The following is a 57,671-nucleotide window of genomic DNA, read 5'->3' on the forward strand; positions in this document are numbered from 1 at the left end:
AAAGTGGAAGCGGCCATTTGCCATCGCCGCTAGCGTGGCGGTTTTATCCGGTTTGGTATTCTTTAGTCAACAAGGTGCTGATACGTCACAACCTTCACATTGGGCTAATGTGTCGTCAGTGCTTGACAGTAATTTAACGGGAGAGACTACCTCGTTTGAATCTGGCGTAACCGTAACGCCTAAACTGTCTTTTTTAAATACTGACTTCAAATTTTGCCGACAGGCTGAAGTGACGTCACAAAATGAGCTAAATGTAATGATTGCTTGTAAAGACAAGCAAGGCGGCTGGCAACTTGCGGCCAGTGAACTAGATGCGCTAGGCGCAAATACAGGTCAATATCAGACTGCTACTAGCGCCAAACTTCTAGAAGATAAGTTAGATATGATGATGGCATCTGCGCCATTAAACCGAGAGCAAGAGAAAGACGCAATTGAAGCAACTTGGCTAGCAAAAAAAGCCGAAGGAGTAGATGATGAAAACTAAAATTATGTTAGTACTTGCGGTATTGATTATGGCGGGCTGTGCAAGTCAACCTGATTATAGACAAGCAGATAAAAGCGGTTTTGGTTACAACGAAAGTAAGCTAAGTGATACCCAATACCGCGTACATTTTAAGGCAAAAGGAACCGATAAGGGTAAAGCTATGGACTATGCTATGTTGCGCGCAGCTGAGTTAACCCTACTGGAAGGTTATGACTGGTTTGTCGTTACCGACCGCGAAACCTTAGTCGACAAAAAAACGGTTCAAACCACGCCAACTGCGGGCTTTAGTCAGCGTTACGCACGCGTCACTGACTGCGGCGTACTTACTTGCCGTACGTCTTATCATCCTACAACCCAATTCGAAACTGGTGTGTATGTTGGAGGCTCTCAAAAAAGTGAAATCGAGAGTATTTTAAGCATAGAACTAGGTAAAGGCACTCGACCTACTTCGGCAACCAGTTTTGATGCAAGGGAAGTACGTGAAAACTTACAGCCGAAGGTGGAAGAGTAAGTGATTTTATTAATGATTTAAAAGCAAACAAAAGGGCCACAACATTATGTTGTGGCCCTTTTATAATTTACCCTAACAAACACTAGCCCCTATTAAAAATAGGGCTCTTGTTTGAGTACCCTAAGGTAAATATGATTGATTAATTGAAGTATGCGTCTACTTCTTTTTCAGCCTCGTCACGGCTTTTGCCGTATTCCTGCTGAATCTTACCTACTAATTCTTCACGGCGACCGTCAATTACGTCTAGGTCATCATCGGTAAGCTTACCCCATTTCTGTTGTACCTTACCCTTCATTTCTTTCCAATTACCTTCAATACGATCATTGTTCATAACGTGCTCTCCTTATCCAAACAATTGGTTGAGAAAACTGACGAAAAAAGTTGTCAGCTATATAACTAGCAGCAAATGGTATTCCACAATATAGGTTGCTGATAATCATAGATATTATCTATGAGTGTAGATACGAAAGCAGAAGTTCTTATGCAGAATTTACAAATAGTTGCAAACACTACAGAACGATGGGTAAGGCACTAAGCTAATGTTTTGGCAAAGGCTTCACTATCTTGTTTCTTTTCTATCTTGTGCTGATCTTCGCTACGACCTTTCTTCCAATAGCTACTTATATACAAACACTCGTGCGCCACCGCTTTTTCGTCCTTAAGCCATGCTCGTATGGCACGCATATCTGAGAACTCACATGCAACCCAAACTGTAGGAGTGCCTTCTAACCAATCTAGTTCTGTAAGGCTATGGGGCAAAGACTTTTCATGCTCCCATATCACTCTAATCCCCTGAGGCCTTTTAAGCGCAACCGCGTCGTGTTTATCTTGAATTTTAATTACTGCATAACCTTTGGCATGAGAGGGAAGTGCCGCAAGGTGATTTCTAATACTGGGAAGAGCGGTCATATCACCTGCTAGCAATACCCAGTCATAATGAGCATTTAAGCCCTTGCTAGAACCTGGGCCTGCTAATGTAATAACGTCACCAGGTTTAGTACTGGTAGCCCATGCTGAAGCAGGTCCTGTCTTCCCGTTATCTGCATGAATTACCATATCCAAAACCATTTCAGGTTTATCTGCATCAAAGTGAGCAACCGTATAAGTGCGCATTGCAACTTTGCCCGTATCAGAAGGTTTGTTATGCGGGTTTCCGTTTTTATCGAACATGAGCTTTACATAAGCACCGGCCGCTACGGCAGGGAAAGTGCGGAGATCTTCACCACCTAAAAAGACGCGCTGCATAGTGGGGGTTATACGAACAGATTGCGTTACAACCGCTTGGCGGATTTGAGGTTTAGGCATTAGTTTCTCCTTAAAAATTTAAGGTGATTTTATTTGATAATAGTTCTCATTACTATTTCTTTGGGTGGGATGATAATGTTTGTTAAATTCTATTTTTTAGATTGAAAGCAAGACCTTGAAAATACTGATTCCAATTGATGGGTCACAATCGTGAGATAAGCACAGTGAAGTGTCGTCTTAGAAAGAAACTAATGTAGAAAATAGCAGGCAAAAGAAAAGGGGCTAAAGAGCCCCTTAAAAAACCACAACATAACTTGGAAAACACATTTACACACCACAAAGACGCACACTCAACGACTTCATGTATTAAGTAAGATAGCCGAATTCTTAAAAGGTTCCGCTTTTTTAAAAATAAATGGTAAAAAATTAAATACCTTTGAAAAGCATCGATAAAACAACAGGTGCGCGCTTTTAGTATTGGCCTTTAAACCTTACTCGCGGCGGCTAGCTCTTTGCAGTGTTATGTAAACTACACAAGTGGTAAGGGCAATTAGCACTGACGCTACAGCGAAAGGCAAGGCAATGTTAACTTGGTATATCACTGCTGCGAGTGGTGGTCCAATTACATAGCCCATGGCAGTAGTGGCTGTAATTAACCCGGTAATAGTCGCTTGTTGAGAAGGCGCGCAGTAGGTTGTTGCCGCTGCAGCTAATGATGGGTAGGCCATACCCATACCCAACCCCATTAGTGTCATGGCGGTATAAAGAATAAATAATGAGTGTTGGAGGAACAGCAACAGGTACGCCACCCCCAAAAGAGGAAGTGCGATAGTGATCATTGTTTCTTTACTTATACGCCCTTTTTGTACCCAACCAAATTGCGCGGTAAGAGAGGCTGCAGCGCTGACCATCATTGCAAAACCCACTTGTCGAGCGGCTTCAACAGGCGTGTAATGATAGAAATCGATAAAAAAGAAACCTAGCGACTGCTGCATCATTGCCATCGCGCAGAACACGCAAATACATGCAGCAACAAATACATACGGTAGTTTGGTGGGAGCTTGACTGTCTTCACCTGTATGCACAGCTGTCTGCTGCTTAGATAAAGGGGGTAAAACTGGCAGCTTATAATACACCAGTGTCAGCGCTAACAAGGTCAATAAAACAATACTGTACAGTGGAGCTAGTAAGCCGAACCCTACCAATAATCCAGCGTAAGCCGGACCAACAATTTGCCCGACATTACTTGCAGAGGTTACTTTACTGATAGCACTTACCCTAGCCTGCTGCGAACTTACAGCGACAGCGTAACCTACTGCAGATGGTGGTGTTGCGGACATAATGGTAGATTGCAAACTGCGACTTATCAGTAGCGCTAAAAATAAATTGGTACCGCTAATAAAACCAGAAAAACCTGTCATCCATGCGCTAGCAAAGGCGAATGTACCTAAGCTATATCCAGTAAGTCCCACCATCAGTATGCGTTTGAAACCTGCGCGCTTTGCTACTTTGCTCCATACATTAGTGCCAAAAGCGAAAATAAGCGCGGAGCTAGACATGATTGTTGCTATTTGAAACTCTGAAAGGTTGGCTTGGCGCCCCATAGAGGGAAGTGTAGTTAGCATGACGCTTTGACCAACAGACGTCGCTAGCAACGCACAGAAGAGAACTTGAAAAACAACAGTAGATGCGGATGGCGATAACATGCAGGTAGCTCTTTATATAAGCGGCGGAAGTCTTATCTATGCGGACTAGTATTGATTATATTATCACAGTTGAAGATAAAAAAATGCCCGCCAAAGGCGGGCCAAAATCAGAGGTATGTAAAGGCCGGGATGGGCCTTAGAGGGGAGAGGAATGTCGTCGGGTGACAACTCACTAATAATATCGACGACATTACCAGTGTCCTCACTATGGTCTCGCTGAAGCAACACACATGTACTTCAACGAATCCAAATTGGGTCAACAGTCCCTTGCTGCACGAGACATCATTGTCAGTGCTTGCGATGTAGGTACTCAGTGCTTGTTCGCAATCCTTATGAAACAAGAGCCTTGCATCCTGCGAGTTTATTTAGGTTATCTTTTACCTAACCTCATCATCGACCAGCAATTTAACGAATGCTCTACAGGTATCCTTTAATCTCAAACACTGACTCATCCTTTTATCCTTGGTGACCATTCCATATACTTCCTATGTCGTCACCTTCAGTCTTTGATATTTACGTAATCTGGCCTCTCCGTCGCTAAAGCCGTCCTGGCTACAAATTACGTTCTGCACTTATCCGTTAGTATAGATTATGCGTGATCTGTGCCAGGTTGTTTCATTTCGCTTTTAATTCTTTAAGCTATTGAATTTCTTAGGTAATTTTGTTTTTTTAGAAAAGCTGAAAATATATTGAAAGGTGCAATGAGAAAAGATGTGAATATTTTTCCTAGTGACATGTCTCAAATTACAAACAATTAAATATTACGGTTTTGCCTCTACCAGACTCTTTGGCTTGGTAGAGTGCTATGTCTGTATTTTCCAAAACAGAGGTGACGCTTTGCGAGGTTGATATAGCCATTAAACCTGCTGAAAAGGTGAGTTTAATTTCATTAGATAGTTCAACTTGAGAAGTTTCTTTTAATGAGCAGCGAAACACGTCGAGGGCATCGAGCGCCTCTTTTAACGAAATTTTATCGAAAATAAATAGAAACTCCTCTCCGCCTAAGCGTCCCATTAATACATTGTCAGTGAAGTGTTCACGCGCGACCTTGGAAAATAGACGTAATGCATCGTCGCCCACCTTATGTCCGTATTTATCGTTTATCATTTTAAAGAAATCGATGTCTAGCATGGCTACACAAAAATCATGGCCATTCTGTGCAAGGTAATTAATTTGAGCATCTAGCAGCTCTAAGGTTTTACCTCTATTGAAGAAGCGCGTTAATGAATCTGTTGTTGCTAATTTTTCCAATCTCCTCTGGTAGCGAATGCGTTTAGCGTATAGCAGAAAAAGCGATATACTTAGAAGGAATAGAAGCCCTGCCAAGGCTCCAAAAAGGTAGTTGCGCTGTTTATTGAGATTGAGTTTTTCAGCTTGTAGTCGAGTTACCTTTTTTAAATTAGTATTTTCCTCTTGAATTTCGTCTAATTCGTATAGCGTCCTGATGACTTGAACCCTTGATTTGTCGAGTGATTGTGACACTGTCTCACTAAGAGAGATAAAATTTTTAAGCGCATTAATTTGTGATCGCTCGTTATTGCTAGTTTCCATAATCGACAATCTAAGGTGCGCCGCCTCAAGGTTTTGCTGTCCCGGCTTTTTTCCTTTCAATAATGCTTCGGCTTCTTCCAATCGCAACAAGGCTACATCGATATCTCCATTGGAAAGCGCCAGCTTCGAGAGAGCAAGCAGTGCGTCAAAATAAAGGGTCTTGTTATCTAAGTTGCTGGCGAGTAAAAGGGCCGTTTCGTAGTTAGAGCGGACAACCTCAATACTTTTTTCTTTGTCTGCTTGGCGCAGCAACATTTTTCCTTTTCCTAGCAGTGAGCGGGCTAGTAAAGGTGTGTCTTTACTACGTTGGGCAATCTCTATGGCTTGGTCGAAATATTCTTCTGAGCTCTCGGCATCTAATAATTCGTATTCTACTAGCGCAATTTTTTCGGCGAAGCGCCCTTGGACCAGTGCATTGTTTTTCTTTTTCGAAAAGTCATAAGCTTCTAGTAAATAGTTTCTTGCATCTTCATATCTAGACAGTTCTAAATAAACAGTTCCAATTAACCCGGCAATATGAGGTGCTGAAATTTGCGTTTTAAACTGTACGGCCATTTCATAGGCCACCAAGTAGTTATCCAGTGCTAATTGGTGTTCTTGTATGCTTTCAAAGACTGTGCCGAGCGTCATAAGAACGCCAATGTTTAATTGTATAATGCCATTGTTGATAGACCACTTCTTTACTGAATTAAGAAGCTTTATCGCAGTCATTACTTCGCCAGTATTAGCGTAAATCTTTGCTTGTAGCATCTTCAGGCGTTGCCGCATCAAACCTTCTGTATTGATGTTGCGTAGACCGGCTTCCACTAAGTTTAGTGCTGCATCATATTCACCACGTTTTTCCTTGCCCAGTGCATACAAATAAAGCCATTTGTGGCGCTCTGGGTGAGCGTCATTTTCTTCTAATAAGGTTTTTAACTTAGTCATTTCTATTTCTGGATTACGATGCAGCGCTTTAATGCCCTTTATAACGTCATCGTTAGGTGCCAAATTTAATTGAGTATTAGCAATTGCTAATTTATTTGAAAAAAAGAAGGTCATCAAAAAGGTTAGGGCGATGAAACCAAGTTTGGGCATGTGAAGGCGTTCCGTCTGCTTTCAGGTTTTCTCTCAAATAACTATAGCTTTGTTTTAAGGTTGCGTGAGAATACAAGAAAAAAATTAATAACTAAGGCCTTTAAACAGCGTTTTAAAAGGATAAACGTTTATCACAATTCACTACGTTGTGATATGTTATAACGTGATTGTTGAATAATATGTTAGGTCACCTTTGTGAAATTTTTTGCTATGCACACTAGCGTTAAATTGGGTTTAGTTGCTGCACTATTGATTTTAATTAGCACATTAAGCCAAACCCAAGCCGCCGATTACGAGGAAATTGACTGGGTTGCCCTTATGCCCGAGGACGACTTGAGTGCACTTTTAAACAGACCTGAATTTTTAAATGATATTGCTGATGGGTCTGCTGCTGACTCAATTGATGATTTTGCTTCAAAGCAGTTAGAAGATGAACAAGCACAGCGATACCAACAAGCGTTGGTGTCGACGCGAGTGATAGAGGCGTTTGATGGAAAGGCTATACGCATCCCTGGATTTATTGTGCCTCTAGAGCAAAACGAAGAGCAAAAAGCGACGGCGTTTTTCGTCGTACCGTATTTTGGGGCTTGCTTGCATATGCCACCACCGCCGCCAAATCAAATTTTATATGTTGAATACAAAGAAGGTATCGCAGTAGAGAACTTGTACGACCCTTATTGGTTCGAGGGTACGGTAAAAATCGACAACCACGAAAGTGCACTTGGGACATCAGCCTATTCATTAGTGCTAGACAGCTTTACGCTGTACGAGGAGTAACTAACATGAAAAAGACGGTCATTGCAGCCACTCTTTTATCAAGCTTGATAGTATTTCAAAGCAGTGCATGCGAACTGCACGCGGGTATGGGTAATATGCAGTTTGGTTTTCAGCATCCTATGATGCAGCAGCACCTAGCGGCAGCGAAAGAACCACTTATTTCCCTTAACATAGATAGGAAGCATGAAGTGGCAAAGCTTGAAGCGTCTGCTGTACCTTTGCGATTTACTATTCCTTCGAACTATAAAGAAGTGAGTGTAGATGTAATGGCAAGCGACGGCGTAACACTACTTTCGCCGCAGCGATTCGCTCTGGTCTCTGCTAAAGGCGAACAAGCTATCAGCTTTCAGGCACAAGAAGAAGGCACCCACGAACTCGTATTAAAAGTGTATGCGCTTAAAAAGAATGTGCCAGTCACTTATACGCGCAAAGTAAAAATTCTAGCGAGTTAGGCGCTGACTCAAAAAATGAAGCGCCCCTCTTTTGCTTTGCTGGCTTTATTCATCGCATTCGCCGCATTAGGTGCATTAGTTGGTTTAGGGCTTAATGGCAAACTTAACGGCCTTATCGGATTTTTCAGCAGTGACGTTGTCATTTATCAAGACAGCACGCGGCTGAATGAAACCCAACAGTATCAAGTTTTATCTTGGGATGCCTTGCTACCTGAAGCTGAAAAAGTGTTACTGGGTAAAGCCCAGTCTACTCAGAGTTCTCAACAAAATTTACCCCTTCATGAACAAGTATTTCAGTCTATTCAACGCACGTTTGACGACGAATACCAGCAAGCGCTTATCTCAGTAAATACGGTTGATAAGTTTAACGGTAACTACGTCGAACTTAGCGGGTTTATTGTGCCTGTAGAAGCCAATGCACAGCGAGAAATAACGTCCTTCTTCATCGTGCCTTATTTCGGCGCGTGTATTCACTATCCGCCGCCTCCGCCCAATCAAATAGTATTTGTTTCGCTAAATAATACCCATGAACAGGGCGGTATTAGCGGAATAGACATTCAGCAGGCTTACACCTTCTCGGGTGAGTTTTCTACGGGGCTTTATGAAGACCCTCAAGGAACATCGGCTTACCTACTAGACGTAATAGAAATAAAGCCCTATTCAGGATTGGGAAATGGCATTAACAATGGACAAACGGAATCAAAGAATGGCGCTTTCCATATAGAAAGCGACATTCGTTAATTTTATTTTTTTCAGTGTATTACCAAGAACCGTACATGGGGTTTGGCAGAATGAAAATCTCTGTGCCCACTCGCGGCATGAGCATCTCAACGTTGGCAGATTCCTGGGTTACGCCGCCCACATCTTCAATATTGTCGCCAATTTGCATGATAATAGTGTGAGGCACACCCCACGTAGATGTGGTGTCTTTAGACGTATTTGAACATGCGATCTTGCCCTGGGTAAGCTGCATTCTGCGCAAGTCTTTGTCATTAACCATACCTTCTAGTCCGACTGCTTTTTTATCTTCAGCAGTGCGGCCAACTACGCAGGTATTGCTGGTGGTAAGCGGTAAACCTTGTGCCAAAAGATTATTCCACGTGTGCTTATCAAGCGTTTTATCGCGATTCGTAATAAGCGCCACTTTTCCATTTCGCTCAACAACCTCGTCGATAAAATCAGCGACGCCAGGAACCAATGTGGCTTCTTCACGCTTTACCCAGTCAGCCCAACTTTTTGATGAATAACCTAAGCCGACACTCTCGCGCTCTTTTTGGTAGGTGCTATTGTCTAGCACGGTTTCATCAACATCCATGACAACAACGTCGCCATTAGCAAAGCGTGTTGGCAGTGCGGCAATAGCTTGGTTGTATACAAAGCTTGAGAGGACAGGGTACTCTTTGCTACTGGTTTGGTATATCACAGCGTTAGAAAGCGTATGTGCTTTTTCGCCCGTCAACGAGGTCGATGGTGTTGACGAGCACGCCGCAATGACTGATACCGCTGCGCTAATGCACGCTAGTTTGCTGATATCAGCGAATTTGTTAACAGATAACAATGTTATTTTCCTTTTATCGTTTCTTCTGCCTGCGCATTTCAACATACATAACCAAGTATGAATTTATCGATGAACTGGGCCTGATATTTCAGCAATGGCGTCGTGTGCATGCAGACTTTCTTGATGTTCTACTTTTACACGAAAGTAGGTAGCTTGGTAATACGTACTTAACGCTTCATGCAGTCGCCTTACCGAATCTTCAACGAACATTAGGTTTTCTGCATTGCGTTTCGCAAACGCCTGCTCATCTTCACGTTTCACGGCGGTTTGAAGAGGTGTGCCTAGCGCGTTTTCTACTAAGTCGATAATACCTACGAAGTCCGGAATGTCGTTATTGGTCAAATCCAATGTTATATCGGCAAAAGAGCGCTGCGCATGAGCTGTCGCGATGCTAGCCTGTTTGGAAGCAAGCCAAGCGCCCATTTCTTCTACGGATAAACCTTTTCCTTCAAACTGCTGCACAAATACTTCTGATAGCGCCTTGCGGGATAGGGAGGCCGAACAAGGACAAGTACTAGAATACGGTACTCTTAACTTTAGCTGCGCTTTGTAATGTTTTGATGAACGCATTACACACAGTGAAGCAGGGTAGGACTGATACCCTGACGTTTTGCTAATAAGCGCTGGACGCGACACAGTTAGATCAAAATGCAAATTAAGCTGAGCGCTGTTGCTCAGCCCATCTTGAGACTCGATAAGCGCGTTCATTAACGTGGTTAGTGCAGATTTGTGAAGGTCCTTATCGCTTAAGTACTGCTGAAGGAGATTGTACAAGCGAGACATGTGAATGCCTTTGGCGTTGGGATGATCCAAACTTACCGTTACATCTACCTTTGCCTGGCTAGCTAAACGCTCTCCGCGTTTACCTAACACGTGTAGCGGTATTGCAATACCCTGCATACCAACATTATCAATAACAGGAACTTGAGCAGTAGATTGCTCAGTAGTGACATCGGGTAGTACCGTGTCGCGATGATTGAAACTAGACAAAATTACCTCTGAATAAAATCTTTAAAACGGTTACATCGCAATATTTGAAAGCGTCGCTCAAAAGAGCACGCGTATTTGAGGAAGTGAAGAAACTAATAGGTGTGCGATTGTGCTCTCTCGCGCTCTTCGCAGGTCGAGCTCTGAGTAGTTTCTCTGAGTCGGTAATTGGCAATATGCGCACTGACGATAATAAATGAAGCGATTACAGTGATAACGACTTCCCCATACTCGCCAAGTACCTCATGCCCTAAACCTACCCATTCAACTAGCAGCGGGCTGCTTAATAATGTAAGACCAGTAGCGCCAGCTAACACCACCCATTTATTTTTATGATGTAAATAGCCTACTGAAAGCGCAAAGGCGCCAATAGGCAGCACAAAAAACAGCAGTATTCGGTGGAAGGTTTCATCATTGAGAATAGATACGCTTGCCAATGCCGGTATGGAAATCAATAGAATAGGCGTTAATAAACAATGGATGACGCAAAGCGATGAAAGGATCATAGCGATTCTGTCTGAAATGAGCTGCACTTTTGGCACTGCGCTGCTTCCTTGAGTTATTGAATTCATAGTATTTCCGAATATTGCTATGGCGCATACTTCATTAATGCAACTTGCGCCTCAGAGTATAAAAATAATTAGTTGTTAATGGATAACATTGGCTGACTTGGGGTTATTTCCATAGCGCCTTGCCCTTTGTTTGTTACCCAAATAGTGTTGACATGCTGCAAGCTTGGCCAATTGGCAAACCCTGTCATTTCAATACGCTTTAAAGGTTCTTGGCAGCTAAGCAAGTAGGCTACGCGAAAATCAGAATGGGGGTTGTGATGGGCGTCGCTTTCGTATTCACTGTCATGCTCGTCATGCTCGTCATGCTCGTCATGCTCGTCATGCTCGTCATGCTCGTCATGCTCGTCATGCTCGTTAGCTACCTCCCATGGGCTTTCAAGGGTGGTATCGAGTAATGCACACGTATTGCTTAGGGTAAAAATGTCGTCGAAGCGCAGAAACATTTCTTGCATGTTCTGATAGCGTTTCCTTTCGTTAGCTGTAGTCGGCGTGTACTCAAACCCCAATACATCAGCAACAGGTAGCTGTAGCACAAGCTGCCACTCACTTCCCGCCTGTAGGATTTGTAGCTTTCCCTCGCCGTGAGTATGAGGCGCAGCATGAACAGCGCTGAAAACCGGGACAGCCAAGTTCAATCCGACAAAAGCACCTACCTTGAGAAAAGCTGAAGAGGCGCGTAGCGCTTTTTGTGGATTTTTCCACGTAATAGAAATGGTTTTCATTTTTACCTCTTGCGTAAACGTTACAATATAACATACCATAAAAATAAATATGATACATTATCACATTACACAAATTCAGAGGTTAGAATAATGAAATTGTCTCGATTGGCGCTGGGCATGTCGCTTGTTGCGCCTGCGTTGCTATTAGCATCTCCGTCAGTGCTAGCACAAACACTTTCTGGCACGGTCACTAATGCAGCCGGAAAGCCCCTCGCCAATGCCACTGTTGAAATTGAGGCGTTAAAGCGTGTTACCAGCACTAATGAGCTGGGTGAGTTTACTTTCTCTGACGTAGAGGAAGGCGACTACACGCTGCATATATTCGCTTCTGGTTTTGCCCATTTGCACGAAGATGCAATCGTTCAGTCGGTCGCTTCGGATAGTATTAACTTTGTCTTAGCACGAAGCGCTATTGAAGTGATTGACGTACACGCCACGCCTATGCATTTATCGGTGATGGAATCGGCAACACCCGTGAGCGTGTTATCAGGCGAAACCTTACGACGTCAACAAGCGGCCACACTTGGCGATACGCTAGAAAAATTACCCGGCGTACAGTCTAACTTCCATGGCAATGTTGCGAGCACGCCAATTATTCGTGGCCTTAGCGGACCACGGGTACTGATTACTCAAAATGGCTTGGATGTGAGCGACGTTTCCCGTGTTGGCCCCGACCACGCAGTAGCAAGTGAAGCCTCAACTGCTAACCAAATTGAAGTGCTGCGAGGACCTGCCACCCTGTTCTTTGGAAGCGGTGCAATAGGCGGTGTGGTTAACGTCGTCGACCAGCGCGTGCCTACCTCCACTGAAACACGCGGGGAATTTTTACTAGAAACCCAAACCGTTAACGACCAGAAACTCGGAACGTTTAACGTGACCACTGGCGTTGACAACATCGCCTTCTATGCTGACGGTTTTTATCGCGACTCAAATGACTATGAAACCCCAATGGCGCCTGATATTGACGACCCGGATGGCGAGCATGTGGTTGAGAACAGTAACGAAGAGTCCCACGGATTTACGTTAGGTACCAGTTACTTATTCGACCAAGGCTACGTTGGCGTAGCGGTAGAGCGATTTGAGCGAGAGTACGGTGTGCCAGGCCATAGTCATGGTGATGACTCATCAGTATTTGCTGATCTTGAACAGACTAAGTATCAACTTCTAGGTGAGTACAACTTTTCTCATGACTTTTTGCAAAGTGTTCACTTTAGAGCGGGCTATACCGATTACGAACACGCTGAAGTAGAGAGTGGTTTTGTCGGTACTACATTTAGCAATGAAACTGAAGAGCTTCGCGTTGAGCTATTGCACAAACCCATTGCCGGCTGGCGTGGCGGTGTAAGCCTTCACTACAAAGGCGCGGACGTTTCGGCCCAAGGTGAAGAAGCCTTTACACCTCCTTCAGAAATGGAGATGTTCGCTATAGCTTTGATGGAAGAACGTCATTTTGGTGACTTCTTGGTTCAGTTAGGAGCGCGAGCGGAAAGAGTAACATTAGACGCATCAAGTGTGTTGTTGCCGGAGCTTGATGCTCACGACCATGGCGATGAACACGAACATGACGACCACGATCACGATGAGCATGCTCACGACGAACATGAACATGAACATGAAGGCAGCGAGTTCATACGACAGTTTGCGGTAGACCAAGAGTTTACACCTATATCTCTTTCAGCAGGCGTGGTCTATACCATTAGTGAAAGCTACAACGTAGGCATTTCACTTTCCCGCTCAGAGCGTGCGCCTTCAGCATCCGAGCTTCTGTCCTTTGGCCCGCATATCGGCACCCGTACTTATGAAGTTGGCGCGCTGTTTGACTTGTCAGAGGAGAGCGAGTTTGTGCTTTCTCAAACGCCTATCGACCTTGAGACAGCTAACAATATTGACCTAACGTTCAGAAAAACACAGGGCGACGTTGGCTTTGTGTTCAATGCCTTCTATAACCAAGTAGATAATTACTACTTCCAAGCTGAAACCGGATTATTCGCTGAAAGTGGGCACGACCATGCTCACGGTGAAGAAGGGCATGGGGACGAAGGACACGACCACGATGATGGTGAAGAGAACCACGGTGAAGAAGGACATGACGAACACAGTGACGAATTGCCTGTCTACCTATTTGGCTCAGCTGACGCCATTCTTCATGGCTTTGAGCTACAGGTTGCGTGGCAAACCACTGAAAACCTAAAGCTCGACTTCTTTGCCGACTACGTTAAAGCCCGCCTTAAAGATGGTGGCGCACTGCCTCGCACTTCGCCTATGCGAGTGGGGTCACACGTTGCTTACACACTTGATAACATTCGCGCCGACTTAGACATTACGCATTTTGCCAAACAAGACGATATCTCGACCCTCGAGACTGAAACAGACGGTTACACCCTTGTTGATGCGTCAATCACGTACGACATTCCTTTAGGAGATATTGATTTATCGGTTTACCTGAGCGGTGAAAACCTAACCGATGAAGAAGCGCGCGTTCATACCTCATTTTTGAAAGATATTGCACCACGTCCGGGTAGAAACTTTGCTTTCGGCGTACGTGGTTATTTCTAAGATCAGCTTAAAAAAAGAATTATTGATAGGGATACACACATGAAAAATAGACTAGTACTAAGCGCCATAGCCAGCGCACTTTTGCTTGCTGGCTGTGGTGATGCAGAAACCAATATTGTAGAGCTGGACCCTATTGAGGTGCCAGAGGATGATCACAACCACGACGACCATGACCACGATGACGACCACGGCTCAGACTATGAAATAGAAAGTGAAGGTAGGTTGGTTGTTGCCGATGCTGCCTCAAATACGCTCACTGTCTTTGATTTAGATGATGAATCAGTACTTGATACGTTTTCTGCAACCTTTGATGGAAGCAGTGTAAGCGCCTCTGCAGACTATCGCTTTGCAGTAATTAATAGTCGAGCAAACGGATTAACAGAGTTTCTCGATGGTGGATTGTGGCGAGAAGATCACGTTGAGCACCTGCACGACTATGAAGAAGCTCCAAGTTTTTCTGATTTCACACTAGAAGGTAGCCAACCGACACACGTAGTCACACATGACGGTCAGCTTGCTGTGTTTTACGACGGCAATGCCGATACCAGCATGCCGGCAGCGGTAAAAGTGGTAACTGACACTCAAATTGCCAGTGAAATTACAGAAGTTCCTACTTTGGAATTCACCGTAAACATGCATGGTGTCGCGGAACCGCGTGGTGACATGCTAATTAGTACCATACGTCGTGATGATGCAGAGTCTCGTTCTGCTAATCCAATCTTGCCAGACAGTGTTGCGGTATATCACTGGCATAATGGTGAGTACGAGGAAGAGCAACGTTTTGACGGTGAATGTGCAGACTTACATGGCGCTGCTCAAAACGAAATGGCTGTGGCATTTGGCTGTAGCGATGGCGTATTAATACTAAACGAAGCTGATGAGGTATTTACCAGCGCGTTTATTGACAACATTGATGGGCTTGGCGATCTGCGCATTGGCACAATGTATGGACACGAACACGCAGAAGCGTTTATTGGTATTGCTTCACAGCACGGCGGTAGCGCCATCTTGGCCAATGTGTCGCCTGTAACTAGCACAATGAGCGTGATTGATTGGCAGCCAGAGACTGACGCTCATGCTGTGTCATACGGTTTCTCAATGGGCGGTGAATTCTTTGTTATTTTAGATGACAAAGGTTTTGTAACGCTGCTAGAAGCGCATGCAGAAGACGGTGACACGCACTGGGAATTTGCGCACAAAATTGATGTGGCCAGTGCCAGCGCGGCAAACCTAGCAGAAGGTCAGTCATTTAGCATGGCGGCATCGCAACACGAAGAAGCCTTGTTTGTTGTTGACCCTGTTGCGCAAGCTATCCTTGCTGTTGATTTGGAAACCGAGACCACGGAAACCTTGCTTGAACTGGATTTTGAGCCTTCAGGTGCGGTTTGGTTAGGTATTGCAGAAGAACACGAGCACGACGACCACGACCACTAATCAGGCGTAGTGTTTTACAAACGCTAATGAGTGTTTGAATCTAACAATACACAGATTAAGGGCATAGCGATATGCCCTTATTTTTTGGATCTTTCATATTTATTATACATTCGTTAATTTCGTTTATAACAGCCCTCGCTTCTTTCTCCGCCTTATGTATAAAAGCGCCTATTTCCCAATTGCTTTCTACCGTTATTGATTCTGAATTCGTATGTTGGTGTAGGTCACGCAAAATCCAACAGGTCAGTACCGAAGAAGTTATCGATGACACAGCGCCATTCACCATTTACATCCCTTTGCAAAACGTAAACGGCGCGCTTGCCCTCGCAGGGTAGGGCGTTCGGTGTGGCTTTGGGCACAAGATAAAGTTTGGCGACGACTAGCGCTACGTCACCGGCTTGTATAACCCGCTCGTCTCCTGTTGTAACAAAATGATCGGGCATAAATTTCTTTTGAAATTTGAGCAGGGCGTTAACGCAGTCGCGCTGCGTGGCATGTTCTTCAGCGGCTTGGCTTTGCGTTGAACTGGACATGGGGGTAGCGACCACAGTTGCATCGCTCGCATAACATTGGGATAAGGCGTCTTGATCGCCGCGGTTTACTGCGTCATGCAACTGTTGTAACACGTGAGATATTGGATTGTTCATGGCTGTCGTTCCGTTATTTTTACCGCAAGACGAGCCAATAAAAAACCCGCCTTTGCGGCGGGTTTAGTGATTTCTATTTACGCACTAGCTAACCCGCCCATTCCTTAGAATAGCGAGAATAATAATCAGCGCAGACGCTGAGTAAGCAGTATATGGATTCGTGTTTTTAGGCATAGTGTTTAAAAACAGTGTGCTGCTAGTGAGTATTTAATGACCCGAGTATCCTGTGCACAATAAAGAAAGTCAATGGGTTTTTTAGGTGAAGAAATTAGGCCCATGGGAGCGGGCAAGCGGTAAGTGTAAGGTATAAGATGAAAGGTGCAATACAACTCTATGCTTCAAATATGGTAATGCGAATAATCGAGCCCTGCTTTAAACAGTTATAGATATCTTCATCAGTAAAGCCACTATTATGAAGAAGTTGCCTGGCAACAAGCTTGGCGTCTTTTGTACTGTGCTTGTCGCATATTATTTGAAGTGCTTTGTGTAAATAACTAATAGACGGCATGATGAATAACCTAATGCGAAATGGGCAAGGTCTGTATAATTTTTAAACGATGTACTGCGGTATTGTGATCACTAAATTCATGTAAACAGTGTCCCAAATAAAGGGGAATTTAACCCTTGGAAATACTTTTTAGCTGGTTAACGGCCAACGACACATTGTCGATGTCATCCTCAGTCATACTTGTTGTTACTTCGTTCTTTACGTCTATGATGACAGCAACATTGGGAATTGGTGGCGGGGTTTTGTTACTGGCGGTAATGGCCAGTACTATGCCAGTCAGTGCGCTGATCCCAGTTCACGGTTTAGTACAGCTTGGTTCAAACGGCAACCGTGCACTGATGACGGCAAGGCATATCGACTGGAATATGCTGAAGTATTTTTCTTTAGGCGCAATTGTTGGCGCTTTCTTGGCCTCGTTTATTGTGGTCCAGCTGCCGTTGGTTATTATTCAATTTGCGGTTGCCGCATTTATTTTATTTCTGGTGTGGGGGAGTAAACCCAAAGCACAAGAAATGAACCCCGCAGGTAGGACATTGGCTGGTCTGGTGACCACCTTGGTTTCAATGTTTGTTGGTGCCACAGGGCCTTTGGTGGCAGCATTTGTACACCGAAATAATTACAGTAAAATGCAGATAACCGGCACGTTTGCCAGTTGCATGACGCTCCAGCACGGCCTTAAAGCCTTCGTATTTACCTTTGTAGGGTTTTCATTTGCACAGTGGGCGGGGCTTGTCATCATTATGATTGCCAGTGGTGCGCTCGGCACATTTTTCGGCTTGAAAGTATTAAAGCGTGTTCCAGCGGAAAAATTTATGCTGGCGTTCAAAATTGTGGTAACGCTGTTAGCCCTGCGCCTGCTATGGCAGGCTATAACAAGCTTATTATAGAAAAAAGAGCTTAAGAAGTTAGCTTCTTAAGCTCAGCATGTTTTTGGCCTTTTTCCGTTATTTTTTGGCTACTTAAAAGCGATAGTTCAGTGACAAATACCACTCCCGCCCAGCACCAGGCACACGTTCACCTACTTCAACATCGGCATTCATTACTCGATTAATGCCCGCTGTATGTGGGGCATATTGTTTGTCGAAAAGGTTATGAATAGTGGCCGTAACCTGAAGATTTGACTGTGCATTATCAAAAAGCGTTAAAAGCCCCGAAATATGAAATAAACCATAGCCTGCTGTGGGTGCCTCATTTTGCAGCGCGGAGATATGGTTTTGTGCACCTGCTAACTCTGATGTTAGCTGCATTTGAAGCGGCGCATCAAATACTTGCGTATTCCATTGAACTGTTGTTGTTAACTGTTCTGGCGCAATGCGGAATAAAGCATCATCAATGTCATCACGGTTACCATGCTGAATGGTTGCTACTGCTCGCACACTTAAGTTTTCACTAAGCTGACCTAGCACCGTCATATCCGCACCTTTAATCACAGCGTCGGTATTCGTCCACTGAAATGGCGCTGTACCAGCCATCATGGTAGACACCATGTTCGCAGCCATATTCGTGCTAGTTGAGCCGGTGATGTAATCTTCTATACCTTGATAGAAAAGGCGGGGCGAAATAGTCCAGTTTTGATAGGTGTAATCAATACCCATATCTAATTTGCGCGCGGTTTCATTGTCTAAATCAAGGTTACCTATGTAGTTAAAACCGTCAGCCATGCCGCCTGAGATGCCAAGTGGCAGCCAGGTATAACGTTCGAAGTAGGTAGGTGCGCGATTTTTCTGAGATATACCAAGTACGATATCGAGCGAGTCGCTCGCATGGTATCGGGTGGTAGCGGCTATATCTAACATGTTGTAGTTTTCGTCACGCTCAGCAGCATTAAAATTACTGACTAACGCAGCAATTGCTGGATTCATCATCACCATGTTAGAACCCGCTTCTCCAGCATCCATAGTAATAAAGGTGTATCGCGCACCATAAGTAGACGAATAGACTTCTCTGTTTACTGTCCATTGGGCATAAATACTCGCAGTATCCCTTTCTGCATTAGTAAAGTTATCTACAAAAAACATACTGTTATTTGGGTTAGTAATAACAGAGTTATTTCGGCTGTGGTGTAGGTAAGCGCCCAATTCAAACTCGCCACTATCTAGCGGCATAACGTACTTGGCATCTAGCCCCTGAGCGATAGCGTCTGCATTGTTCTCTCTTGCCATATTCTCAGACATTGCCATGCGCTGAGAAAAGTTATCCATGGCGTGTTGGTTACTGTTGCCAAACCAATTTATAGCAAAATACTCGGCTTCGCCGACGTTGTAGCGATAACCTAGTCGGTACCATGCTGCATCAATAAAACCTATATCCATGGCTAATGCAGGTGTGCCGCTTTCATTGGTATTTAGCTGTTGATAGCTTACGTTTACTTGGTGTTTTCCCCATTCGTAGCCAAGTCTAAATTTGGCGCCATTCCTTTGGAAGTGGCTATTAGGGATAACGGTGTTATCGCCCGATTCTCGCTTATCACGTTGCTGATGCATGTACGTGCCGCTAATAAAGGCTTGATCCGTTTTGAAAAGCACATTGCCCTGGTATTGCTGTCCGCTACCTGGGCTAATTAAGCTAGCATTTACACTGCCAGTAATACCGCTTCCCAAAGCAAAAAGGGATGCTGCATCTGCGTTAATACGCAGCTTACCGCCTAGCGTTTGCACCCCAGCACTCACTGGTACAATACCGCGATACAAAGTGGCAGTAAGCCCTGGCTCTGGCAGGACGTGGGATAATGGCGAGTCCATGGAATTAGGCCCCGCGCCAGCGATGTCGACACCGTCGATGGATACGCCCACTCTATCGCCAAACAGTCCTCGGTATTGAATAAGGCCTGTAACCGGGCCGTTTCGGGAAATGGATACGCCCGGCAATTGCGCTAACTGATCGCCAAAGTCAGCGTCTAAGTTGGTAGCGGCTGTCACCGCTTCTCGCTCTATTTCTACTGTATTATCATTAAGCGAAGAGCCCATAACAGTAATCACTTCTGTTAAAGCGCTGTCAATAAACTCAGATGTGTTTGCTAAAACGTGTGCAGATGTGCAGGCAGCTGTAACAGCGAGTGCCAGTAAAGAATACTTCATAACAATTCCATTAAATAAACGAACTATATGCACGGTTAAACCATGCGCGTTGAGCGTGTTTTTAGGTTTTGTTATGCAATTGGTGGAGCGCGGCCTAGCGGGGCGGCAAAGGCAAACGATGTATAGGGCGCTGCCGCAAGACGAGATACTAAGGCGCGATAGCGCACAAGGGAAAGCACCGCCGTTGAATCTGCCGGCACATTGTCAATGTGCGGAAGGTCTGCCAGCGTACCGTTGGTACAATCTACGTGCTCAACAGGTGCTTTAAGTAGCTCTGGGCTTATAAATACAAATTCACCTTCAAGCGCTGTGGCACTCACCGATATATAGCGCATGGATTTGCCAGTACAGATAAGTTCAATGTCATCGCCCACGAACCCACGAGCATGCTGCATAGTATGCGAAGCAAGGCCTAGTGCTAATGCATTTTGTAACAGCATACAAAGGCAGAGTGTTAAGGCTGTAAGGCGTTTAATCGACATTATTTATCTTTTTTCGTTGAGCACTTTTATCATAGCCTGCGTTGGATGGATATTTCCACATTTTAATTAAGCGCTTTTACACCGGCCTTTTTTAGTTTTCGGTAGAGCGTGCGGGTACTTACGCCTAATGCGTCTGCAAGGCTTTTTATATCGCCTTTAAAGGTGCTCGCTACCTGAGCAAGATACGTATCTTCTACCTCGTCAAGAGTCATAATACTCTTACCAAGATTAACCCCGCTTTTTGTTAGCGGGTATTCATCGTACTTACCCTCCATTAAAGCGTGTTCCTCGCGTGTGAAATCGTCTAAAGGGGGGAGGTCCGATTCGTAGATCACGGTCTCGTCGGCAAGTAGTACAGCTTGATCAACGATGTTGCGCAACTCGCGAATATTACCCGGAAAGGCGTAGCTGCTTAATTTTTCGAGGGCTGTTTTATGGAAACGCTTTTTCTCGTGGGACTGAGCTAAAAAGTGCGCTGCGATAAGCGCAATATCTGACTGTCTCTCTCGTAAGGAGGGAAGGCTGATAGGGAAGCCCGCAATTCGGTAATAAAGGTCGCGTCTAAACTCGCCTCTTTCAACCATTTTCTTTAAATTCTTATGCGATGCGCAAACCAGACGGAAATTAGCTTTCTTAGAGACTACGCTACCCACTGGGCGATAGGTTTGGGTTTCAAATAATCTTAGTAGTTTAACCTGCATGGCAAGGGGTATATCACCTACCTCATCAAAAAATAGGGTGCCGCCTTCTGCTGCTTCCACCAACCCTTTTTTGTTTGTAGTAGCGCCAGTGAAGGCACCTTTTTCATAGCCGAATAACTCGCTTTCAAGCAATGAGTCTGACAGCCCGGTGCATTCAATTACGACAAAAGGCTTGTCTGCACGACTACTGCTAGAGTGCAATGCTTGTGAGACTAACTCTTTACCTGTGCCAGTTTCTCCATGTAGCAATACGGCTATATCTGAGTTTGCAGCGCGATTTATTTTATTTAGCATAGTTTTAAATGCTTCAGATTCGCCAATCATTTTGCCTGCTGCAGGGCGATTAGATGCAAATGCCAGCTTATTTAAAATCTCTAAATACCCTAATAAATCGCCATTCCCATCGAATATTGGGCGCATCAAGATATCGCAATAACTTTGACCTTCGCTGGTGGAATGAATATGCACTACGCTTGCTGCTCGGCCAGATTTTTTGCTTTCTTGCATAGGGCACTGCTCGCCGCATTGGTCACAGGGCTTGCTGTTGCGATGAGATACCTGGTAGCAGGTGCTATAGCCTAACTTGATATTAACGGGGTAGGTGTCTCTGTAAGGCGCATTAACCGCCTCGATAATGTAGTTTTGATTGATGAAAATAGCGGGCTTGTCTATTGCATCTATCATTGCTTGTACAATTGATATGTTCATTGTCAGCGTATTAGTGAGTGCTACTTTTATCTAGCCAACTTAACATACTGGCATAGAGTTTGTTGATTGTTTTAGTTGAATCACAATGCCTGAGTGCCAATACGTCCGTCAATAGGAGAGTTACACAATGAAAAAACGCAGCCTTTTAATTGCGTTGGGTATAGCCGTAAGCGCAGGGTGCCCTTTCGCTAGTGCACAAAACAATGAGCTAGCTGACAGCGAATTACAAACAGAAGTAAAGCAGGCAAGAGTTCACGCTAAAGCCCTTGGTGGAGCGCTTAAATCTAGGCTAAAACAGGCAATTCAGTCTGGCGGTTTGGAAGCGGGTGTACAAGAGTGTCATTTGGCCGCCGAGCCTATCGCCGAAAGTCTTAGCCAAAATGGGTGGGAAGTCGGGCGCACTGCGCTAAAAGTGAGAAACCCGAATAACGCGCCAGACGAGTGGGAGCGCGAGCAACTAGCGCTTTTCGCCTCTCTAATGGAAAAGGCTAAGCTAGAGGGTAAACAGCCACCTACGCCTATGGATACCTATAAATATGACAGTGACAGTGGCGAATTCCGGTACATGATGGCTATCCAACAAGGTCAAGTCTGCATGGCCTGCCACGGCGCCCAAGTTGCACCTGCAGTAGAAAAGACCATAATGAAACACTACCCTAAGGATGAGGCCACTGGGTTTGAACTTGGTGAGTTGCGCGGCGCGTTCACGCTGACCTATTCGCCGCAGTAACTTAAGTAAATTTTGTATCAGCTAAAGCTTTCTTTTCAACCATTTTAAACCACGCTACAACGTACCCGCCTTCTTTTTTGTGTCAATTTTGTCACTGATGCTGACAAAGTTGGCGCAAAATTCATATTAGATCCTTGCGATGGATCAAAGTGCGCAACTTTTCGCCATGGAATAATTGTCCTGCACAGTACGAATAGACTGTCATTCATCGATTGTTAGTTCAGATTAACAAGCATAGTGATGTATGGCACAAACCATGCTCTAGCTGTGATGAATGTTCATGTGACTACCACTGAATAACCAATAAATTTATTTAAGGTCAAGCGCTTATCGCGCAAAAGAGACAAGGGAGATAACCCATGAGCGATACGTTAATAGAACTATCGCGGTGGCAATTTGCATTAACTGCGATGTTCCACTTTATTTTTGTACCCTTAACACTAGGGCTTAGCTTTCTACTTGCCATTATGGAATCTGTTTACGTAATGACAGGTAAAGAGATATACAAGCAAATGACCCAGTTTTGGGGAAAGCTGTTTGGGATTAATTTCGCCATTGGGGTAGCTACGGGCTTAACCATGGAGTTCCAGTTCGGCATGAACTGGTCTTATTATTCTCACTATGTCGGTGATATCTTTGGAGCACCGCTGGCTATTGAGGGATTGATGGCGTTCTTCTTAGAATCTACGTTCGTAGGTTTGTTTTTCTTTGGTTGGGACAAAATGTCGAAGGTTAAACACCTTATGGCAACCTGGCTGGTGGCCATTGGCTCAAACTTCTCAGCGCTTTGGATCCTAATCGCTAATGGCTGGATGCAGTACCCGGTAGGCGCTGAATTTAATTTTGAAGCCATGCGTATGGAAATGACCAGCTTCGCTGAGGTCATTTTTAATCCGGTTGCACAGGTCAAGTTTGTTCATACGGTATCTGCAGGTTACGTGACCGGTGCTATGTTTGTGTTGGCCATTTCAAGCTATTACCTACTTAAACATAAGCATATTGCTTTTGCCCGCCGTTCTTTCGCCATTGCCGCAAGTTTTGGCTTGGCTTCAACCCTCTCAGTTATTGTGTTGGGTGATGAAAGTGGTTATGAACTTGGTGACGTACAAAAAGTGAAGTTGGCTGCTGTAGAAGCAGAGTACGAAACCCACCCCGCGCCGGCTCCTTTTACCGTTTTCGGTATACCGAACGATGAAAAAGAAGAAACCGAGTATGCACTTCAGATTCCGTGGGCAATGGGCATTATTGCTACACGCTCGTTGACTGAAGAAGTAAAAGGTATAAAAGATTTAAAAGAAGAAAACCGCGAGCGTATCTTAAGCGGCATTAAAGCGTACGAAGTGCTTGATGATGTAAGAAACGGCACAGCGACAACCGAGCAACGCGCTGCTTTTGAAGCGAATAAAGACAGTCTTGGGTACGCTATGTTGTTAGAGCCTTATACCGATAATGTTTCTAACCCTTCAGAAACTGCCATTCAACAAGCCGTAGACTACAGCATTCCTCCAGTAGCGCCGCTATTTTGGAGTTTCCGAATCATGGTTGCTGCAGGCTTTATCATGCTAGCGCTTTTCTTATGTGCTTTTTACTACAGCACAAAACACAAAATCACTCAGCCTCGCTGGCTTCTAAAAGGCGCACTATATGGCCTGCCGCTTCCTTGGGTAGCGTGCGAAGCAGGCTGGTTCGTTGCAGAGTATGGTCGTCAGCCGTGGTCTATAGCAGAAGTATTGCCGGTCCATACCTCAGTGTCTAATTTGGCGGTTAGCGACGTGGTAACCACCATTGTGGCCTATACCGTCTTCTACACAGCAATGTTCATTATTGGCTTTTACTTGATGAAAAAATTCGCGAAAAAAGGTCCGGTGCCTCCCGAGGATACAAAGACTGAAACTGAGCTTGATCTTATTGACCTTGATGAGCAAGGAGCAAAAGCATGATTGATTATGAACTGTTACGTGTCATTTGGTGGTGCTTAGTTGGCGTGCTGCTAATTGGCTTCGCCGTAACTGACGGCTTCGATTTAGGTGTGGGTGCTTTGCTTACCCTTATCGGTAAAAACGATAAAGAGCGACGCGTGATGATTAACACTGTTGGGCCTCACTGGGATGGTAATCAGGTGTGGTTTATTACAGCAGGTGGTGCAATCTTTGCTGCGTGGCCGATGATTTATGCTACGGCGTTTTCCGGCTTTTATCTTGCTTTAGCGTTGACGCTAATCGCCTTATGGATGCGTCCAATTGGCTTCGATTACCGCAGTAAATTGCCTAACCCACAGTGGCGCAAAGCTTGGGACTGGGCCTTATTTGCTGGTGGTATCATTCCTTCGCTCATCTTCGGTGTTGCGTTCGGTAACCTGCTGTTAGGTGTGCCTTTCGAATTAGATAATACTCTGAAATCTACTTATACAGGGTCGTTCTTCGGGCTGCTAACACCTTTTGCCTTGGTGAGTGGGTTACTGTCGGTGGCTATTTTGCTTAACCACGGCGCAACCTGGTTACAAATGAAAACTGATGGCTTTATTGAAGTTCGCGCTCGCGCCGTGTCAGTGGTATTGAGTCTGGTAGGCGTTGCATTGTTTGTCATTGCAGGTTTTTGGGTAGCATTTGGTTTAGATGGCTTTGTAATTACCTCTGCGGTAGACACTATTGCTACATCGAACCCACTTAAGAAAGAGGTAGCTATTGAAGCGGGCGCTTGGATGAGCAATTACAGCAAATATCCTTTCATGGTGATAGCCCCTGTATTAGGTGTAGTAGCTGGTCTTGCCTGCGCGTTCTTCTCTAAGAAAGGCAACCCGGGTATGGCGTTCGTATCAAGTGCGCTGTTTATTACAGGCGTAATTTTAACTGCGGGTTTTTCAATGTTCCCATTCCTAATGCCAAGCATCACTATGCCTGAAGCCAGCCTTACAGTATGGGACGCTACGTCGAGTCATATGACACTAAACGTTATGTTCATCGTTGCCTGCATCTTTGTACCTATTGTACTTAGCTATACGGCTTATAGCTTCTACGTAATGCGCGGTCGCATTAAAAACGATGATCTTGACCAATCTCACACCATTTATTAAGGAGAGGGCTATGTGGTATTTCGCGTGGATATTGGGAGTTTTACTGGCGTGCTCTTTCGGCATTATCAACGCCATGTGGTTAGAGTCAACGGAGAACATGGATAGACCCGAAGACCAAGAATAGAAGTGGAGGTAGGCTGGCCGTAGAACACGCCGTTAACCTATCCATGTGGGACCTTCAGCAGCCTCTGCTGCTGAAGGTTTGAAAGCGGGGAGAACTCCGCGCTATCAGAATTATTGAAAGTTGGAAGGGGGCTTTTTTGCAGCAAGCTCTCCACCACTTATAAGAAACGAAACAACAAAAAAGATAGAAACTAACAGTGATCAAAGAAAAGGTTCCCAACAGACAAACGCTTACTCAGTGGTGTAAGGAAATGGATAGCGCGCACATGCTTGGCCTGCGCCGTTCGCTTATGTCACTGGCAGCAGTTAAGTGTTTGTCGCTTTTTTCTTTGATTATTGGCTTTTACTATTTTTCTAACATTGCACAAGATTGGGTGGTGCATAAAACACCCGCGTTACAAAGTGATCTTTTGGGTTTATCTGTTTGCTTAGGAATAACCTGGTTATTTCAGGGAGTAGTGAATCGATTGTCGTACCAAGCGAAGAGCGCTGTGCTTGCCAAATTAGAGATGCAATTAAAGAAGACATTTGTCCTTCGACAGCACGCATTGGTTCGCCAAAACTCAGTCTATTATTGGCAAACGCTTTGGTTACAGCATTTACAAGCTTTTACAGATTGGGCGCTGGAATATCGCGTGCAGCAAGCAATTGCGGTGGCAGTTCCATTACTGGCCCTAATAGTGATTTTTTATGTCAATCCGGTCATTGGTTTTGGTTTATTTATTACCCTCCCTGTCGTGCCGCTTTTCATGATTATTGTTGGTAAGGGCGCGGCTGCACTGCATCGTAAACACTTTGTTGCTCTTGAAAGGCTGGGAAGCTTGTTTACAGACCGCTTAGCGGCGTTACCTATGTTGGCAAATTTTCAAGCACATCAAAGACAAACTGCCCTTTTAAAAGAAGCAAGCGAACATTTAAATTCACGTACCATGAAAGTCGTCAGCGTCGCGTTTTTGTCTAATAGCGTGCTCGACTTTTTTGCTACTCTTGCCGTTGCGTTAGTGGCGGTGTTTATTGGGTTTTCGCTATTAGGTGAGCTTGAAATTGGTCCGGCTATAACCTTGCAGCAAGGCTTATGGACTTTACTTACCGTCCCCTTGCTACTCAGTGAAATGAAAAAGCTGGGGCAGGTGTATCATCAAAAAGCTCAGGCTGAAGCCGCGCAAGAAGTGTTGGCCCCGTTATTTTCAAACATGCCGAATGCGGTGCACACTCAAAATCAAAATGCCAACAAACTTAACGAAACGTCTCTTTTATTAGAAGCGTCTAATTTCAATGTATTCGATTTGCGAGACCCTGTTTCGTTAACTGAAGAGCAAGGAAAAAATACCTTGCTTAAAGCAAGCGCTTTAAAAATATCAAAAGGCGATAAGGTGCTCCTTAATGGGAAATCTGGAGCGGGCAAAACCTTATTGCTAGAGGCGCTTAGCGGTCAAAGACCAGCAACCCATAAATTCGAACAGCCAGTAGTGTGGATAACTCAGCACCCGGTTATTACGCCGGGGACAGTACGGGAGAATTTATGTCTTAACGATACTTACTCCGACGACGTCTTAATAACAGCTCTGCAAGATGTTGAACTTGAGGGGTGGTTAACACTGTTGCCCTATGGGCTTGATACAGTGATGACAGACTACCCTCAACTTTCGGGCGGTGAAGCACAGCGTTTGTCACTGGCAAGAGCGTTATTGCGTGATGAAAGTATCTGGCTTCTTGATGAACCAACCGCACATTTACCCGATGAGCAACACCATAGGCTAGCTCAGTTGATTAAGCGTTTAGGTGAAAGCAAAACCTTGATATGGGCCTCTCATAAAGCGTTGCCAACTAATTGGTTTAATCAGTTTTGGTCGGTTGAGAAAAAATCGTCACTCAGCCAAATGAATAATGAGCTAAGCGATACTGGTATAGAACCGAATAACCAAGACTGCCACGTAGCAAGTGTAGTGAAAGTAGTAAGTAGTGCTGTAAATAAAGATTCAAATGACCAGAAAAGGAGCTTCAGTTTTGAATAACGGAAAACCCGCTTATCTGACGTTACTTCTGGCTCTTTTGCACGGCATAGCTGGGATTAGTATTCTTGTTATTTCTGTTTGGTTTATCGCGATAAGTGCAATAGCCCCAGTGGGGTTTAACTATGTGATACCTGCTGTGGTTATTCGCGCTTTGGCGCTCCTTCGTATCGCGTCAGGTTATGCGAGTATGTGGTTTGGACACAATGACCTCCTAGCACGCATTGCAAAAGCACGGTTGCGCGTTTTTCGTCAGCTAGAAAATAGTCAGATTACTGATAAGGCCTATACCACAGAAGCACTAGCGCAACATACTGAAGAACTTGCGAGCAAATGGATAGCATGGGTTGCTCCCCTTTCAAGCGTTGTATTCATTTTCTCAGGTTTATGCGCTGCTGCATTGTACCTCGACCTCCCAGGCGCACTTTATATTCTGGCGCTATTTGTTGCTTGGCTAGCGGCTGTGGTAGTGCAGGGATTAGGCGCACTAACTCTTGCGAAAAAGACAAACAAAGCAAACAAGCAATTTCGCCAGCAAACCTCTGATTTTTTCAATCGCAGTGCTATTTGGCATTTAGACAAGTCAATGGTTCTAAGTGACGCTGCATCATCAATACCCGATAAAGCTGATATACCGACTGCTAACCAAGTATGGCGCTTACAACTGGCGCAAAAATCTAAGGCACAACGAACAGCATGGTGGTTTCAGGGATTAGCGTTTTTATTTGTTGTTTTAGTCATGTCGGGCGTTTTACCCGTGGCGTCGGCCTTTGTATTTGCGCCTATCGCCATAGTCATACCCATGGTTCTATTGGCAGCGCCAGACTGGGCAAGTGCAAGCTTTTTAAGTGTAAGTAAGTTTGCGCAGTACAAACAAAGTAACAGCGCCCTTAAGCAACTTAAAGCCAAGCCAATTAAGCAGCATCGTGATAGAGAAATAAAACATTCACTTAATTTAATTCAGTTTTCTGCTAAAGGTCGCCATGCCAGTATGGTTGATGCTTCTTTACCGGCGAATGGTGTTGTTTGTATTTCGGGAGCATCAGGATGCGGTAAGTCATCATTACTACAGTCAATTATTGGGTTATTGCCAGCAACAGGGCAGCGTGAAATTGATGGGGTAAGCATGCCAGAGGGCATGGTGACAAACTGGCGTTATGTAGAGCAGGAGCCTTTCGTGTTATCTGGGAGTATATCTTTAAACCTAGATCCGGCGGGTAACGATATTCCTCAAAGTGAAATGTATGATCTGTTATCCGCGCTTGGCTTGGAAGCGATTTTGCCTTTGACGAATTGGGTAGGAAAAGCTGGAAGGCCTCTATCTGGTGGCGAACGAAAGCGTTTGGCACTAGCTCGCGCAATATTAGCAAAGCCGCCAGTTCTTGCTGTAGATGAGCCTTTTGAAGGGTTAGACTCTTATACACAACAAAAGGTGAGCAAGGTGCTGAATAGTCTTTCTGCTACTGCTTTGGTTTTGGTAGCGTCTCACACAACACCAGATACGCTAAAGGTAAAAAAGCACCTTCAACTAGGCGAAGTAGACATTAAGACTTCACTGCAAACACAGTGCGCTATTTCATAGCCTTGTGTTCAAAGTTTCTTGTAATGTCTTCTAAGCTTTTACCCTTAGTTTCAGGAAAGAGCTTAGCAACCAAAATTAGGCTGACTAATGCGAAACAGCCGTAAATGGCAAATGTTGTGGCTGCGCCTAAGTTAGCCAGCTCCCATGGAAAGATAATTTGAACTAGAAAGCTGGTTAAAGAGTTAATGACGCCCACCAAAGAAATAGCCAAGCCGCGAGTTTGATTAGGAAAAATTTCGGCGAGCATTGCCCACATCACAGGGCCTAAAGACATGGCGAAAGAGGCTACAAACGCAATAATGCCAAAGAGCACCAAGGGCGCGTTCATAGTGATACTGCTGGTAAGTAATGGCTGTTGATAGGTATCAAACTCTTCACTTGATAAAACAGTCTTAAGTGACCGTTTAAACTCCACGTCCGAATAATAGACTTGGTTGGTTAGAGGCTCTAATTTGCTTGCTACGATGGGAGCCTCTTGTTGAATAGTGATAACGACAGATTCTTGAACTTGGTAAGAGGCTTGTTTGAAGCCGAAGGTACAGACAGCCATACTAACTACAACACCTATTAGGCCCACAATAAGTAGCGGCTTTCTTCCCCATTTATCAATAGTCACCATAGCCACAACAGTAAAGGCGACATTCACTACACCAATCCATACCGCCTGCATAAAAGCGGCATTGGTACCCACGCCACTTTGCTCAAAAATAGTAGGTGCATAGAAAAAGATAACGTTGATGCCGGTTATTTGCTGCGCAATAGCAATAATGATTCCTATCATTAAAGGAAAGCGCATGGCTTTGGCTTTTAAAAAGCCAAGACGTTCGCGTAGTGTCCAAGACTTCTCATTAAGTGAAGATGCAATATCTTTAACAAGGGTCTGGGCCTGTGCCTTATCGAAAAGGCGGTTTATCACCTGCTCTGCTTCTGCTTGCCTATCTTTGAGTATCAACCATCGAGGGCTACGTGGAATAGTAAAAAGCAGGCCAAACCAAAGCGCAGCCGGAATAGCCTCAAGTCCCAGCATGTAGCGCCAAAGATGGGTGTCTAAACCCCAATCAGAAACCCAGGCCGCTCCACTTCCGCTAAACTGTAGCAAGTAGTAGTTGGTGAAATAGGATAGGGCGAAACCAAACACAATGTTGAGTTGATTCACCGATACCATTTTCCCACGGTTTTCTGGTGAGCTAATCTCAGAAATATACAGTGGAGCAATGATTAGCGAGCAAAATGCAATGCCGCCAATAAACCGAGAAAGCACTAGCAGCTCGAAATTAGGGGCGAGGGCAGAACCGACAGATGAAAGTAAATATAAGAAAGCCACGAGAATAAGGGCTTTTCGTCTGCCGATAGCATCGCTTATACCGCCTGCAAAAAGCATGGCAATAAGTGCGCCTAACGTGGGTGAGCTGACTACAAAACCTTGCTGCCAATCACTTAAGTTAAACTCGGCGTCGATAAAGCCATTGGCTCCGGCTATTACGCTGGCATCAAAGCCAAATATGAACCCACCAAGGGAGACAATTAGCGTGTAGTATAGCGAGGGGGACAGGGCTTTATTCATTTTATAATTTGCCTAATGTGTCCCTATCGACGACTTCAGGAACAAATAAATGCTCAATTGGGATTGGACTTTTAATGTCATAAACATGTTCAAGTACCCAATAAGCGGCCATTTCTCCCATAGCGTGAATAGGGTTATTAATTGTTGTTAGCTTAGGATAGAGATAGCGCGAAAATAGCACGTTATCGAAACCAATAATGGAAAGTTGTGTTGGGATATCAAACCCCGCTTCTCGTGCTGCTGTCATAGCGCCAGAGGCCATTTCATCGTTCGCGCACACAAGCGCGGTGAAGCCTGGGAAGGTCGCCAGAAGATGCTGCATCCCTTCCTGTCCCGAAGACTCATGAAAGTCGCCTTCGAACAAGCTTTTGTTGTCAAAGGTAAGTCCTGCCTCTTCGAGGGCTTTTTTGTGACCCGCAAGACGGTCGCTCGCATCTTTCTTAAATAACGGGCCGCTAATATAAGCGATATTTTCATGGCCTGCGTCAATGGCGGCCTTCGTTGCCAAGTAGCCACCTTTCACGTTGTCTACAACAAAGCAGTGCTGGTCAAGTTGCTCTACTTTTCGGTTTATCACAACAACCGGGACTTTACTGTCGACCAGTTTTTTCAAATAGTCATCAGATACAGCCTCTGCGTGCAAAATAAGCGCGTCACAGCGGCGGCTTTTTAGAAACTCTATGGCTTCGTGTTCACGCTCTTCATCTACGTGCCCCGCCGTAATTATTACGTGCTTACCGCTTTTCTTTAGCACGTGTTCAACCGTGCTCATCAAGTCACCAAAGTACGAACCGTGCAGTTCGGAAACAAGTAAACCTACACTGTTAGTGCGGTTTGATGCTAGAGATTGAGCAATAGCATTAGGCTGATAGCCCAGTGATGCCATGGCGTCCTCTACTTTTTTGCGTGTACGCTCGCTGACTCTCGCGTTTCCGTTCATAACGCGTGAGACGGTTGCCAGCGATACTCCTGCTGCTTCTGATACTTGATAAATGGTTGCCATACGGTTTCTAGTACTTACTCTTCTTTAATACCGCTAATGTACCCACTAATGCGACTCTTAACCAGTTTTGAATAAGCTAAAGCACTTTGTTTTAACGTGCGTTTTTGAGTGTCGTAGTCAACATAAACAATACCGAAACGCTTTGAATAACCTAGCGCCCACTCAAAGTTGTCCATTAGGCTCCAAGCAAAATACCCGCGAATGTCCACACCTTTGTCTATCGCTTGGTTTACGGCATTCAAGTGAGTGTGGAAATAAGCGGTGCGCGTATCATCTATAACTTCACCGTCATTAAGGACATCATCCATTGCCGCTCCGTTTTCAGTGATGTAAATGGGCGGTAAGTCATAGCGCTCATTCAGTTCAATAAGCAACTCTGCGAATGCATCAGGGGTAATTTCCCAGCCCATAGCAGTTAGTTCGTTTGTTTCGGGTGGAACAATTTCAAACCAACCATTTCCATCACTTTGATACAGCGTACGTGTGTAGTAATTGATACCTAAATAATCGATAGGTTGGGAAATGATATCCATATCACCCTCAAATATTTCGGGCTTGCTATCAGCATCGAGCATGTCGATAACATCTGGATATCTACCTTCGATTATTGGCTGTAAGTACCACTGATTGTGGTAGTCGTCAGCTAGCTTGGCAGCGCGTTTGTCTGGTTCAGAATCTGTCGTCGTATGGCAATTGCTAAAGTTAAGCACAATGCCGTTTTGGCTACTCGGGCAATGATGGTTAAGTACTTTTAATGCTAGCCCATGTGCAAGCAGCAGGTGGTGCGCTGCTTTACGCCCGTTGCCCATGCCTGTTTTACCAGGCGCATGAATACCGGCTTCATAACCTAAATAAGCAGAGCAAAATGGTTCATTTAACGTGGCGTAAGAATAAACTTTCTCGCCCAACGCTTTTGCCACTGCCTCTGCGTATTTCTCAAACGCGTAGGCGGTATCGCGGTTTAGCCAGCCGCCATCGTCTTCAAGGTACTGCGGTAAATCCCAATGATAAAGCGTAACAAACACTTTCATACCACGTTTTACGATTTCATTGACCAAGTTAACGTAAAATTGCATGCCAACTTCATTGACGGTACCATCTTGTAGCATTACGCGAGGCCAAGAAATAGATAACCGATAGGCATCTACACCTAAATTTTCGATGAGCGCTACATCTTGCTTCCATAACGCAACATGATCGCAAGCAATATCGCCGTTTGTTGCATCCGAGATCGTTCCGTCTTCTTCACAGAAGGTGTCCCAAATGCAGTCTAACCTTCCCTTCCTATCACCTTCTATTTGAAAACTTGACGTCGCTACACCAAACAGAAAGTCTTTAGACAGCATCATAGAGTTTGAGGGAAGGTTTATGTTTTTCATTGGAGAGATGTCCCAGCAATAACAATTTCGTCATATTTACTTCGCCAATTGCGACGCAAATAACATCATATTTACATTGAATTCGATAACGCTTCATGTAATTATCTACCTTAATGTAAGCGCTTACAAATTTCGCTTGCTTGAAGTGTAAGCGCTTTCAAATGTAAATTTATCATTAATTCGAAAAATAGCAACAGAGGTTACTTGTGGACACACCAGTGCAGCCGAATATTTCATCCGCCCAAGAGCAAGGGGCAAACGGTAACTACCGCTTTGCGCTAATCTCACTTACCACGTTGTTTTTCATGTGGGGATTTATTACATGTTTGAACGACATTCTTATTCCCTACCTGAAAGGAGCTTTTAACCTCAGCTTTACGCAAGCGATGTTGATTCAATTTTGTTTCTTTAGCGCATACTTTATTGTATCGCTTCCAGCCGGGATGGTTGTGTCGCGTATCGGCTATCAAAAAGGCATTGTGCTTGGCTTAGCTATAGCTTGCGTGGGGTGTTTGCTATTCTTCCCTGCTGCTTCAAGTCAAGTTTATGGTGTTTTCCTATTAGCGCTCTTTGTGTTGGCTTCGGGCATTACCATACTCCAGGTGTCTGCCAATCCTTATGTCACCGCACTTGGTGATCCTAAAACGGCCTCTTCGCGACTTACCATGACTCAAGCGTTTAACGCATTTGGTACTACAGTGGCGCCTTTCTTCGGCTCTTATCTTATTTACGGTGCCACAGGCGAACACGGTGGCGGCACGCCAAGTCCGTCAGATGTGCAGGTTCCTTATCTAATATTAGCGGCTTCGCTACTGCTTTTGGCTCTTGTTTTCATGTACTTGAAGTTACCTAAGCTTAATCACACGGGCGCAAATGCAGGTGTATTTAAAGGTGGCGCATGGCATCACAAGCACCTTGTGCTAGGTGCGGTGGGTATATTTATGTACGTAGGTGCTGAAGTTGCCATTGGTAGTATGCTGGTTAACTATTTAGCTAGCCCAGCGGTGGGTGGCCTAACTGAAGCTGGTGCAGCAAAACTGCTGGCGTACTACTGGGGTGGTGCCATGGTAGGGCGCTTTATCGGTGCTGTAGTCATGCAAAAAATCTCAGGTGGTTTTGTATTGGCTTTCAATGCTTGTATGGCGATTGGTCTTATTTTGCTATCGCTTTCAAGTACGGGGGATCTTGCCCTGTGGAGCATTTTAGGCGTAGGTTTATTTAACTCAATTATGTTCCCTACCATTTTTAGTCTTGCATTACAGCAATTAGGTAAGGACACACCTCAAGGTTCAGGCATTTTATGCTTAGCTATTGTGGGTGGTGCTATTGTTCCACTCTTTCAAGGTATGCTGGCCGACTCGATTGGGGTGACGCTTTCATTCCTATTACCCGCTTCGTGCTATCTTTACATCGCTTATTATGGCCTTGTAGGAAGTCGCGTATCTAAATTTCAAACCACTGAAAAGTAACGAGGATTAATAATGCGAAAAAGTCTAATCGCGAAGGTTGTTGCAGGTGCACTGGTCAGTGTCTTAGTTAGCGCTTGTGCATCCGATGAAGACGCGTCTTCAGTTAACAGTGCCGTAGAAAAATCGAATAAAGCCAGTGAGATATGGCCTAAGCTAGATATCGAAGTAAAGTCTGACCCAGCGGTAGAAAAAAAGGTTGAAGATATATTATCTACCATGACGCTTGAGCAGAAAATTGCGCAGATGATTCAGCCAGAAATTCGCAACATCACTGTTGAAGATATGCGCAAGTATGGGTTTGGCTCTTACCTTAACGGTGGTGGCGCATTTCCGAACAACGACAAGCATGCAACCCCTGAAGATTGGGTGGAGCTTGCAGAAAAGCTTTATCAAGCTTCCGTCGACGACAGCCTAGATGGTTCGACAATTCCGACGATGTGGGGTACTGATGCTGTCCACGGGCATAACAATGTTATAGGTGCAACTTTATTCCCGCATAACATAGGTTTAGGTGCGGCGAATAATCCTAAGTTAGTGGAAAAAATTGCTCATATCACAGCGAAAGAAGTGATGGCGACGGGCATTGATTGGGTATTTGCGCCAACGGTGGCCGTTGTACGTGACGACCGTTGGGGTAGAACCTATGAAAGCTACTCTGAAGATCCAGTGATTGTTAGAGAATATGCAGCATCTGTGGTTAAAGGTCTTCAGGGCGCAGCGGACAAAGACTTTTTAAGTGACCAGCGCGTAATTAGTACTGTAAAACACTTTGTCGGTGACGGCGGTACTGTAGATGGAGACGACCAAGGTGACAACGTAGCCAGCGAGCAAGACCTGTTCGATATTCATGCTCAAGGTTATGTTGGCGGATTGACCGCTGGGGCACAGTCTGTCATGGCGTCGTTTAACAGTTGGAACGGCGACAAACTTCACGGTCATAAGTATCTATTAAATGATGTACTTAAAGAACAAATGGGCTTTGACGGCTTCGTAGTAGGCGATTGGAACGGCCATGGGCAAGTTAAAGGTTGTAATAATGAAGACTGCGCCCAAGCTATCAACGCGGGTCTAGATATCTTTATGGTACCTAACGATTGGAAGGTACTTTATGACAACACCCTTGCTCAAGTAAAAGACGGCACTATCCCGATGACTCGAATCGATGATGCGGTGCGCCGAATTCTTCGTGTGAAAGTAAGAGCGGGTATCTTTGATAAGCCTAGCCCAGCAAATCGACCACTTTCAGGTGACCGTTCATTAATTGGCAAAGCAGAACACCGTGAAGTAGCAGCGCAAGCGGTACGTGAGTCACTTGTGCTGTTGAAAAATAATGACAAAATTCTGCCTCTTTCAGCAAATAAAAACATCTTAGTGGCTGGTGATGGTGCCGACAATATTGGTAAGCAGTCTGGCGGCTGGAGTATTACATGGCAAGGCACGAATAATACCAATGACGACTTTCCAGGCGGAAGCTCTATATACGACGGTATCAAAGAGCATGTCGAAAGTGCAGGTGGTAACGTTGAGCTTTCTGTCGAGGGCGATTTTGAAGCTAAGCCTGATGTAGCCATTGTGGTATTCGGTGAAGAGCCGTATGCAGAAGGCCATGGCGATAGAGATACGTTAATCTATCAAAACGGCAGTAAGAAAGATTTAGCTTTACTTGAAAAGCTGAAGTCACAAGGTATCCCAGTAGTATCTATATTTATCAGCGGTCGTCCAATGTGGGTAAATGCTGAGCTTAATGCGTCCGACGCCTTTGTGGCCGCTTGGTTGCCGGGCTCTGAAGGTGCTGCGGTAGCCGACGTGCTGTTTGGCGAGCAAGACTTTAAAGGTAAGCTTTCTTTCTCTTGGCCGTCAAAACCTCAGCAAATCGTGAACAAGGGCGATGAGACCTACGAACCATTGCTACCCTATGGATTTGGGTTAACCTTTGATGCCGAAAACGTGTTAAGCGATTCGCTAAACACTGAGATTAAAGTAAGCACGGATAACAACGAGGCAATGGAAATTCTAAACGGTGCCGTGCAGTCACCGTGGGTACTATGGCTGTATTCAGGTGATGAATCGCTACCTGTGAACGCAAGCACTCACACCGTTGGCGCGCTGACCTACCGTACTGTCGATAAAGTAGTGCAAGAAGATGCACGGAAAGTTACCTTTGATGGTTCTGAATTTGCGGCGATGCGCTTTGCGAGCAAAAGCTTTTTCCGCGAAGATTTAAGTGCACAGTTACTCACTAGCGGGGCGCTAAGCTTTAACGTTAGCCGTCACTCAGATATTAATGGGGCTGTTACCGTAGGCATGAACTGTGAGGGCGAAGGTGATGCAGCCGGCAGCTGTTCAACGCAGATTGATATTAGCGAGCAGCTTAAAGCAATGCCTGCTGATACATGGACAAACGTGAGCATTGACCTGCAGTGCTTTGTTGATGAGGGTATTGACTTTACCGGTCTTGTCGTACCTTTTGAGCTAGGCAGCTCAGGTAAGGCAAGTTTGAGCGTGGCAGATATTCAGTTTACGCCAAGTGCTTCAGAATCAGCGAGTATAAGTTGTCAGGAGTAAACTATTTACATATTGTGTAACATTTAATGATAAGCGCCGTTACGAGCCAAAAGGTCGTAACGGCGTTATTACTTATGCGTTGCATTGTTCGATTTCATAAGTATGTCTCAGTTGTAACTATCCCATCCCTTCCTTCTATTATTTTTGAAAACTTTTATTAACATTTTTTTAGTTGTTATTAAAAATTAACATTCATTAGACACTTGCATTACATCTCGTCTGATCGTATTGTTATATGTAAGCGCTTTCAAATATTCTGCACTATTTTGTAAGCGCTTACATGAGGTGCTGAATTTAAGTGCCGAAAACAAAGTATCGAATTAAAAATGTTGGGGGAGGACTATGGTTCAATAGCTTGCCCTTTTCCTACATCCATTAAACAGTAATGCTGGGATACACATGACTACATTTAAGAAAACACGTTTGGCATCAAGCATGTCATTAGTATTGGGAGCACTCATAACCTCTCCAGTACAAGCGCAGGAAAATGATAAAGAAATCGAAGCCGGAAACTTTGAGGTTATTGAAGTAAGCGGTATTAGAGAAAGTTTGACGAAGGCTATGCTGACAAAGAAAGCAGCATCAGGCGTAGTTGACGCAATTTCTGCCGAAGATATTGGTAAGTTCCCCGATACTAACCTAGCGGAATCACTGCAGCGAATTACTGGCGTGTCGATTGATCGCTCTCAAGGCGAAGGTAGTCGAATTACAGTACGTGGTTTTGGACCAGACTATAACTTGGTTACGTTAAACGGCCGTCAAATGCCTGCGGCTAACATTGCTGCTACTTCTGCATCGTCTTCACGTTCATACGACTTTGCGAACTTGGCGTCTGAGGGTGTTTCTGCGGTAGAAGTGTATAAAACAAGTCTTGCATCTCAGCCTACAGGTGGAATCGGATCTACGGTAAACCTAGTTACTGCAAAACCACTGGCAAACCCTGGAAGAAAGGCCACTATCACGGCAAAAGGTATGATGGACGGTTCAACTGAGACCGGTAGCTCTATCACTCCACTCGTGTCGGGTATTTACAGTGAAACATTCAACGACGATAAGTTTGGTATTCAGATTATCGGTTCGTATCAGGAACGTGATGGCGGTCAGGCAAGTGCCGAAACGGGCAATGGTTGGTATACTATCAAAGGTGACGGCGGTGACTGGGGCTCACTTCCTCGCGATGGTTCATTCACCAATCTTCCAGGTCCAAATGATGTTTATTCAACACCTCGTAACCTAGCGTATAACTTTGATGAATTCAGCAGAACAAGAACAAATGGCCAATTGACACTTCAATATGCGCCTAACGACAGAATTACTACCACATTAGATTACACCTACTCTGAATTGGAAGTTCAAACACAGAGACAGCAACTTTCTACTTGGTTCAATGGTCTTCCTGCCTATGGTGAATATACTCCTGGCACGAATTCAGAAGGCTCTGTAATGGGCCCAGTAATCTACGCTGATTCTACATGCTGTGACGTTGGTTTAGGCACATCAGATACTTCAACCTATAACGAAAACAAGTCACTTGGCTTTAATGTTGAATGGGTTGCGACAGACAATCTTACGTTAGAGTTAGATGTCCATTCATCTACTGCCGAAGCTGGCCCTTCTAATGACTTAGGAAGTGATAATGTGGTTAGCGCCGTGTCTTTTGACCGGGTATTGACTGAAGTTGACTACTCACAAGACTTCCCTGTAATGGACATTACTTACGCAGATGGTGTGAACGGGCTAGATCCTGCTCGCATGTCTACATCAGGTACGTCATTCAGAAATAGCTACATGAAGTCTGAAATAGACCAAGTTCAATTCCGTGGTAATTACTTCTTCGATGAAGGAACAATCACGAGTATTGATTTTGGTGTTACAGCGATGGAAGCGAAAAACCGTTCTGCTTACTCAGTTGCACAGCGCGATACATGGGGTGGTTATGGAACGGCTGATGATTATCCAGATGATATTTTCATGCAAGAAGATCTTCCAAGTCGCTTCGATGATGTGTTAGGTAGTAATGGTGCTGATTTAGAACCATTTTACTATGCATCAAATATTCAAGACCTGATTGGAGCGATAAGCGCTATAGCGGCAGCAAATGGTGAAACTATCAGTCCATGTGGTACGCGCTTGTGTATGGACCCCAATTATCAAGTAGATCGCCGTGTTACCGAAACCCAAATTGCTGCTTACTTGCAAGCAAACATGGAATTTGAATTAGCAGGTAAGCCAGTATGGGTAAGTGCCGGTCTGCGCTACGAAGATACTGACGTAGAGTCTACAGCGCTTGTTCCTCAGTTCACGACTATTCAATGGTCGGGAGCAAACGAGTTCAATGCAGTTATTGACGGCGAAACGTTTACGACACTTGACGGTGGATATGACCACTTCTTGCCATCACTTGATTTCAAGATGGAGATGAGCGAAGACTGGTATGTAAGAGCATCTTACAGTGAAACCATTACTCGTCCTGGATACGGAGATATACAAGGTGGCTTAACCGTAAACCAACTTGCACGTTTTAACGGCGGTACAGGTAATGCGGGTAACCCAAATCTATTGCCATTTGAATCAACGAATATCGACTTCTCGACAGAGTATTACTACGGCGAAGGAAGTTATGTTTCTATCGGTTATTTTGATAAAACAGTAGATAACTTCATTGGTTCAGACACGTTTGTAGATACGATTTTTGACTTGCCTACACCATTTGGTGGACCGCGTTACGATGAAGCTGTTGCAGCATTAGGAACAGACGATGCTGGTGCGGTACTAGAGTATTTACGAGCAAACTTTGGTGATCCTGTACAAGGTATACCTGGCGAAGATCCGCTGTTACCTATTACAGTAACTCAGGCCGTTAACTCTGATACCTCTCGTTCCGTAGACGGCTTTGAGATGGCGGTTCAGCACATATTCGGTGAAACTGGCTTTGGTGTTATCGTCAACTATACAACGGTAGACGGTGATGTTACTTACGATAACTACAACACGAATAAAGGTGAAGGGGTACAAAACCAGTTCGTGCTTCTTGGTCTAAGCGATACAGCTAACGCCGTACTTTTCTATGAAAAAGACGAGTGGGAAGTGCGTGTTGCATGGAACTGGCGTGATAAGTTCCTGTCAGGAACGATTGACGGAAACGGTGAACGTAACCCGACTTACGTAGAAGCATACGACCAAATTGATGTTAACGTGCGTTATAACGTTAATGAGAACCTTGAACTCTTTGTTGAAGGGATTAACGTAACCGGCGAATATCAAAGAGCGCATGGCAGACACCCGAATATGCTTATGGGTATCTATGATGTTGAGCCTCGCTACAATGTTGGTGTCCGTTACAGCTTCTAAGTATTACTAAGTTGTAACTTAAAGAGCGTTGTGGCTTATGCCGTAACGCTCTATTTTTATCTGCGTAAGAAATAGAGTAGTGTTCACCAAGTCGAAACTCCATCATTGTTGGTAAGTAATATGAAGGAATCACATTTCCAAGCTCCATTAACTTCCATTGTCGTGGCAGGCGGCGGTGCTGCTGGGTGGTTAACAGCTGCAATTCTCGCTGCAGAGCACAACATCAAAAACAATGACCGTGTATCGGTGACACTTGTAGAATCCCCGGATGTAAAAATATTAGGTGTAGGCGAGGGCACATGGCCCACAATGCGCGATACACTGAGAAAAATAGGGATCAGTGAAGCCGATTTTATCGCATCGTGCGATGCGTCATTCAAGCAGGGCACCCGTTTTGTAAACTGGAAGTCGACAGAGTCGGAGAACGTCTACGACCATCCTTTTAGCCTTCCGGCCGGATTTTTCGAAGGTGAAGTTGGGGCATGGTGGCTATCACATGGTCACAAGCATCAAAAATCTACCTTTTCCGAAATGTTTAGTACGCAGTCATTACTGTGTAACTTTTCTAAAGCGCCAAAGCAGGTACAAACACCACCCTATGCCGCCGTGGCTAATTATGGCTATCACCTTGATGCTCACAAATTTGCAGAGCTACTAAAAACACATTGTATCGAAATATTGGGTGTTACTTATGTTAACGACCATATAGAGCATATAAAAGAAGATGCTGAGGGTTATATAGCAAGCTTGCAGTGTAAGTTTCAAGAAATACATGGTGACTTATTCGTCGATTGTACGGGATTCTCTGCAAGCCTGATTGGGAAACATTTTAATTCCCCCATCACCGATGTATCGCATGGCCTGAAAAATAACAGCGCGATAGCAGTTCAAGCTGGCTATATAAATGAAACTGTTGACATTGCTTCAGCGACATTATCTACAGCGCATGAGAACGGATGGATTTGGGATATTGGTCTACCGCACAGAAAAGGCGTAGGCTGCGTCTACAGCAGCGAATTTGCAAGTGACGAAAAAGCAGCGGAAACGCTCAAAGCCTATCTAACATCATGTGAAAAAACAAAAGATGTGTCGGAAAGCAATTTTAGAAAAATCACATTTAGTCCAGGCTATAGAAAAACTGCATGGGTTAAAAACTGTGTCGCGATAGGCACAAGTGCAGGTTTTGTAGAGCCATTAGAGGCATCGGCGTTAGTAATGGTCGAAATGTCCGCTCGTTTTTTATCAGAGCATTTGCCAAATCATCGTGAAATTATGCCTTCTGTGAGCAAAGGTTTTAATACCAACTTCACGCGTCGCTGGGAGCGTATCGTTGACTTTCTTAAGCTGCATTATGTATTAAGCGAAAGAAAGGATTCGCCCTATTGGCGCTTTATGACTAACCTTGATAATGCCTCTGAACAGCTCAGAGATTGGCTGCTTGAGTGGCAGTACAGGCCTATTTCTTTAACAGATTTCTGCTATGCCGACGAACTTTTTCCAGCGGCTAGCTACATGTATGTACTTTACGGAATGAAAGCGCCAGAGCAATTCGCTATTAACTTCTCTCGATACTCTGATAGCGTGATGGGACAAACGTTAAACGCAGTAAAGGCGAACGAAAAACTGTCCCAGAAGCACGCTGCTGCTCTTCCAACTAATCGTGAACTAATTAAGGCAATTCGCGCATAGAATTGCACCTAGGAGAAAATGATGGCAAATCATGTTTTGCTAAACAATGTGGAACACAAAGATCTAAAAGTGATTCAAGACTTTTCACTTTCACCTGACGCTAAGCGAATGTGTGTCGCCGCTTTTCCTGTTGAGGCTAGACATGCACAAGCACATTATCCTCTGGTTTTCGCAAAAGATGGTGAAGGCAACTTTCAAATGGTTGCATTGTTTGGACTAGAACAAGGTGAAAACTTATTCCTAGACGATGACAAGTGGCACGCATCTTACCGTCCTTTAGTGATTGAAAAGGGGCCGTTTTTAATCGGAAGAAGCAACACGGATGGCCAGGAGCGATTGTCTATTCATGTGGATATGGACGACCCGAGAGTGGTAAGCGAACCCCTCGATAATAGTGTTGACGTGTTTTTGCCTCATGGAGGTAACAGTGAATACATCGACAATGTAGCAAATGTACTCAGTACACTACACGAGTCTCAAGCTAGCCATGGACAATTTATAGCTGCCCTTGAGGTAAATAACCTTATCGAGTCGTTTGTTGTTGATATTGATTTGGATGGTAACGGAACGAATCGTTTGTCTGGCTTTTATACAATTAACGAAGATGTGCTTAAATCGTTGGGTAAAGATGCACTAGGAGATCTGCACGAGAAAGGTCACCTAAACACGATTTATATGATGCTAGCATCTATGTCTCAACTGAGTACTCTTGTTACGCTGAAAAAAGAACGCGCGTGAGAAATAGACAGTTGAGCCGTTGCAAAGATAAGAGAGTGTTTCGCGTCTATGGATAACATGTGGCAGCGTCGCTGTGCCAAGCCAGAAACTGTAACAACGTCGACCCTTGAATGCTCGCAAAGTGGGCTCGCTGACTATCTTATTCAGCGGGACGAACCGCTCGTTATTGAGCAGCTTGTTGCCGAGTGGCCACTTGTTCAAGCTGCGAAGGCTAGCAACGAGTCGTTGTGTGACTATCTTCTTGAGTTTGATAGAGGTGCAGTCGTTGATGCGATTCGGTTGCCAGCGTCTGCCGATGGTCGTATGTTTTATAACGACGATATCAATGGCTTTAATTTCTCGCGGGCTAAAATGTCCTTTAAAAGTGCATTAGGTGCGCTCTTGGCTGATCAGTATAATCCAACGGCCGAGACCCTTTATGTGGGCTCGACAACGGTAGATACCTGTCTGCCAGGTTTACTTGGGAAAAACAAAATTGCGATTGAGTCGTTAGAGCCACTGGGTACGCTATGGATTGGCAACAAAAGCCGAATTGCTGCGCATTACGACGCTCCTGATAATTTAATCTGTGTTGCTTCGGGTAAGCGAAGAGTAACCTTGTTTCCCCCTTCTCAGACGAAAAATTTATATGTTGGGCCGCTGCATTTTACGCCTGCAGGTCAACCGATCAGTATGGTCGATTTCAGTGCCCCAGACCTGAACAAATACCCTCGATTTGAGGAGGCGATGAAGCATGCCTTGGTGATTGAGTTATTACCGGGCGACGCGCTTTACATACCGTCTATGTGGTGGCATCACATAGAAGGCACAGAATCAATTAATCTACTTATCAACTACTGGTGGCGGGATGTACCCGCATATATCGGCCGCTCCGAAAATGCTTTATATCACGCGCTACTTACTTTAAAGCAGCTACCCAAGGCACAGCGAAGAGCGTGGCAGGCGCTTTTTGATCACTACGTCTTCGATGATGATGGGACGCGTTTCAATCACATACCAACGTCAAAGCAAGGTCCTCTTGGCGAGCTAGACGAAAATACCGTACGCCAGTTTAAAGCGTGGCTGGTTAACAATTTAAAGCATTAAATTAGAGGTAAATATGGCATCTACGCAGACAAAGAAAAAGCAGCGATTGGTCATAGCCGGTGGAGGTACCGCAGGCTGGATGGCAGCGGCCGCATTTACGCGGCTGCTAGGTAAAGAAGTTGACGTCACGCTTATTGAAAGTTCTGAAATAGGGACTGTAGGCGTAGGTGAGGCCACTATTCCAACGCTTGTCTTTTTTCATAAGTTGCTCAAGATTAATGAGCAAGAATTTATGGCCCAAACCAACGCAACGTTTAAGCTGGGCATTAATTTTGAAAATTGGAAAGATCTTGAACATGCTTATTTGCATGCCTTCGGTGTTACGGGGAAAGACTGCTGGGCAGCAGGTTTTCAGCATTTCTGGATGCGAGGTCTGAAAGAGGGGCTCGCAACCGACTTCGGTGATTACTGCTTAGAGCGCAAGGCGGCAGAAGCAAATAAGTTCGCTCATTTGCCAAACAATGGCCTGAATTACGCTTATCATATTGACGCCACGCGCTATGCTGGATTTTTACGCAACTTGGCGGAGAAAGAAGGTCTTCGCCGCATAGACTCTACAATAAAAGAAGTAACAACAAGAGAGCAGGATGGCTTTATAACGTCGTTAACCTTAGCATCTGGCGAAGTAATTGAAGGTGACTTCTTTGTTGACTGCACAGGCTTCAAAGGTCTATTGATAGAAAAAGCACTGCATACAGGTTATGAAGACTGGTCGCATTGGTTACCTTGCGATAGTGCTGTAGCGGTTCAGACAGAGTCTGTTGGAGAACCTATCCCTTACACTCGTTGTATCGCGCATGAAGCCGGGTGGCAGTGGCGAATTCCCCTGCAAAATCGTGTTGGAAACGGCATGGTATTTTGTAGTAACTATTTTTCTGATAATGAAGTCATTGAGAAACTGCTAAACAACGTAGAAGGCAAACCACTCAACGACCCTAGAGTTATTCATTTTAGAACAGGGAAAAGACGCAAACAATGGAATAGGAATTGTTTAGCACTAGGCTTGGCCAGCGGTTTCCTTGAACCTTTAGAGTCTACGAGTATTCACCTAATTCAGCAGGGAATAGTGCGTTTTCTTCGCATGTTTCCAACTGCAGGAATTGTGCAAGAGGATATTGATGAGTTCAACCGCCAAGCTGATTTTGATATTGAGCATATTCGGGACTTTATTATCCTTCACTATCATGTGACTAACAGGACAGATTCACCGTTTTGGCGACACTGTCGTCAAATGGATATTCCAGCATCTCTGCGACATCGTATAGATTTGTTCAAAAAAACAGGACGTGTGTTTAGAGAAGGTAGCGAATTGTTTGATGATTCATGGCAGCAAGTCATGATTGGACAGGGATTAATGCCACAAAGCTACCATCCGATTGTTGATACAATGAGTCGGCAGGAGCTGGAAACCTTACTAAATGGTATCAAGCAAGGTATTGAAAAAACTGTTGCTAAACTTCCTCCTCACCAAGACTACATTACTCGTTTCTGCGGGTAAGGCTCATTAGTTAACCTTTCAGCGTGGTGAGCAATAAGCCCGCCACGCGATATTCTCAGTTTGTTGATCCTGCCATAGCGCATTATTTTAATAGCTTCAAAATCGAAAAAAGAAGAAAAAACTGATATAGGTTGGCATAGTATAGTCCGGTATTCATAGCGTCGGACATCTACATGCATCACCATAGCCATCATCACGGTGAACCATCGGCTCATCGCAAAGACTCTGCGCGTATTGGCTGGGCGTTCTGGCTCAATTTTATTTTTACTATTATTGAATTTATTGGCGGATGGTTAACGAATAGTGTCGCCATTATGGCTGATGCTGTTCACGATTTAGGTGATTCGCTTTCCATAGGCTTGGCATGGTATTTAAGTAAACTAGGTCACAAGGCATCAACCGAAAAATACACCTACGGCTTTAAGCGTTTGAGCCTTATGGGAGCGATGATAAATGGGATGATCCTCATCATTGGATCAATATGGGTGTTGTCTGAAGCTATCCCCCGTTTATACAACCCGGAGATGCCTATGACGGAAGGCATGATAGGGCTCGCTATATTGGGTATCTTGGTAAATGGTTTTGCGGCCTATAAGCTTCATGGCGGCCATTCAATGAATGAAAAAGTGCTTAACTGGCACTTAATTGAAGATGCAATGGGGTGGGTAGCTGTACTGGTGGTGGCGATAGTGCTTCACTTTGTAGAATGGCCCATACTCGACCCAATATTATCGATTGGTTTTACTCTCTTCATATTAATAAACGTAGTGAAATACGTTGTGCAGACTATGTCTTTGTTTTTGCAAGGGGTACCTGACTTGGCTACAAGGAATGCAATCAGCGATGCGTTGTTGGGATTACAGCACGTTGAAGAGATCCACCACGTGCATTTTTGGTCGCTGGACGGTGAGCAGCATGTGCTTACTGCACATGTGGTAATTAACTGTGCAATAGACAATGAAAAATTGCGACTACTCAAACAAGAAGTTCTTGCGCGTTTAGCGCCCTTTGGGCTTGCGCATACCACGATAGAGTTTGAGTTACCGGGTGAGCCCTGCCGTGATGAAAGTGATCACTTGCATGCTCACTCTCATCATCATGAGCACGACGAGCTAAATTAGCGCGAGAAATACAGGTAAGGCATGCAGGTAGTTAATTATGTTTACTACCGCCTAAGCGCTATCTCAACCAAAAAAAGAGGGGCGTATACACGCCCCTTTCAACACACACGCTTTGAAGGTTTAGAATTGTGCTTTGAAGGCTACGCCGTAGTAACGGTCTGCGTCGCGAGGGATTTGATAACGGAAGTTATCGCCGCTGTAGGTTGTTGCATAGCTTTCATCAAGTAAGTTCTTAGCAATCAACGATACGCGGAATGCATCGTCTTTGAATGAGAAGCTTACGCTTGCGTTAAGCATGCTGTAGTCAGGTAACAATGAGTGCGGATTAAATTCACCCGTGTTGCCCGGTAAGTCAGAGTATTGTTCGTCGGTGTAGATATACGATGCGTTATAGTAAACATCGAATCCGTGCTCGGTTTCCATGAAATATTCAGCAGTTAGCGAGTATTTCATGTCAGGTGAGAAAGGAACATCAAGACCTGAACGGTCAGTACATGTCGCTTCTTCAGGACAGTTAAACTCATCGATTTCTGCTTTCGTGTATGCAGCACCACCGATTAGCGTTAGGTTGTCGGTTGCGTTCCACATCATATCAAGCTCAATACCCTGTGTTGTCACATCACCGGCATTAGTAAGGCGGGTAATACATGCACCGTCCGAACAATCGAAGTTATTCGCTTGAAAGCCTTCAATGTCGGTGCTAAACAAGGCAACGTTTAACAATAGGTCGCGGCTTGCGTACTTATAGCCTATCTCGAAAGCGTCAGATTCTTCAGCGCCTATAGGTCGACCGTCGTTCGCTGGGTTGAAGTTATAATAAACGTTGAACCCCGGCCCTTTGTAGCCTTGTGAGTAAGTAGCATAAACCATCTGGTTTTGGTCAAGGTCGTATTGAAGTCCAACTCGACCAGATAGGTTGGTTTCATCAACCACCCCTTCCGCATCCGTGTTTTCGGTAGCAGGGCGCACACCAACACCACGACGTCCATATTCATCATTGCTAATGCGGCGATGTTTATAAGACACTTCATCATCGGTATAGCGAAGGCCAAAGATAAGGCGCATATCATCACTTAAATCATAAGTACCATCGCCATACACTGCCCAGTTATTAAATTCGGTGCTCATAAATGCGGTGGCAGAAACGATATCATTTGCGTTACATGAAACACCCAATGAGTCAGCGTAAGCGTCTAGGTCTGATATCGCGTTGGCTAAGTCGTCTCCTGATAAATTGTTTTCAGCATAAAAAGATAGTGCCTGATCAAGCTGACCATTGTTGTTTTGGCAGCTGGCATCGCGGGTAAAGTTACGCTCTGAATCCATGTTCCAGTAGAACATGCCCGCTAGGAAGTTAAACGGGCCTGCTAGATTTGAGGCTACACGGAATTCCTGAGAAAACTGGCTCCACTCCTGTTCACCCACATCGTGTAGTTGGAAAGGTACGCCGAAAACCGGCTGGTCGCTGTCGCCAGCAATTGAGGTGAAGTCACCTTCGCGGAATTCAGTATTTTCCCACGAACGCTGCGCAGTAATTGAGGTGAAAGTATAATCACCAACAGTTTTATCTACTTGCACAGAGAAGGCTGAATGGTCGTCGATGGTACGAGACTCAAAATCATGGTCAATTTGACGCTGTTCTAAATCAATACCATCAGCAATGGTTGCGCTGCTTGGTGCTGCTTCTGAGTCTGGGTTACGACCGCTTGATACGCCTTCTAAATCGGCACAACAGTCGTCATCAGCACTGTAAAATTCGCTAATAAATTTAACTTTTAAATCGTTGGTTGGTTCGTAAAGCACTACAGCCCGTGCACCTTCGCGGTCGTAGCCATTTACTGTTTCGTTGTTATAGACGTTGTCTATATAACCATCGAATTTACCTTGGAAAACGGTCAAGCTAGCTGAAAGGTCGTCTGTTAAACCTCCACTCACTGTGCCTTTTAAACGGTATTCGTTGTCTTGGTAAAATTCAGTAGAAAGGCTACCGGTTAAGTCCTGTGACGGGTCTTTTGTGGTGATGTTTACCACACCGGCTGAGGCATTCTTACCAAAAAGGGTGCCCTGTGGGCCGCGCAATACTTCAATACGGTCAACGTCGTATAGGTCGGCAAAAGCCTGTCCAGAGCGGCCTAATACAACGCCATCTACTACTGTTGCCACACTTGGCTCTGCTGCGATACTAAATGAAATTGTGCCAATACCACGAACGGTTAGTGCAGAGTTACGAGTTGTTGTACCTTTGCGAAAGCTTACCGATGGAACAAGCGCTTGAAGATTTTCAACATTGTTTGCGAAAGCCGATTCTATCTGATCGCCGCGTAATACTGATACTGCTACAGGAACATCGCTAATACTTTGCACACGTTTCTGTGAAGTTACGACAATCTGCTCGAATGACTTATCGTCTTTTGCAGCTTCGGTTTGTTCAGTCTCTGCATCTTGCGCATAGGCATTTGCGTTAAGCAGCAATCCAGATGTCATAGCAAGGGTTACCGCCTTACTAATGATCGATCTTTTTGTATTCATGTTGTTCTCCAGGGTATTTCGCTTATCTCGCTCTAACTAACAATGGCCAACATTTTTTGTATATATCAACCGTTGTACGTAGACGGTGTTTGGTTTTTATTTTTAGTACGTAGGGTACAGCGCTACGCGAATTTTTATTCGAGAACTAGATAAAAGATATCTTTTATCTAGTGTCTTATATAAGAGTAATTAAGTTAAACAATTGTTAAGTCGTTTGCAAACGTTATGTTAATTTTTTTGTGTTTTTTCTATACAGAACCAAAGCGTTTGGTTTAAGCCGGTTGGGAAGCAAGGCGCTTTAGGCCTTGCTCGTATTTTACCCGCCACCATTTAAGGCTAATGCCTATGGCAGCGAAACAGGTCGCCCATAAGCCAATTAGAGCCGGAATAAATACGCTGCTAACACCATCCACAAAGCCTACAGGAGAGAACATCAGGTAAAGCGTGGCAATAAGGCCAACTAGCACAATGGCACACGGTATCGCGTAGCGCCACGGGGTCATATTGACTTCGGCCTTGGGGGTAAAGTGCCATGGCGTTGCCATCGGATAAAGCTTACCTATCGTTAACATAATGGCCAGCTCTATAGCGAATAAGATTGCATATATGTGAATAAAGTTGATATCTACTTCCCACACAAACTTTAATAGCCCGTAAGCGATTACGTGGAAAATAATAGCCACTTTCGCAGCTAGGGCTGGCACCCTCTTGGTAAACAATCCAACAAGCACAATGGTAATAACAGGGATGTTATAGAACCCAGTGAATATACGAATTATTTGCCACAATCCCTCAGGTGCAAACATAAGTAGCGGCGCAGTGATAAAAGACAGCACAGCGATTATGATACTGGTGATCTTAGCCACGCGTATTAGCTTTTCGTCACTCACTTTATCTTTCTTAAAGGGCTTATAAACGTCTAAGCAAAATAGAGTAGCAGCACTGTTAAGCAGTGAATTAAAAGAGCTAAACACCGCACCAAGCAATACAGCTAAGAAAAAACCTGACAAATACTGTGGCAGTACGTCTTTAACCAAGTGGGGGTAGGCGAGGTCGATAGTTTGTAGGTTTTCATCTTGGTATAAATGGTAAGCAATAACGCCAGGTAGCATCATCATAAAAGGCACAAGCACTTTAAAGTAGCCTGAGAACAGCACGCCTTTTTGACCTTCAACCAGGTTTTTGGCTCCTAGGGTTCGTTGAATAACGTATTGGTTTGTACCCCAATAGAACAGGTTAGCTAATATCATACCTGTAAAAATAGTGCCGAAAGGGACAGGATCGTCAACGCCGCCTATAGCATTGAGCTTTTCGGTTTCCGTGGTAGCTATGGTAGAAATGCCGTCACTAAAGCTTCCGTCACCTAAAGCAATTAAACCAAGTACAGGGACTAGTAAGCCCACAATTAAAAGGCCCACACCATTGATGGTATCTGAGACAGCTACTGCTTTTAAGCCACCAAAAATGGCATAAAGCGCACCTATGGTGCCAACGATCACAATGGTTATGACTAAGCCTACTTCATAGCTTACGTTAAAAAGGCCCGGCACATCGAAGAGTCGCAAAACCGCAATGGAGCCTGAATAAAGTACCGACGGAATAGTCACTAAAGAGTAGCCCACCATAAACAGTACTACCGTCATTCTGCGCACGCTGTCGTCGAAGCGGTCTCGTAAAAACTCAGGTAAGGTGGAAAATGCCCCCGCTAAATAACGGGGTAAGAAAATAAGCGCCATAATTATGGTAGAGATACCTGCGGTCACTTCCCACGCCATCGCGCTAAGGTTATAGCCAAAGGCAGAGCCGTTTAAGCCAATAAGCTGCTCGGCAGAGAGGTTGGTAAGGATCATAGACCCAGCTATAAAGGTGCCGGTCAGCCCTCTTCCTGCGAGGAAGTAACCATCTTGGGTGTTAACTTCCCCTTTGGTCTTCATGTAAGAGATAGCGGCAACGATCGCCATAAACGCCATACATGACAGTAGGGTAAGGGTAATATCCATGAACAACTCCTAAGCGCTATGCTGGCCAGTGCGTGATATTCGACATATCCATATCGGTATGCTGCACATCAGGACCCATAACAATGCGACTGCCTTTTTGAATGAATACAGCAACATCATTTAGTGCCAATATTTCTTCTTTGTATTGTTCACCCTGTACCACTTCATCGGTACCAAAACGCACCCACTCGCCTTTGGGTAAGTAGTATTTAATTTTGCCGCCAGGCACGACACAAGGCACAACCAGCAACTCATCACCGCACATAAACTGTTGTTCAAAAGCGTGAGAAAGCGGCTGGTCAGGAAAGGCTAACGCCATAGCTCGCTGAACCGGCAGGCCCGTAAGCGATGCTTTTTCTGCGGTTTCTTTTAAATAAGGAATAAGCTTGTAGCGCAGCTTTAATGCGTCAAACACGGCATCTGATGCTTCATCACCATATGACCAGGGTTCACGAGGGCCAATACCATGTAATCGCATGTGGGCGCTAAATACTGATGCTTGCGCCCATCGTACATAGAGCTCTGCGTCTCGGGTATCTTTGTAAAAACCGCCGATATCTGTAGCAAAGAAGGGCCCGCCTGACATGCCCCACGATAAGCTGCCACGTATACTTGCCGCGAGGCCGTGCCAATCGGCTTGCGGGTCGCCGCCCCACTGTGATGGATAGCGCTGGCTTCCCGTCCATGCAGAACGGCTAAATAAGAATGGGCCAGTTTTGCAGTAAGCTGCAGCTGCCTCATAAACGCAGCGGTTATAAAGCATACTGTAAACATTGTGCAGGCGATTGCCGGTATCACCGCTATACGACAACATATTGTCGTCTTCAAGTTGTTCGCCAAAGTCGGCCTTGATCATGTCTACACCAAGGTCAAATAAAGGCTTGTGCGAGGTTTTCCAAAATTGGTAAGCGTCTGGGTGGGTAAAGTCTAGAATACCCGAGTCTGGTAGTGGCGTAAGCACTTCGCCAAAAGGGCTTAAATCCCATTCATACCGGTAAGCTTCTCCGGTTCGTTTGTCTTTTATCAGCCAGCCTTTATCAGCTGCTTTTTTGTATAGCGGGTTTTTCACTGAAATCATGGGATATTCCCATACACAAATCTTAAAACCTAACGCTTTGAGTTCATCAATAACCGGCTGTGGATCTTCGTAGCGTTTCGGGTCCCACTCAAAAGCAAAGCGAGTATCCGTGTCTTGCCATGCACGACCGTCAAGGGTAATTACATCACAAGGCATATTTTTTTCGCGCACTTCACGGGCAACGGCAAGTAGCTCATCCGCATCTTTGTAATACGCTTTAGAGAGAATGACGCCTAGACTCCAGGTCGGTGGTTTAGGGGCAAAACCAGTTAGTTCACTGTAGGTTTTAATGCTTTGGGCCGGTGAGTCTTGGTGGAACAAAAATAGGTCAAGAAGACTATCTTCTACTAAACACACATACGCTCGTTGTGACCAGAGCGCATATCCCACACCATGAGTAACGGGAGCAGGTGTATGTACAAAAAGATTCCAACCTTCTGGGCTCCAAGCATACGGCGTATTTTTATATGACTTTTCCGCGTTTACGCCAAGGGCGTCATGATTGTACGAACGAATAAGCTGACCGCGTTTATCAAGCTTGCCCCATTTCTCGCCAAGACCGTAAACCGCCTCGTCATAACCAAGCTCCAGGCTCACTAACCATCCGCTGTCTGTTTTAGCAAAGGGCGGTAAACGATGCTGGCGCACAAAGTGGCCGTCGGTAGCGCTTTGTTGAACCAGCACATCATCTTTATACAACTTAAAATGTAGAGGAGAAGCAAAAATTTCTAAACGATAATTGCCAGCGACAAGCGTGCTGTGAGACTTGTCACCTGAATATACTAACGTTTGCTTATCGGGCGACTGTGCAAGCATATCAAATTCGTCAGTGGCGTTAGCGTCACTTTGAATGCGTAAGCCAAACTGGCTGATACTTAAGCTCAATTCACCGTACTGCGTAGGGACGATAAGTGTTTTATCGTCAGACAAAAAGGGCTGCTCGGCGATGTCAGCAGCTTCAATATCATTCCAATCTGGTTCAGTTACACAAAAAGCGTTACTCATTTCTACATTACCCTAGATGTCTTATATAAGACATAAGTTAATGAAATGTAACTTGGGTGTCAATCTGCAATTAGTAAATTATAAAGATTTAGATCGATACTGTGTCGCTTAATTTAAGATAAGGTTTAATTTATTAGCGGCACGCAATCGTGCCGCTGTAGGCTTGTATTATGTTCGACACTAAGTATTAAACACTGATATTTTTAATAATAAGTGTTATGCCGCTTAACGCGAGCATCGTCAACGCTAATAGCCTTACAGAGGCGGCGGGTACGCGCGCTGCAAGCATTCGCCCTATTCTAGTAAAAATGAGAATTACCGGGATGGCAAAGACTGCGGAAACAAAAACCTCGCTAGATGGCAAAGTTCCAAAGGGTATTATAGCCAAGCGCAATAATGAGGTTATGCTGAACACGGCGAGAAGCGTAATTCTAATTTCGTTAATTGGCCAGGCTTGTCTGTAACACTGAAAAACCACCGGCGGACCGAACGTAGAGAAAAGCCCACCTAACATTCCGCCTAGGCCGCCCGCAACAGCAAAACCAAATGCACTACCAGAGGGCTGCCCACGTTTTCTTTTAACCAGTAAAAGTCCACAGCAACTTAAAATAGCGAAACCAAGCAACAGATTAAGCCATGTTGCCATGCCAACAGATAAATACTCTAACACCGCATACCCTATGCCCATAAACGGAATGCCGCTAAGAAGCAGAATGGTAAAAGCACGTTTATTGATTTGTTCGACATTTCTTGCCACTAGGCTAACGGAGTTAAAAAGGCTCAAAAAACTCACCATAAATGTGGTCGCAGTGAGGGGTAAAATACCAAACAAGGTAAAGCTAGACACCACCATAAGCCCAAAACCGAACCCGCTTAACGTCTGCAGGAGTGTTGCAAGACCTAAAAGTGCGAACATGGGGAGCAGTGTTTCCAAGAGCATGTATGTTATTCCTACGATGTATGTGATTTAAGTCAAAAATGCGCTATAACTCTTGTGTATGATATAAAAACAATAATTAAGCGTTTAGGTTAGGGTTCATGTCTTCATCTCAATTCGATCACAAACTCAGCGGTCCAAGTCTTGCTTTTCAGCCTCTGTATCAACAGGTAGCTGAATACATTAAACAACTTATTGTCGAGCGTCGATGGCAACCTGGTGAGATGCTGCCAAGTGAGTTTAAACTTGCAGATGAGTTTAAAGTGAGTCAGGGAACCGTTCGCAAAGCGTTGACACTGCTAACTGACACCAAAATTGTAACCCGCAGGCAAGGGGTGGGTACATTCGTTTCTGAACATACCGCTCAAGATGCACTATTTCGTTTCTTTCCGTTGCAAGCTGACGGAAAAGGCGCCGATTTACCTAAAGCAGAGCTCATCAGTAAAGAGCTGGTTGATCCAACTGAAACGGTCCAGGCAGCCCTTGCTATAGCTGCGAAAGATAAAACCGTAAAACTTAAACGCAGACGCATACTTGAAAACGAATTCTGTATGCTTGAAACTATATTTCTGCCTTCCAAAATGTTTCCTGATATCCATCAGCGCGAAGATATTCCGCATACCCTGTATCACTTTTATCAAACTGATTATAACCAAACCGTGTTTAAAACCCGTGACAGCATTAAAGCCATGCTCGCAACAAAAAGTGATGCAAAAAGCTTAGGCGTTGAGAAGGGCACCCCCTTACTTTTGGTCACTCGCGTCACTGAGTCCATCGATGGCAAGCTAATAGAGTATCGTGAAAGTAAATGCAGAACCGATCATTACCATTATCAAGTAGAGCTTGATTAATTAACTTCATCGCTGACTAGCGACTCTATTAACCGCTACTACGTAATGCTAGCCAGGCTACGTTACATGCTCGGCTCTGCCTCGACTAACTTTTTTGTGTCTATACTTTAGCCGCTTCAACTTGTGCCTGTCGCCTGCGTTGTTGGTTTTTCTTTAAAAATTGCACCTCATTAACGCCCAAACTTGAATACTTGCCCGTTTTGCCTCCTCTTAAGCTAGGCAGGTATAGCGGCTTTTCAATCCAGTGACTGAAAGCCTGAGTACTATCTTTGCATTTAGTTTGTTAACACTTTGTTGACATCGAGATATCTGTGTAATAACTTATGTCTTATACAAGACTAAAGTTTGAAGCTGAAGTTATACAAGAGCATACTGTTAAAGTAAAACTAATTAGCTTAATGCAACAAATTCTAAGGTGAGTGAAACGATGAATAAGATACCCGAGGTAGGTTTTGGCTTCTGGAAAGTAGATACTGCCATTTGCGCTGAAACAACATACCAAGCAATCAAAGCTGGCTATCGCCATTTAGATTGCGCAGCAGATTACGGTAATGAAAAAGAAGTGGGCGAAGGCATAAAGCGCGCTATTGATGAAGGCCTGTGTACCAGAGAAGAGTTGTGGGTAACATCGAAACTTTGGAATACCTTCCACGCTCCTGAGCATGTAGAGCTAGCGCTGGAAAAAACGCTATCTGATTTACAGCTAGACTACCTAGACTTGTATCTTATCCACTTCCCTATTGCGCAAAAGTTCGTGCCAATTGAAACACGGTATCCGCCAGAGTGGTTTTACGACCCTGACGCAGCTGAACCTAAGATGGAGCTTGCTCCTGTGCCGCTTCACAAAACGTGGGAGGCCATGGAAGCGCTCGCAGATAGCGGTAAAGCAAAACAAATTGGTGTGTGTAATTACAACACGGGCTTGCTTAATGACCTAATGAGCTACGCGCGCATTAAGCCAGCAATGCTGCAAATTGAATCTCATCCGTACCTTACCCAAGAGCGTTTAATTCGTTTAGCAAAAGACTATGGCTTAAATGTTACCGCGTTCTCACCTTTAGGTGCGCTTTCATACTTAGAGCTTGAAATGGCTGACCAGACTGAATCAGTACTTCAGCAGGACGTAGTGAAAGCTGCTGCAAAAGCCCACGGTAAAACGCCAGCGCAAATTGTATTGCGTTGGGGCATTCAGCGCGGCAACGCGATTATTCCAAAAACGTCGAAAGTAGAACGTATAAAAGAAAACTTAGCGCTTTTCGACTTCGCTCTAAGCGACAGCGAAATGCAGGCTATTTCAGCATTAAACATGAATCGTCGATTTAACGATCCGGGTCACTTCTGCGAAGCAGCCTTTAATCGTTTTCATCCCATTTACGACTAGGAGTTTACTATGAAAAACGTCAATGACAGCTCTGCGGTAGCGTATGCAAGCGTACCTACTCAGCACAACTACACCGGCGGCGTGTTCCCTGAAATAGTCGTGAACAATGAAAGCTGTTCCACTGTAGAAGAAACGGTTGCCTTTGTTAAAGCGAACCAGGCAGAACTTGAAGCAAAACTTGCAAAATCTGGTGCGCTGCTATTTAGAGGATTTCCTCTAGATTCAGCAGAGACCTTTGACGTTTTTTCAGCTGGCTTCGGCTATCCTAACTTTACTTATCAAGAGTCTCTGTCTAACGCGGTGCGTATTAACTATACCGAGCGCGTATTTACCGCTAATGAAGCCCCCAAAGATGTGGAAATTTTCCTCCATCACGAAATGGCTCAAACGCCTATTTCTCCAAGTAAGCTTTTCTTCTTTTGCAAAACCGCAGCAGATGAGGGCGGTGCTACGCCGCTGTGTCGTTCAGACAAATTGTTTGAAGCATTGAAGGCAGAGAACCCTGAATTGGCAAGTGATTTCAAAGAGAAAGGACTGAAGTACACCACCACCATGCCATCGGCTGATGACGCTAACTCTGGTCAGGGCCGTAGCTGGAAAAGCACGTTAAGTGTTGAAACAGTAGAAGAAGGTGAAGCTAAACTTAAAGAACTAGGTTACAGCTGGGAATGGTTGGAAGATGGTAGCTTAAAAGCGATTACACCTGTGCTTCCTGCGGTAATCGAGTTGGATGACGGTTCTGAGGTGTTCTACAACCAGCTTATTGCAGCTTACATGGGCTGGAAAGGCGTTCGCGAGAACCCATCTTCAGCAATTACGTTCGGTGATGGCAGCGCTATTCCGAAAAAGGGACTTGAGCGTATTGCTGAGCTTTCTGAAGACTTCACGTTTGATTTAGAGTGGCAAGACGGTGACGTGGCTATTGTCGATAACTATCGTGCTATGCACGGTCGTCGCCCTTACTCTGGCGATCGCAAGCGTGTAGTGCTTGTGGCGTTGGTTGCTTCAGAGCGTTAATGCTATGAATGACATAGCAGTAAAGTGCAAAAACATTTGGCCGGGGCTAGGTATTGCCACCATCACGGGCATGGCGGCCTTGTTTTTAAGTGAGCACTACAATGCCCCTGCTATGTTGTTTGCTTTACTGTTAGG

At 44.7% G+C, this 57,671-nt stretch carries 47 protein-coding genes (2 of these 47 cut by a window edge); 27 read left to right on the forward strand and 20 right to left on the reverse strand.

Annotated elements, in window-relative coordinates:
* Both V7R55_RS11105 and V7R55_RS11110 read left to right on the forward strand, forming a co-directional pair.
* Positions 1–484, forward strand: partial view of an anti-sigma factor gene (locus V7R55_RS11105; RefSeq protein ID WP_334059538.1) — the 3' portion only. Its footprint begins 356 nt before the window's first position; 484 of the gene's 840 nt are visible here — the last part of the coding sequence; its start codon lies beyond the left edge, outside the window; the stop codon is at positions 482–484.
* A complete protein-coding gene (locus tag V7R55_RS11110; protein WP_334059539.1) occupies positions 474–995 on the forward strand; it encodes a CC0125/CC1285 family lipoprotein in 522 nt (173 codons plus the stop codon). The genes V7R55_RS11105 and V7R55_RS11110 overlap by 11 nt, the downstream gene beginning before the upstream one ends.
* A gap of 139 nt (positions 996–1,134) precedes the next feature.
* Here V7R55_RS11110 and V7R55_RS11115 read toward each other — a convergent pair whose 3' ends face one another.
* The 3 genes from V7R55_RS11115 to V7R55_RS11125 all read right to left on the reverse strand — a co-directional run bounded on the left by V7R55_RS11115 (position 1,135) and on the right by V7R55_RS11125 (position 3,946).
* On the reverse strand, positions 1,135–1,326 hold the full coding sequence (locus V7R55_RS11115; RefSeq protein WP_012519989.1) for a CsbD family protein: 192 nt from the start codon (positions 1,324–1,326) through the stop codon (positions 1,135–1,137).
* Between the two features lie 200 nt (positions 1,327–1,526).
* Complete coding sequence (locus tag V7R55_RS11120; protein WP_334059540.1) at positions 1,527–2,300, reverse strand: siderophore-interacting protein; 774 nt, start codon at positions 2,298–2,300, stop codon at positions 1,527–1,529.
* A gap of 431 nt (positions 2,301–2,731) precedes the next feature.
* The gene (locus V7R55_RS11125) at positions 2,732–3,946 is read right to left on the reverse strand and encodes an MFS transporter (protein ID WP_334059541.1); all 1,215 of its coding nucleotides are present in this window, start codon (positions 3,944–3,946) and stop codon (positions 2,732–2,734) included.
* Positions 3,947–4,176: 230 nt separating this feature from the next.
* Here V7R55_RS11125 and V7R55_RS11130 point away from each other — a divergent pair, with 230 nt between their 5' ends.
* Positions 4,177–4,380: a hypothetical protein gene (locus V7R55_RS11130; protein WP_334059542.1), complete on the forward strand. Its 204-nt coding sequence runs from the start codon at positions 4,177–4,179 to the stop codon at positions 4,378–4,380.
* Between the two features lie 310 nt (positions 4,381–4,690).
* Here the strand turns inward: V7R55_RS11130 and V7R55_RS11135 are convergent, their stop codons facing one another.
* On the reverse strand, positions 4,691–6,574 hold the full coding sequence (locus tag V7R55_RS11135) for a tetratricopeptide repeat-containing diguanylate cyclase (RefSeq protein ID WP_334059543.1): 1,884 nt from the start codon (positions 6,572–6,574) through the stop codon (positions 4,691–4,693).
* Between the two features lie 210 nt (positions 6,575–6,784).
* Here V7R55_RS11135 and V7R55_RS11140 point away from each other — a divergent pair, with 210 nt between their 5' ends.
* From V7R55_RS11140 to V7R55_RS11150, 3 genes are read left to right on the forward strand one after another with little or no spacing between them, the layout of a single operon-like run.
* Complete coding sequence (locus V7R55_RS11140) at positions 6,785–7,351, forward strand: DUF3299 domain-containing protein (protein WP_438823591.1); 567 nt, start codon at positions 6,785–6,787, stop codon at positions 7,349–7,351.
* A 5-nt stretch (positions 7,352–7,356) separates the two neighbouring features.
* A complete protein-coding gene (locus V7R55_RS11145; protein WP_334059545.1) occupies positions 7,357–7,803 on the forward strand; it encodes a hypothetical protein in 447 nt (148 codons plus the stop codon).
* A gap of 15 nt (positions 7,804–7,818) precedes the next feature.
* A complete protein-coding gene (locus V7R55_RS11150) occupies positions 7,819–8,544 on the forward strand; it encodes a DUF3299 domain-containing protein (RefSeq protein WP_334059546.1) in 726 nt (241 codons plus the stop codon).
* 19 nt (positions 8,545–8,563) lie between these two features.
* Here the strand turns inward: V7R55_RS11150 and V7R55_RS11155 are convergent, their stop codons facing one another.
* The 4 genes from V7R55_RS11155 to V7R55_RS11170 form a co-directional block, all read right to left on the reverse strand.
* Positions 8,564–9,361 (reverse strand): 5'-nucleotidase, lipoprotein e(P4) family, encoded by a 798-nt coding sequence (locus tag V7R55_RS11155; protein ID WP_334059547.1) that lies wholly within the window; start codon positions 9,359–9,361, stop codon positions 8,564–8,566.
* Between the two features lie 63 nt (positions 9,362–9,424).
* Positions 9,425–10,351: a GTP cyclohydrolase FolE2 gene (folE2, locus tag V7R55_RS11160; protein WP_334059548.1), complete on the reverse strand. Its 927-nt coding sequence runs from the start codon at positions 10,349–10,351 to the stop codon at positions 9,425–9,427.
* A gap of 92 nt (positions 10,352–10,443) precedes the next feature.
* Positions 10,444–10,920 carry a MerC domain-containing protein gene (locus V7R55_RS11165; protein WP_334059549.1) on the reverse strand — a complete coding sequence of 159 codons (477 nt, stop codon included), beginning with the start codon at positions 10,918–10,920 and terminating at the stop codon, positions 10,444–10,446.
* A gap of 68 nt (positions 10,921–10,988) precedes the next feature.
* On the reverse strand, positions 10,989–11,642 hold the full coding sequence (locus V7R55_RS11170) for a ZrgA family zinc uptake protein (protein ID WP_334059550.1): 654 nt from the start codon (positions 11,640–11,642) through the stop codon (positions 10,989–10,991).
* Positions 11,643–11,732: 90 nt separating this feature from the next.
* Here V7R55_RS11170 and V7R55_RS11175 point away from each other — a divergent pair, with 90 nt between their 5' ends.
* Together V7R55_RS11175 and V7R55_RS11180 are read left to right on the forward strand one after the other, a co-directional pair.
* Positions 11,733–14,198: a TonB-dependent receptor gene (locus V7R55_RS11175; RefSeq protein ID WP_334059551.1), complete on the forward strand. Its 2,466-nt coding sequence runs from the start codon at positions 11,733–11,735 to the stop codon at positions 14,196–14,198.
* A 39-nt stretch (positions 14,199–14,237) separates the two neighbouring features.
* Positions 14,238–15,632, forward strand: a complete 1,395-nt coding sequence (locus tag V7R55_RS11180; RefSeq protein WP_334059552.1) for a 5-methyltetrahydrofolate--homocysteine methyltransferase — start codon at positions 14,238–14,240, stop codon at positions 15,630–15,632.
* Between the two features lie 224 nt (positions 15,633–15,856).
* On the opposite strand, the gene V7R55_RS11185 is transcribed toward V7R55_RS11180, so the two are convergent.
* Positions 15,857–16,279, reverse strand: a complete 423-nt coding sequence (locus tag V7R55_RS11185) for a YybH family protein (protein WP_334059553.1) — start codon at positions 16,277–16,279, stop codon at positions 15,857–15,859.
* A gap of 331 nt (positions 16,280–16,610) precedes the next feature.
* Positions 16,611–16,787, reverse strand: a complete 177-nt coding sequence (locus V7R55_RS11190) for a hypothetical protein (protein WP_334059554.1) — start codon at positions 16,785–16,787, stop codon at positions 16,611–16,613.
* A gap of 116 nt (positions 16,788–16,903) precedes the next feature.
* Between V7R55_RS11190 and V7R55_RS11195 the strand changes: the two genes are divergently transcribed.
* On the forward strand, positions 16,904–17,674 hold the full coding sequence (locus tag V7R55_RS11195) for a sulfite exporter TauE/SafE family protein (protein WP_334059555.1): 771 nt from the start codon (positions 16,904–16,906) through the stop codon (positions 17,672–17,674).
* 72 nt (positions 17,675–17,746) lie between these two features.
* Here the strand turns inward: V7R55_RS11195 and V7R55_RS11200 are convergent, their stop codons facing one another.
* The 3 genes from V7R55_RS11200 to V7R55_RS11210 all read right to left on the reverse strand — a co-directional run bounded on the left by V7R55_RS11200 (position 17,747) and on the right by V7R55_RS11210 (position 21,731).
* On the reverse strand, positions 17,747–19,864 hold the full coding sequence (locus V7R55_RS11200; protein ID WP_334059556.1) for a TonB-dependent receptor plug domain-containing protein: 2,118 nt from the start codon (positions 19,862–19,864) through the stop codon (positions 17,747–17,749).
* Between the two features lie 71 nt (positions 19,865–19,935).
* Positions 19,936–20,346: a hypothetical protein gene (locus tag V7R55_RS11205; RefSeq protein ID WP_334059557.1), complete on the reverse strand. Its 411-nt coding sequence runs from the start codon at positions 20,344–20,346 to the stop codon at positions 19,936–19,938.
* 62 nt (positions 20,347–20,408) lie between these two features.
* Positions 20,409–21,731 (reverse strand): sigma-54 interaction domain-containing protein, encoded by a 1,323-nt coding sequence (locus V7R55_RS11210; RefSeq protein WP_334059620.1) that lies wholly within the window; start codon positions 21,729–21,731, stop codon positions 20,409–20,411.
* 151 nt (positions 21,732–21,882) lie between these two features.
* On the opposite strand from V7R55_RS11210, the gene V7R55_RS11215 reads away from it, so the two are divergent.
* The 6 genes from V7R55_RS11215 to V7R55_RS11240 all read left to right on the forward strand — a co-directional run bounded on the left by V7R55_RS11215 (position 21,883) and on the right by V7R55_RS11240 (position 29,275).
* Positions 21,883–22,485 carry a Tll0287-like domain-containing protein gene (locus tag V7R55_RS11215; RefSeq protein WP_334059558.1) on the forward strand — a complete coding sequence of 201 codons (603 nt, stop codon included), beginning with the start codon at positions 21,883–21,885 and terminating at the stop codon, positions 22,483–22,485.
* 359 nt (positions 22,486–22,844) lie between these two features.
* Entirely contained in the window at positions 22,845–24,425 is a 1,581-nt protein-coding gene (locus V7R55_RS11220) for a cytochrome ubiquinol oxidase subunit I (RefSeq protein WP_334059559.1), read from the forward strand.
* Positions 24,422–25,558 (forward strand): cytochrome d ubiquinol oxidase subunit II, encoded by a 1,137-nt coding sequence (cydB, locus tag V7R55_RS11225; RefSeq protein ID WP_334059560.1) that lies wholly within the window; start codon positions 24,422–24,424, stop codon positions 25,556–25,558. Before V7R55_RS11220 ends, cydB begins: the two co-directional genes overlap by 4 nt.
* Before the next feature lie 10 nt (positions 25,559–25,568).
* A complete protein-coding gene (cydX, locus tag V7R55_RS11230; RefSeq protein ID WP_014951149.1) occupies positions 25,569–25,682 on the forward strand; it encodes a cytochrome bd-I oxidase subunit CydX in 114 nt (37 codons plus the stop codon).
* 250 nt (positions 25,683–25,932) lie between these two features.
* On the forward strand, positions 25,933–27,696 hold the full coding sequence (locus V7R55_RS11235; RefSeq protein WP_334059561.1) for an ABC transporter ATP-binding protein/permease: 1,764 nt from the start codon (positions 25,933–25,935) through the stop codon (positions 27,694–27,696).
* Complete coding sequence (locus V7R55_RS11240; protein ID WP_334059562.1) at positions 27,689–29,275, forward strand: ATP-binding cassette domain-containing protein; 1,587 nt, start codon at positions 27,689–27,691, stop codon at positions 29,273–29,275. Before V7R55_RS11235 ends, V7R55_RS11240 begins: the two co-directional genes overlap by 8 nt.
* Here the strand turns inward: V7R55_RS11240 and V7R55_RS11245 are convergent.
* Genes V7R55_RS11245 through V7R55_RS11255 form a run of 3 tightly spaced genes read right to left on the reverse strand, consistent with a single transcriptional unit; the run spans position 29,265 to position 33,221 of the window.
* On the reverse strand, positions 29,265–30,839 hold the full coding sequence (locus tag V7R55_RS11245; RefSeq protein WP_334059563.1) for a sugar porter family MFS transporter: 1,575 nt from the start codon (positions 30,837–30,839) through the stop codon (positions 29,265–29,267). The two genes, V7R55_RS11240 and V7R55_RS11245, sit on opposite strands and share 11 nt — an antisense overlap.
* Position 30,840: 1 nt before the next feature.
* Positions 30,841–31,842 (reverse strand): LacI family DNA-binding transcriptional regulator, encoded by a 1,002-nt coding sequence (locus tag V7R55_RS11250; protein WP_334059564.1) that lies wholly within the window; start codon positions 31,840–31,842, stop codon positions 30,841–30,843.
* A 14-nt stretch (positions 31,843–31,856) separates the two neighbouring features.
* Positions 31,857–33,221, reverse strand: coding sequence for a GH1 family beta-glucosidase (locus tag V7R55_RS11255; RefSeq protein WP_334059565.1), 1,365 nt, complete (start codon positions 33,219–33,221; stop codon positions 31,857–31,859).
* Positions 33,222–33,427: 206 nt separating this feature from the next.
* Here V7R55_RS11255 and V7R55_RS11260 point away from each other — a divergent pair, with 206 nt between their 5' ends.
* From V7R55_RS11260 to V7R55_RS11295, 8 genes are all read left to right on the forward strand, one after another.
* Positions 33,428–34,690, forward strand: coding sequence for a sugar MFS transporter (locus tag V7R55_RS11260; protein ID WP_334059566.1), 1,263 nt, complete (start codon positions 33,428–33,430; stop codon positions 34,688–34,690).
* A gap of 12 nt (positions 34,691–34,702) precedes the next feature.
* Positions 34,703–37,255, forward strand: coding sequence for a glycoside hydrolase family 3 protein (locus tag V7R55_RS11265; RefSeq protein WP_334059567.1), 2,553 nt, complete (start codon positions 34,703–34,705; stop codon positions 37,253–37,255).
* A gap of 399 nt (positions 37,256–37,654) precedes the next feature.
* Entirely contained in the window at positions 37,655–40,606 is a 2,952-nt protein-coding gene (locus V7R55_RS11270; protein WP_334059568.1) for a TonB-dependent receptor, read from the forward strand.
* Between the two features lie 120 nt (positions 40,607–40,726).
* Positions 40,727–42,295, forward strand: a complete 1,569-nt coding sequence (locus tag V7R55_RS11275) for a tryptophan halogenase family protein (protein WP_334059569.1) — start codon at positions 40,727–40,729, stop codon at positions 42,293–42,295.
* A gap of 21 nt (positions 42,296–42,316) precedes the next feature.
* A complete protein-coding gene (locus V7R55_RS11280) occupies positions 42,317–43,033 on the forward strand; it encodes a SapC family protein (RefSeq protein WP_334059570.1) in 717 nt (238 codons plus the stop codon).
* A gap of 48 nt (positions 43,034–43,081) precedes the next feature.
* Entirely contained in the window at positions 43,082–44,119 is a 1,038-nt protein-coding gene (locus V7R55_RS11285; protein ID WP_334059571.1) for a cupin-like domain-containing protein, read from the forward strand.
* A gap of 13 nt (positions 44,120–44,132) precedes the next feature.
* The gene (locus tag V7R55_RS11290) at positions 44,133–45,617 is read left to right on the forward strand and encodes a tryptophan halogenase family protein (RefSeq protein WP_334059572.1); all 1,485 of its coding nucleotides are present in this window, start codon (positions 44,133–44,135) and stop codon (positions 45,615–45,617) included.
* 173 nt (positions 45,618–45,790) lie between these two features.
* Positions 45,791–46,738 carry a cation diffusion facilitator family transporter gene (locus V7R55_RS11295; RefSeq protein ID WP_334059573.1) on the forward strand — a complete coding sequence of 316 codons (948 nt, stop codon included), beginning with the start codon at positions 45,791–45,793 and terminating at the stop codon, positions 46,736–46,738.
* A gap of 120 nt (positions 46,739–46,858) precedes the next feature.
* On the opposite strand, the gene V7R55_RS11300 is transcribed toward V7R55_RS11295, so the two are convergent.
* From V7R55_RS11300 to V7R55_RS11315, 4 genes are all read right to left on the reverse strand, one after another.
* A complete protein-coding gene (locus V7R55_RS11300; protein WP_334059574.1) occupies positions 46,859–49,267 on the reverse strand; it encodes a TonB-dependent receptor in 2,409 nt (802 codons plus the stop codon).
* A 272-nt stretch (positions 49,268–49,539) separates the two neighbouring features.
* Positions 49,540–51,267 carry a solute:sodium symporter family transporter gene (locus tag V7R55_RS11305; RefSeq protein WP_334059575.1) on the reverse strand — a complete coding sequence of 576 codons (1,728 nt, stop codon included), beginning with the start codon at positions 51,265–51,267 and terminating at the stop codon, positions 49,540–49,542.
* A gap of 16 nt (positions 51,268–51,283) precedes the next feature.
* Positions 51,284–53,350 (reverse strand): glycoside hydrolase family 31 protein, encoded by a 2,067-nt coding sequence (locus tag V7R55_RS11310; RefSeq protein WP_334059576.1) that lies wholly within the window; start codon positions 53,348–53,350, stop codon positions 51,284–51,286.
* A 187-nt stretch (positions 53,351–53,537) separates the two neighbouring features.
* Positions 53,538–54,290 carry a TSUP family transporter gene (locus V7R55_RS11315; RefSeq protein ID WP_334059577.1) on the reverse strand — a complete coding sequence of 251 codons (753 nt, stop codon included), beginning with the start codon at positions 54,288–54,290 and terminating at the stop codon, positions 53,538–53,540.
* 98 nt (positions 54,291–54,388) lie between these two features.
* Here V7R55_RS11315 and V7R55_RS11320 point away from each other — a divergent pair, with 98 nt between their 5' ends.
* The 4 genes from V7R55_RS11320 to V7R55_RS11335 form a co-directional block, all read left to right on the forward strand.
* Positions 54,389–55,138 (forward strand): GntR family transcriptional regulator, encoded by a 750-nt coding sequence (locus V7R55_RS11320; protein WP_334059578.1) that lies wholly within the window; start codon positions 54,389–54,391, stop codon positions 55,136–55,138.
* Between the two features lie 427 nt (positions 55,139–55,565).
* Positions 55,566–56,519, forward strand: a complete 954-nt coding sequence (locus tag V7R55_RS11325) for an aldo/keto reductase (RefSeq protein WP_334059579.1) — start codon at positions 55,566–55,568, stop codon at positions 56,517–56,519.
* Between the two features lie 9 nt (positions 56,520–56,528).
* The gene (locus V7R55_RS11330; RefSeq protein WP_334059580.1) at positions 56,529–57,536 is read left to right on the forward strand and encodes a TauD/TfdA family dioxygenase; all 1,008 of its coding nucleotides are present in this window, start codon (positions 56,529–56,531) and stop codon (positions 57,534–57,536) included.
* 4 nt (positions 57,537–57,540) lie between these two features.
* A protein-coding gene (locus tag V7R55_RS11335) for a YeiH family protein (RefSeq protein ID WP_334059581.1) crosses the window boundary here: on the forward strand, positions 57,541–57,671 show its start. 874 nt of this gene lie beyond the right edge of the window; the window shows 131 of its 1,005 coding nt (coding positions 1–131); its start codon is at positions 57,541–57,543; its stop codon lies beyond the right edge, outside the window.

Origin of the sequence: Alteromonas sp. S005 (genome assembly GCF_036864475.1) — a bacterium.
Classification (GTDB): Bacteria; Pseudomonadota; Gammaproteobacteria; order Enterobacterales; family Alteromonadaceae; genus Alteromonas.

Coding starts and splice junctions, on each gene's coding strand:
- V7R55_RS11110 (WP_334059539.1), top strand. CDS start 474: ATGAAAACTAAAATTATGTTAGTACTTGCGGTATTGATTATGGCGGGC.
- V7R55_RS11115 (WP_012519989.1), bottom strand. CDS start 1,326: ATGAACAATGATCGTATTGAAGGTAATTGGAAAGAAATGAAGGGTAAG.
- V7R55_RS11120 (WP_334059540.1), bottom strand. CDS start 2,300: ATGCCTAAACCTCAAATCCGCCAAGCGGTTGTAACGCAATCTGTTCGT.
- V7R55_RS11125 (WP_334059541.1), bottom strand. CDS start 3,946: ATGTTATCGCCATCCGCATCTACTGTTGTTTTTCAAGTTCTCTTCTGT.
- V7R55_RS11130 (WP_334059542.1), top strand. CDS start 4,177: ATGTACTTCAACGAATCCAAATTGGGTCAACAGTCCCTTGCTGCACGA.
- V7R55_RS11135 (WP_334059543.1), bottom strand. CDS start 6,574: ATGCCCAAACTTGGTTTCATCGCCCTAACCTTTTTGATGACCTTCTTT.
- V7R55_RS11140 (WP_438823591.1), top strand. CDS start 6,785: ATGCACACTAGCGTTAAATTGGGTTTAGTTGCTGCACTATTGATTTTA.
- V7R55_RS11145 (WP_334059545.1), top strand. CDS start 7,357: ATGAAAAAGACGGTCATTGCAGCCACTCTTTTATCAAGCTTGATAGTA.
- V7R55_RS11150 (WP_334059546.1), top strand. CDS start 7,819: ATGAAGCGCCCCTCTTTTGCTTTGCTGGCTTTATTCATCGCATTCGCC.
- V7R55_RS11165 (WP_334059549.1), bottom strand. CDS start 10,920: ATGAATTCAATAACTCAAGGAAGCAGCGCAGTGCCAAAAGTGCAGCTC.
- V7R55_RS11170 (WP_334059550.1), bottom strand. CDS start 11,642: ATGAAAACCATTTCTATTACGTGGAAAAATCCACAAAAAGCGCTACGC.
- V7R55_RS11175 (WP_334059551.1), top strand. CDS start 11,733: ATGAAATTGTCTCGATTGGCGCTGGGCATGTCGCTTGTTGCGCCTGCG.
- V7R55_RS11180 (WP_334059552.1), top strand. CDS start 14,238: ATGAAAAATAGACTAGTACTAAGCGCCATAGCCAGCGCACTTTTGCTT.
- V7R55_RS11185 (WP_334059553.1), bottom strand. CDS start 16,279: ATGAACAATCCAATATCTCACGTGTTACAACAGTTGCATGACGCAGTA.
- V7R55_RS11190 (WP_334059554.1), bottom strand. CDS start 16,787: ATGCCGTCTATTAGTTATTTACACAAAGCACTTCAAATAATATGCGAC.
- V7R55_RS11200 (WP_334059556.1), bottom strand. CDS start 19,864: ATGAAGTATTCTTTACTGGCACTCGCTGTTACAGCTGCCTGCACATCT.
- V7R55_RS11205 (WP_334059557.1), bottom strand. CDS start 20,346: ATGTCGATTAAACGCCTTACAGCCTTAACACTCTGCCTTTGTATGCTG.
- V7R55_RS11210 (WP_334059620.1), bottom strand. CDS start 21,731: ATGATAGATGCAATAGACAAGCCCGCTATTTTCATCAATCAAAACTAC.
- V7R55_RS11215 (WP_334059558.1), top strand. CDS start 21,883: ATGAAAAAACGCAGCCTTTTAATTGCGTTGGGTATAGCCGTAAGCGCA.
- V7R55_RS11220 (WP_334059559.1), top strand. CDS start 22,845: ATGAGCGATACGTTAATAGAACTATCGCGGTGGCAATTTGCATTAACT.
- cydB (WP_334059560.1), top strand. CDS start 24,422: ATGATTGATTATGAACTGTTACGTGTCATTTGGTGGTGCTTAGTTGGC.
- cydX (WP_014951149.1), top strand. CDS start 25,569: ATGTGGTATTTCGCGTGGATATTGGGAGTTTTACTGGCGTGCTCTTTC.
- V7R55_RS11235 (WP_334059561.1), top strand. CDS start 25,933: ATGGATAGCGCGCACATGCTTGGCCTGCGCCGTTCGCTTATGTCACTG.
- V7R55_RS11245 (WP_334059563.1), bottom strand. CDS start 30,839: ATGAATAAAGCCCTGTCCCCCTCGCTATACTACACGCTAATTGTCTCC.
- V7R55_RS11250 (WP_334059564.1), bottom strand. CDS start 31,842: ATGGCAACCATTTATCAAGTATCAGAAGCAGCAGGAGTATCGCTGGCA.
- V7R55_RS11255 (WP_334059565.1), bottom strand. CDS start 33,221: ATGAAAAACATAAACCTTCCCTCAAACTCTATGATGCTGTCTAAAGAC.
- V7R55_RS11265 (WP_334059567.1), top strand. CDS start 34,703: ATGCGAAAAAGTCTAATCGCGAAGGTTGTTGCAGGTGCACTGGTCAGT.
- V7R55_RS11270 (WP_334059568.1), top strand. CDS start 37,655: ATGACTACATTTAAGAAAACACGTTTGGCATCAAGCATGTCATTAGTA.
- V7R55_RS11275 (WP_334059569.1), top strand. CDS start 40,727: ATGAAGGAATCACATTTCCAAGCTCCATTAACTTCCATTGTCGTGGCA.
- V7R55_RS11280 (WP_334059570.1), top strand. CDS start 42,317: ATGGCAAATCATGTTTTGCTAAACAATGTGGAACACAAAGATCTAAAA.
- V7R55_RS11285 (WP_334059571.1), top strand. CDS start 43,082: ATGGATAACATGTGGCAGCGTCGCTGTGCCAAGCCAGAAACTGTAACA.
- V7R55_RS11290 (WP_334059572.1), top strand. CDS start 44,133: ATGGCATCTACGCAGACAAAGAAAAAGCAGCGATTGGTCATAGCCGGT.
- V7R55_RS11295 (WP_334059573.1), top strand. CDS start 45,791: ATGCATCACCATAGCCATCATCACGGTGAACCATCGGCTCATCGCAAA.
- V7R55_RS11300 (WP_334059574.1), bottom strand. CDS start 49,267: ATGAATACAAAAAGATCGATCATTAGTAAGGCGGTAACCCTTGCTATG.
- V7R55_RS11305 (WP_334059575.1), bottom strand. CDS start 51,267: ATGGATATTACCCTTACCCTACTGTCATGTATGGCGTTTATGGCGATC.
- V7R55_RS11310 (WP_334059576.1), bottom strand. CDS start 53,350: ATGAGTAACGCTTTTTGTGTAACTGAACCAGATTGGAATGATATTGAA.
- V7R55_RS11315 (WP_334059577.1), bottom strand. CDS start 54,290: ATGCTCTTGGAAACACTGCTCCCCATGTTCGCACTTTTAGGTCTTGCA.
- V7R55_RS11320 (WP_334059578.1), top strand. CDS start 54,389: ATGTCTTCATCTCAATTCGATCACAAACTCAGCGGTCCAAGTCTTGCT.
- V7R55_RS11325 (WP_334059579.1), top strand. CDS start 55,566: ATGAATAAGATACCCGAGGTAGGTTTTGGCTTCTGGAAAGTAGATACT.
- V7R55_RS11330 (WP_334059580.1), top strand. CDS start 56,529: ATGAAAAACGTCAATGACAGCTCTGCGGTAGCGTATGCAAGCGTACCT.